Genomic DNA, 57,671 nt, shown 5'->3' with positions numbered 1-57,671 from the left:
ACCGGAAAATAATTTTCATCAATATTGGCTACTACATTTATCAAAGCAGCACCTTTGAATACAAAGTAAACTGTCTTTTTACTTTCCAATACGGGGATATCAGCATTGACAATGGTTACAGGAAGCACAAAGCGTTTTTCACGGTTCAGTTCGTGTGTTCCTTTGAAATTAATCACTACATCGTTACTATTGACAGCTCCTTTTTCAATGGTCACTGTCTTGTTGGGAATTTCATAGTAATTGACCGGCAGAACTTCGGCATGGTCATCATAGTTCATGTTGTACGAAGCTGTTAATGCCGGAGCAGCATCGAACGTGATGGAGATATCTTGATTAGCCGGACTCGCTAGTCGATAGGACAAGCTACGGGTAGCTTCCTTCACATCTGCCTTAATCAGTAAGTCATCGGTAATGGTGGCCGAAGTAATGTATAATTTATTATCATAGTGATGTTCTTCGTCCACATTTTCAGAGTTACACCCCATAACTAAAAACAGGGTTACCAAACTCAGATAGTTATAATATTTCATAAATTCTTTACTTGTTAGGATTCATTATATTAATTACATTTTTAAGGAAAGAATAGTTGGTCGAATAATAGTCACTTTCCACGTTCATGATTAATAAGCCACGACGCGTGTAAGTAGTGACCGGCTTCCACAACCAACTAGCAGCACCAACAGCTGCCAACACTTTGTTACCACTTTCCACTGTCCCCCAATAACCGATAGTCTTGTTCTTGTCATCAGCCTTTGGCATCTGCACACAAACTATCATATTGTCCAACGGCACAGGATTGGCACCTTCATACTGATGCATGACTTCTTTTCCAGCTTCTTCGGCCAACTGAATCTTAACATCCAAATCTCCTTCACCGGTAGACAGTTCCGTTCGCACAATTATATGGCTGCAGTTCATCAGGAAGCCCATGTTATCCGGAGCAATGTATTGCGCATTGCCATAAAAAACAAGAAATTTGTCTGTATGCCTTGATTTCCAAGTGCTGATAATATCAAAGAAACCCTTTTGGCGAGCGATATATGTACGCAAAGGTTCATCCTTCAAGCTCACCAATGAACGGCCAACGTAATCAACAATAACACCATCATAATTATACTTGTCTACCAATGACAACATCTCTTCAGTTCTCTTAGTAAAGTATTCTTGTCTTTCAGTCTCAGTCAGCTCAGGATTTGCCTCTAGCATCAAATCCCACTCTGCTTCAAACTGGGCATAAGAAAATGTATATCCAATTTTAGTACCTTTTCTACGCACTTCATTCATCTCCTCAAGCAATCCTGCTCCTATTTCGGACGGATTGTTCAAAGAAATATAATCCACGCTGTCGGGCAGGGCTGTCAGGCGTTCACCCTGTTTTACAGGATTGGCCACATTACTGAATGAAACAAACAACACATGGTGATCGCTGGCTTTAAAAGCATTCAAGTCTTTCAAGTAGTCCTCATATAATTGTGGATTCTGTTCCTCCAATGAAGGAGTATGAATATCTAGGCTTTCTACTTCAGTCCAATCTTCACATGAAGAAAGAGAAAATGAAGCCGCCATTCCCAAAGCCAAGCACAACCCACTATTCAATATATTATTTTTCATAAATTTTGCTATATTAAAATACATCATTAATTATTCTTAGCCCACCACAAATCTTTAGCCATGTTATCCTGACCTCCCAAATAAGTGCTCACGGCAAATTGAATATTCTCTATATTATCATTATATTCAGAAGCTGGATAGGGGATGCGACGCGCACCTCTTTCTGAGTCAACCACTCCACCGCTCTTGTTGCCGTCATCCGTAGCGGGCAAGAGGTTCGGGTAACCGGTACGACGGTAATCGGCCCAAGCTTCGTTACCTAGCTGCCAGTTGGCAATCCATTTCTGAATAATGATACGTTCCTGCTTCTCTTCAGGAGTAGCATTTTCATTCCATTTTACAGTTAGCTTGGTTAACTCATCAGCGTATGAATTAAGTCCTTTGTTCGGGTCAGTATAAGAGATGCTGTTTTTAGTATCTTTGTTCATATACTGGTCTGCACCATCTACTCCCCATTGTTCGAAAGACAAACGGATGCCCTGCTCGTAAAAATCTTTGGCCTCGCCACCTGTATTGAATCCATAAATGGCTTTAGCTTCTGCACGGAGAAATGCGACTTCGGCAGCATTCATCCAGTAGAGAGGATCTGTAGGCTTCAGATTCACGCCGGAATATTTATGTCCTACTGTATTCAAGTCAGGAATCGAAATGCCTCTGCGCATACCTACATATTCATAACCATCCCATTCAGATTTCACAAAATATTTCTCACGACGGGGATCATTGTAACCATTCATGTAGCAAATAATATCAGCTGCAGCATGAGTATCACCACCTGTAAGACATTCTTTTTTGTCATCATTGTGAGAAAGAACATGGTTGTACTGGGTAGCCGTGTAAATTGGATTAGTTACTGAGCCGGCAAAATACCTCCATGCGGCATTATCAGCGTTCTGTTCAATAACACCTCCGTATTGAGGATCCAATGCTTCTTCCACCATCTTTCGTGCAGTAGTAGGGTCAGCATTCACAATGCGCATGGCCAAACGTAATTTCAAAGAGTTGGCAAAACGAATCCATTTCTTTACATCTCCACTGTAAATATAGTCAGCAGATGCTGTCAGACGGTCATTCGACTGTTCGTTCATGATTTTGATAGAAGCATTCAGCTCTTCAAAAAATTTGGCATACACCTGTTGTTCGGAATCATACGGTGACTTAATAGAACCGTCAACACCAATTTGGGAATACGGAATCGGTCCGTAAGCATCGGTTACCCGATGCATAGCCGCCACCTTGATTACTTGAGCAATGGCCAGTGGAAGCGGATTATTGGTATTCTGAGATACAATTTCCACCACATTAAGGTTGGAGAATAATACAGGTAATACACGGTCGCTCTTCAAAAAGACACGTGTCCAGTCATCTGTCGGGTTATAGTTGGAAATAGTAGCTTTCCAGGTGGATTGTGAATCTGCAAAATAACCTCCCAAAGGACCGCCCAACAAACAGTCTGTAAACTGGGCCGTATTGACGTCTGGAGAAACTACACAACCGGCCAAGTTGTTCATGGCTGACCCCAATGCATAGTCATCTTCCGACAAATCGCCCGGCTGATAGGGATTTGAGTTGATCTCCTCAAACTTGCCTGTACATGATGAAGCTGTTACGGCAATCAGAGAACTTATGATAATTGTACTTAATATATGTTTCATACCTATTAAAATTTAAAATTCAAGCTAAAACCGACATTGCGTAAAGAAGGAATCATAAAGTTGTCCACACCCTGATAAAAGTTGCTGGTGGAAGCCACAGCTTCGGGATCAAACGGTGCCTTATTATAAATCATCCACAAATTACGTCCAACCAATGAAACTTTGATGTCGCATACATTGCCCAACCATTTGCGAGGAATGCTGTATCCAATAGATGCCTCTTGTAAACGGACATTGGTCGCGGAATAAGTGTAATATTGCGGAACCGCCTTGCTACCTACCGTGCTAAACCAAGCCTCCGGATCTACGCGATCGTTGCCATTGACTGTTACATACCCCAAGTCACGAGCATCAGCACTGAACTCAGATACACCGAAGTTATCAAGTACTGCTTGCGTGCGTGAGAATACAACACCGCCAAAACGGGCAGAAACCATAAATCCTACATGAATATTTTTCCAACTGAAGTCGTTGCGCCACGCCAGGTTGCCTTTGGGAAGTACACTGCCCAATTTTATATATTGATTGGGATCTTGAATGGACTGGGTATAGATTTTGTTATTTTCATCAATATAAATGGCTCCGTTAGCATCACGTTGCAAATCCATGCGTGAATATACATCCCCCATGCTGCCGCCTTCACGCAAGATGAAACGCATATCACCATATCCTCCCATATCCAAAGACGGGATGGAAAAAAGTTCTCCGGTTACAGGATTGATTGCATTATCGGCCAAGGTTTCAATCTTATTCTTGTTCATAGAATAAGTAAGACCACTGCTCCATGTGAAGTCACTCCAAGTGTTTTTAAAGTTTAAAGCCAATTCCACACCCTGATTACGTACAGCACCGGTTTGGATATACATCTTAGAATATTTGCTTACCGGAAGATTCGGGTTGAATGTTTGGTTTTCAGTCTTGGCATTGTAGTAGGTGGCATCCAGTTCAAAGTATTTCAAGAATCGTAGATTCATACCTATTTCAAATGAGTTGGTACGTTCCGGCTTCAGTGAGTAGACCGGATATTGTGTCAATACGCTCCATTGTCCGGAAGATGAGTTCCATTCAAAACGAGGATTAGACAGATAACGCTGGAAAGCAGACCCTACAGACGCAAACGAACCGCGTACTTTCCAGAAGGAAAGATAATCCTTATTCAGATTAGGAAACAGTTCCGACAACACGGCAGATACACCCACTGAAGGATAAAAAAAACACTTGGAAGTGGAATTAGGACCAGCCAACTGGGAAGCCCAGTCATTACGGCCTGTCAAAGTGAGATAATAAGTGCTTTTATATCCCAATTCAGCAGAAGCATACACTGACTGCGTTTGTTCTCTCCAGCCTTCCTGCATCCGTTTGGCTTTGTTGCTCAAGTTCTGGATAGCAAAATAGTTGGTTAATCCCACTTGTTCATCTGGATATGCATCTGTACCATCAGCTATACCACCACGTACACTCATAGCATCGGAACGGATATCATTGAAAGAACCACCGATGTTGGCACTTAACGTAAGTTCCTCACCGAAAGTCTTGTTGATGCTTACGAGAAAGTCGGCATAGAGTTGTTTGTCCTGCATCTTTGTAATACCATACAAACCGCGACTTGAATTTTCTGTCAGCTGGGTATTTGTGGACGCATAGAATTTTTCCGTGAAATCATTGTTTGAGTTATCCAGACGAACACGACCGGAAACAGTCAACCAGTCTAATAGTTTATAGCTTAAGTTTGCACTCAGCATATAACGGTCTTTTTTGTTTTCGCGGAGGTTACGGTAGTTGATCCAGTAGGGGTTCTGCATCGTCATACCGGCATCACCCACTGTCCAGTTTTGAACATAGATTTTACGAGCCGGATCGTATACTTCATAGAGTTCCGCGTCCGCCCATTCGTTTCCGCGTGGATACAAGTAAGCACCTACCAACGGATTGTTGTATTCACCCTGGTTCACTACGTTACGGTCATTTTGCAGGATATAATTGGCCGCAATATCCAACGTCATCTTATCATTTAGAAAAGAAGTTGTATTACGTACATTGAAGTTGTAACGTGCATATTTATTATTGGGAATGTATCCCTTGGAGTTGATGGCAGCGGCTGAAGCGTAGGTCTGGTTCTTTTCCGTACCTGTAGAGAGTGAAACGCTTTCCGTATTGACAATGCCTGTTTGAAAGTAATCATCTTTAGGGTTATAACCGTAATAGTTAGACACACTCAATTTGTCTCCCCAGCTCTGAGAAGAACCGTCCACCCATTTGCCGCCTGTACCGGTACCATAGCGTGTCTGGAAACGGGGAAGTATAAAAGGTTGGTTAAATTCCATGCTTGTATTGACTGAAATGCTCACCTTTCCTTCCTTACCTTTTTTAGTGGTAATGATCACAGCTCCGTTGGCCGCTTCCGAACCATACAATGCAGCAGCGGCGGCACCTGTCAATACAGACATCGATTCGATATCTTCTGGGTTAATGTCTGCAATCGGGTCAGTAGTACCACGGGAATCAAATTCAGATTCCGATTCACGTGCATTGCGTCCGGAGAACATAGGAACACCATCAATAACATAGAGTGCATTGGAAGACTGCATTATAGATTTCGTACCGCGCATCACCACTTTTGAAATACCGCCTACTCCAGATGAAGATGCATTGATATTTACACCCGCCACTTTACCAGCCAATGCATTCACAAAGTTGGCATCCTTGTTTTGAGTAATGTCATCGTTCTTGATTTCCTGCACATTGTAACTCAGTGCCTTTGTTGCACGTTTGATTCCTAAAGCAGTAACAACCACTTCTTCAATTTGCTGTGCATCACTCGACAACTTCACATTTAAAGGGGTATTGTCCACAACGGCAATTTCTTGAGTAGTATACCCGATATAGGAAATCTGGAGTACCGGATTAGCTTCAGTCGTTACCAGCGTAAAGTTACCGTCCATATCTGTAATGGCACCAACATTTGTACCTTTCACCAATACGTTAACACCGATCAACGGTCCCATATCATCTGATACCCGACCTGTAATTTTACGCTCTTTTCCTTGTTGGTTTCCATTTTTAGGTGTCTGCTTATTTTCCGACAAATACACTACTCCTCCTTTAATTTTGAAGGAAACATTTTTTCCATTTAGCACAGTGTTTAATACCTGTTCTATGGAAGCATTGGATAATTGTACATTTTCTACGGCCAAGGATGCTAGCTTGTCATCGTAGAAAAAATTGTAACTGGACTGAGATTTGATTTGTTCAATAACCTTTCCCAAAGTTGTTCGGGAAGTGTTCAAATTCAGTTGGGCTAGCGAGCACTGAACAGAAAATGTCATGAACAACATCAATGAAGCCCGCAATAACCATGGGGCATGGAAAACATGACTGTGTTTCATAAACAAAATTTAAAATTAAACATAAATAGACTTCATCCCATAATTCATTTTTATAGAACGATATTATTAATACAATTCATACAAAAAATATACTTACTCAAAAGAATACTTTTTTTTCATAAAAATGAAATTAAAAAAACTGTAAATAAAAACAATTACCACAGTTTTTATTTACTAGTTTTTGTAGGTTATCCTTTTCTAAATCTAACTAAATCTAAAACTTTGCGGACAGATAAACTCTATTGTCTTCTATTCTATACTTGATTGGTACGGCATTGCTTACTGAATTTAATACATCTTCTACTTTTTCCGATTTCATTAATGTGCCGGAATAGGTGCTTTTTGTATTCAAATCAGAAGAAAGCACAATGCTCACATCGTAATATTTTTCTAATGTTCGGGCAATGGTGAAAATGTCCGCACTTTCAAACGCAAAGGAATTATTGTGCCAATGTTCGATACCTGTATCAATCTGGCGGACCATCAATCGGTGGCTGACTCCATCCAGTTCGGCTTCTTGCCGGGGTGTCAATACAATCATACCTTCATTATGGTTTCCCTTCACTTCAATTTCGCCTTGTACTAAAGTGGCTATTGCTGAACGGTTGGCCTGATCGGTCTTCAAGTTAAAAATTGTGCCCAACACTCTGACCTGCATTGACTCACTATGTACGACAAACGGTTTAGAAGAATTCTTTTTTACTTCAAAATATCCTTCACCTTCCAGATGAACTTCCCTGTTATTCTCATCAAATTCTTTGGGATACCGGAAAATAGAATTCTTATTTAGCCATACCTTAGTTCCGTCCGGCAATGTTAGTTGCTCTACCTCATCACGTGTATTTACAGTCAACAAAGATTCTTTCTCTGTATTATATTTCAGAAAAGTAAGGTAAATTGTTCCACTCAACAGAATGATCCCGATAAATGTTGCTGCATATCGCATCCAACTGCTCAAAATCCAACTCTCGGATTTGCGTTTCCGCCCATTCTTCAAACGTTTGAACAGCATCTGTTCCGCCCTATCTACATCCGTAGCTCTTGTGCTGAACCCCGTTTTGCCTAACTGGTATAATTCTTCTATTGTGAATAATTCGAATGCATGCTCGTTTGACTCGTCCATCCATCTTTTTATTTCACAAAGCTCATTTTCAGTGCATTCATCCATCAGAAATTTTGCCAAAAGCTTTTCGTTTATCATACGTCTATCCTTGTTTATCTATAAAACAATTCTTTCGAAAAAATCACTTATTTTATAAGGTGAAAATATAGCTAATAAAACATAAAGATTGTCTAACTTGTTACGCAAGATTTTCAAAGCTTTATACACATGTGCTTCCACTGTTCGTTGGGAACACCCTATCATTTCAGCTATAGTCTTATTTTTCATTTCTTGCAAATAGCTTAACTTGAATATCAATTTACATTTATCCGGCAGTTCATTGATAGCTGCTACTATTTCATTTCTTAGTTCCTTATTTTCAATCTTTTTCATTACCTCATCATTATCAGGCTGATAAAAAGCGATTCTCTTCAGATGCAACTCTTGCTGCATGGTTTTATAGTTCTCTCTGACCTCCCTATGCTTTAATACATTTAAAGAGCGCGTATATACAGCCTTATATAAAAAAGCCTGTATCTGTTCGTCGGTAATTTTTGTCTTTTTTCTGTTCCATAATTCCACAAACACATCTTGCACCACATCTTCGGCATCGTCATCACCAACAATACGTTTGGCATAAAAAAGCAGATTAGCATAATACGTACGGAACAGTTTTCTATATTTTATTTCGAAATTATCATCCATCTGAAAATTTATACAAAAAAACAATACTTTGTATTATTGTTATTAAATCGGTTAAATATTAACATATAAGTTTCTTATATCTTAGTGATGAAACATAATTAAACTGTTGATTTTTAGAAGATTTATTATCATTTATTTACTTAAAACATAGCATAAAATTCAGGCTACATTTAACCCGAAGTGTTTTCGGATAAAAACTTCAACTACAAAGGTAAATAAAACTTTTCTAATAAACATTATGAAAATTCTTTTTCTATATCAGCCATACCTGTTGGAGGAATTAAATATTTCAAAGAATTATGGATATAATACTTCGTTAAATTTGTAACTAATCCGTTGAAAATAAACAAGTTAATTAATGAAGTTTAGCAGAACAAACAGGTCAAGTGACTGATTTTCAGTATCTTTAATGATATTCCACCACACATTAAAGCAATGAACAAAACAGCACTTGACCAATATGAGGAAATCGTAACCGATGCTTTGAAAAGTTGTTCAGCAAAGTTATGCAAAAGTTTTGAAACAGCATTCATCCAACTCATGATTTTGTATATGGTACTACCAAGAAAGATTAATTTCACCCAAATGGGGCGTTACTCAGACAGCTCGGAGCAACGCTTCCAGCAGTTGTTTGAACGTGAGTTTGACTGGATGCAGTTCAATCTCTTCCTTATGCGGCAGCGGTTTGGGGAAAGTGTTAGAAAAGCCATTGCCATAGACGCAAGCTACATTTCAAAGTCGGGAAAAAAGATTCCTTATATCGGCAAGTTCTGGTCGGGATGCGCTTCTGCAATGAAACGGGGATTGGAAATTCTCGGCATCGGCATTATCGACATTGACAGCCGGAACTGTATGATGCTATGTGCGGAACAGACACCGGACAAGGCGTATATGGAAAAGCAAGGCGAAGATTACAACCTTGTGGACTGGTATCTTGACGTGCTCCGCAAATACAAGGACAAGTTGCTCGGCATAACACACCATGTCGTTGCGGATGCACGGTTCTCAAAGGCAAAGTTCGTCAATGAAGCCTGTCTACTGGGGTTCCATGTCATCAGCCGCCTGCGTGATGATGCCGCCTTGTGGTATTCACATGACGGTGTCCGCACAGGCAAACGGGGACGACCGCGTATCAAAGGCGAGAAGATTGATTTTGAGAAACTCGACCTTCAATGTTGCGAGATCCTCGACATTGAAGGAGGAAGGGCTTACTCAGTCAAGGCCTATTCAAAGGGTTTCCTTTTCAAAGAAATCAGGAGATTGTACAACTGCCTGGTAGATGATATTATTCAGACCAAATATACTTCCGCTCCAAGTATAAAGATATTCGTGAAAAAAACTGACAACTCTGATGACGAAAGATTTGCCGTATATAAATGGCAGCGAAAAGTCTGTTTTTTGATGAACAAGGAGAAATAAATACATGAAGAAGGAAAAGTCATGTTTTCATATAGAAAGAAAAACGCTGAAGAAAGGACACCGAACATGTTCCAAGACACCGTGAATCCTTTCAAATGACCTTCAACATAATATATGTCATTTCAAAGGGGACAGTTCCATGTATTCCCGGGACATATCCAGACTTCCATATTCTCCAAACCTGTTATAAACTGCGAACTTCGTGGAAGTAAGTTCTTCAATATCCCAATAATGGCTCTCACCGAAATAAATCGTACTGGAACCCTGATCATAAAAAGCCCACCGGTAATAAATTTCTGTTCTGGATTCCTCCCCATTCTTGTCGGTCCAAACGATGGTACGTGTACAAGTGCCGTCCCTTTTGAACTGATAGATTTCCCGGGATGTTTCTCCTGCATCATGAATGGTATTTTCAGTGGACCATGTCACGTCACAAACCAAAGAGATGACGTTATTCTCCCCTTCCGTATAATATCCGTTCTTTTCAACACACCCGGTCAGAAAAAAAACTGTAGAGAGAACCAGACATATGCACAACCTGTTCATCTGCGTAAGAATTTGAGATCCGCAATATATGGAACATCCTCATTTAGACTGATCACCTCAAAATTCCAGTTCATATCATTGTTTGTCAACCATTCGAAACAGGGGGCTATATGATAACCGACACCGCAGAATAACACACTGACATCCTTCTTCTCTATGTCATCATCCAGTTCACATGTTACCAGAAACGCCCATCCTGCATTCTTATAAGCCTGTGGATTCAAATCCAAAGACGTCTCAATATTATTGCAGCCATCAATATAACACTGTTCCTTGTAACCGGTCACATCTAAAGAAGAAACTGTTGAAGCATATCCTCTTCCAACCGTTTTCTGACGCAAATTCACCGGAGAGTCATCTTTTATACGGCTCACGTAAATCTCATCTTTAGTTATCATTACGATATAGTCAACACTACGGGAGGAAAGCAACTGGTCCGACACACGATTTATATGGGAAAGACTCCTGTTGAAAGTTTCAAGATTTAGAGAATTGACCGAGTTCAGTTCTTCCGCTGCGGAATTTTTTAGATATGACAAGGCGGAACTACGCTTGTTCGAGTTAACATAATATCCATGGGTCATTTTGTTGATATCCACAAATTCATTCAAGACAATGGCATCCTGCTCGTAATTACGGCTTGCAGGAGTAGGAACATTCAGATTATCCTGACAGCCCTGAAAAAACAAGGCAAACAGTACTAAAGCCAAGGAAAGAAGCTGTTTCATAAAAGATAACATTAACGATTTCCACTAAAAAGAATGATTGACAAAATAATAACTAATGGTATTATATAAAAACAATAGAGGTGTAAAACAAGTTAATATTAACATTAATTACAATAATATCCCTTTCTATTTATGCGGTAAATTCCGCTATATCAAATCACACTTTCTCATATTAGCTATTTCTTTCCTTAAACGCCTTTCCGTAGTATTCCAAAGCCTTCCGCTTTCTATCCGTCTCTTCTTTGGTCAGTGAAAATCCCATATATTTGCAAGCATGGTCATTCCGCAATATGCAAATACACATTCTCTTGTAAGTGGGGATTTCCTTGAACTCGGCGATATCAATATCATCCAGATACTCCATTCTAACAGGCTTCTTGACCGTCCTGTAATTTGTATTTCCGCCAACCTGAATCGGCACATGGCGTTCCTTCAGCTTACGTATCACCTCCTCACCGAGAACACCGCCTTTCTCCCTCCAAAAACTGATACTCGTTGCAAGCTTGCTCAAATACCTCTGTCTTGTACGCTCGGGAAGGGTGGAGAGAAGAAATTCCATAAATGACTTCCAGGTATACCCGGCAGGAAGAAGGATTTTTTGTCTGCCCATGGCATGTGTATTTCCATAAAGACCGGAAAAATTAACACCGTTGACACGCCCTATCATCCGCCCCCACATATCAGGGTCTATGGCCCTGTACAGGGAGAGGCTTTCTATAGCCTCACTGATGAAAGGACTGGCCACACGCTGTCTGTCAAGGCTCACCCCAGCCTGATAATAAAGATCATACAAACGGTTATAGTCCCAGCGGAATTTGCCGTTAGCCACCCAAATGTCAGTCGTTTTCCAGTCATAAAGAGGATAAAAATTGTAAATATCCTCATCAACACGGGTACTCCACTCACAATCTTTGTATTTCTCCTTCACACCCCGGTAAATACTACGCCATCTGTTATAGCTTTCCTGAGTACGGAGTCCCACTAGGCAACAGGTGCGTACAGCTTTCTTGCGTGAATGTATCCATCGTGAGAATTCCGCCTGAAAGTCATAATCCCACATCCGACTATCATAAAAGGGAAAATCATCTGCTGTCAGTGCATTGGAAGGCATGGGACGTACCCACATAGTTTTCTTATTTTCATCCCAGGGACGCCAATAATCCTGATACATGGAAGTGCACGTGGTGACACGGAAAGGAACACACACATGGTAAATTTCGATAAAATCACAATTGTTTTTGAAAGTGCGCTCCACATAGTCAACCGTCATCCTGTACTGGATCTCATAGTCCATATAAAAAACGCCTATATTACGATGCAGGTTATGCCTGTGAATATAGTCAATACACAGGTTGAAAAGAACACCGCTATCTTTTCCGCCCGAAAAGGAAATATAGATATTGTCAAATTCCCGAAAAATAAAATCCAGCCTTTCCTGTACCAGTTCATAGACATTCTTCCGTCGTTCTTTCACATTGGTCATTGTTTCAATCCTCCTTGTAAGGCAAAGATAATGGAAATGCTACAATTAATAAATACTCGGACAGAAAGAAATGAACAGACTGGTAAAAAAGGAAACCGGACAAAAATAAAAGGAGACAGTATTTCAAACGATACCATCTCCCGCATATTGGTTATTTCTTTATCGCTGATACCCTACCGATAATATCAGGAAAATTTTGTTCTTTGTTTTTAGGGATTTATACTTCTCTAATTCCTTTTGATAACTCCAACTCCGTAAATCCCTGTTGCTTAGTCAATCGCCTCATACTTACCAATATTCAGTTCGTTATTTGCGGGAGTTCAATGAAGGCAAATGTTTCTACCAATTTCGGATCAATCTCTGACTTGGGAATCTGGACTTTGATTGAGAGCTACAAGAGAGGGTGGAAAAACAATAATATGACCAGTTCTATAACATTAGGTATGGTCGTTTCAGAAAGTACTATCACAACAAGAGGTGTTATAGCAAACCTCTTTCATTCATATTCCCACATGCAAAAAACGCGCATTTCAAGAGATCAAATCCTAACTAGTGAACGTAAAAGTTATTTCTTGTTTTTTTTGTTATCTGCTGAAAGAGGGGATGGGGGTGAATAGCTACACTTGCCATCCTTTCTTTATATAAAAAAGGAGGTATCAGAAAGAGGAAAATTCTTATACGTGATGAAATGGTAAGTGGTAAGGAGGAATATGCCATATCCTTTAAAACCGCTTGAAATAACCTTTAAATTTAGAAAGTATGGCAGCAGACAAAAGACAAAACAGGAAAAGCACAAGCGAGGAAACGATCAAAGCGCTTGGTAACAGTATCGATGAGTGCTGGAATGAATTGAACAATCTCCCCCAAAAAGAGTTCCCGCCTGTTCCGACTGGAGAAATCATATCTCCCGTGTGGAATAATGTTTTCGAAAAGGAGAATGAAACAATACAGCCGGTAGGAGAAGTGATACAGGAACAGCCACGTGACGATCTGGATAGTATTTTAGGGAAAAGTATTAATCAGTCTATGAAAGAAGCGAAAAACAAACCAGTTCTGACTATTCTATGGGGAGACGACGGTAAAGGAAACGGATTATGGTATGAAAATGAACTGGCCGTACTATTCGGAAGGACGAATACCGGAAAAAGTATATATGCGGTTCAGATAGTGGAACACATAACAAAAAATCTTAATAAAGGAGTAGTGTATATTGACCTAGAGATGTCAATGAAGCAGTTTCAGCAGAGGTATACTTCAAAGGACAGCAGGTTGCATGTCTGGTCCGAGCTTCTCAAACGACCGGAAATGGAAAAAGTTGAGTGAGCATCGGACAATCCTGAAAAGTGTCTGGATTTGTTAAGAAAGATGCTTGACACGTTATCTGTTAAAATATTGATACTTGGTAAGCGACTGCTCAACTACATCTTGTGTATTCGATTTTTTATTGAGGTGCACTCCATTGTAAGTGCGTCTCGATTTTTTCATATGCCAACTTATCTCAGGGTTGTTATTGAGTGTCAATCTCGCTTTTTCCCGTTTTTTCCTGCATTTTCCCGGAACTGTCCCGATTATTTTCTCCATACATCCGGTAGCAGTTCCTTCAGGTCTCTGTCTGATTTGGGTGCCAGATAATAGGGGAGTTTACTGATCACATCATTCAGCCACTCTCTGGGGTTGACACCACGTTCCTTACATGAGCCAAGCAAGGAGCAGATTATAGCCGTATTCTCAGCAGCTTCGTGATTTCCGCAGAACAGCATGTTCTTTCTTGATATGACCAGTGGCCTCAAGGCATTCTCACAGCGGTTGTTGTCTATAAAGATTCTTCCGTCATGGAGATACGGTTTCATTCTTGGCAGCAGGGAGTAGGCATAGGCTATGGCTTTCCCCATAAGACTTCGTTTTAGAACTTTAGGGTATGTGTTTTTAAGCCAGAGTTCAAAGCTGTCAAGTATCGGCTCGGATAGACGTTGACGTAATTCAGCACGTTTTTCATACGGGAGTTCCTGTTTATCCGCCATGTATTCCACATTATACATATCCTGGATAAATTTGAGTCCCTGCATGGCATATTCTGGATTTTCTTCCTTGCACAGCTCTATATGCCTGCGGATATGTGCGAGACAGCCACACAGGCACACGTCCTCTCTATCCTCAAAGGCGTCATAAATAGGATGGCCGTCACTTTGGAGATATCCTTTGAAGTTTTTCAAAAGCCTGACCGCAACTTTTTGTGAACGCGATCCGTTGTCGTAATGGAAGAAGAGCAGACGCGGCACAGCCGCTCGGACTATCCAGATGTATTCTTTTGCGGCTTTATGCCTCTCATGGTTTATAACCGGAAGCGTGGTCTCGTCAACCTGGAGATAATCTGCGGCCAGTACTTTCTTCCTGAGTTCCAGATAAAGTGGTCTGAGAAGTTCGCAGACCGGTCTGAACCAGCCGTCCAATGTGTTTCTGGACAGTTTCACACCCAGATGTTCCAGCTGTTTCACTTGTCGGTAGAACGGGACATGATATTCGTACTTCTGTAAAAGGACCTCAGCGAGCATGGAAGCCCCGGGCATGCCTTTATATATGGGCATCAGTGGCATGGGAGCGGTTATTACAGCCTTTTCTCCGTTGTCAACGGCCTCCATTTCATTTTTCAGGGCGTATGTGGGACGTACCGTGTCTTTCACATAGAGGTAGCCGGGTTTCATCTCAAGGGTCCTGGTATGTTCCTCGCCTATCTTGACGTATCTGCTTAAATCGACATTCTCCGGTTCGATGACGACTGTTATAACCGGAAGGTTATCCATGGCGACCCGGTTACGGCGTGGCGTTTTATTGGCGGCCTGGGACTTGGGGACGGTAATCTGTTCTGCCGCCCTGCTCCGGGCCTCTTCGATTTCCGCCTCTATCTGTTCCAGGTCGCCATAGTCAAAAGGGAGTTTTGGGTCTCCGTTATCGACAGGTTTGCATTTCTCACTCATTTTTCCGAACACCTTCCTCTTCAGCCATGCCAGGGAGGCGTTCAACTCAACTATCGTACCCCGGAGCTCTTCTATGGTCCTTGCCTGGGCCGAGATGATCTCACTCTGTTTACGGTTGATATCCAGCAGCTGCTCCGTTGAGGATTCCACAGTTTGTCCGGTTGCATCTTCTTTTGCCATTCAAGATCTTTTTTGATGACATAAAGATAGTCAAAAACAACAAGAAAAACAAGCCTTCAAGCTGTTTGTTTACAACTGTTTACCAATGCTTTTTCAGATTGAAAAGCCGCCTCTGCCTGCCTTTGCTGACATCTTCATTGATGCCTTCCACCATAACGACCAGGTCACTCCAGGTCATGGGGTAAGAACGGGTGGCAGGATCATAGGCGGGTATCTTGAAGGTGCCTTCTTCAAGCAGTTTCTCGTAAAGGACCAGACCGCCCGGTTCGGCATGGAGCAATTTTATCTTGGTCCGGAAACGGTTGTAGAAAATGAATACGTCCCCACTTCTGATGTCACCTCCCATCCTCTCATGCACAAGGCCGCAAAGAGTGAACATACCTTTCCTCATGTCCGTATAACCGGGGCACAGGAAATATCTCATGCTGTCATTTAGGCAGAACATTGGCATTATATATTTTAGAGATCAGATTCAGGGCAGCTTCACAGCCGGAAGCCCCTTTAAACTTCAACTTCAATCCGTTGGGTAATTCCAAGAATATTTCAGAGCTGTCCTTTCCTTTCAAGGGAAAGGGGACGCTAGACTGGGGAGATGGCAGGGGAGTCTCGTGAGATATACCGGGGGATGGCGTGTCGCCATTGATTACTATGGGGACAAAGCTGTCTTTAACCCCTAAGCGGGAGGCTTCTGCCAATAACTCCCGCTCCGTTATACCGTATTTTTGTTTCCAAAGATAGAATCTACTACGGCTATAACCTTCATTCTCACAAAAATCAGCAATGGACAAACCACTCTGCTGCTGACGGAAAAGAACGGAGATAAATTTTTCTCTGCTCATCATATGTTTACGTCGCTGCATCATAGGATATTATTTTTTTGCAGCAAAAGTAAGGAGGGAAAATGAACTGTAGAAGATGTACTTACTCAATCGCTTACATTATAACGTGGGTTCGAAATAAAATCAAAAAATAGCAAGTTGTCCGTAATTGATAAAATTTACGTCAATGGCAGGCTTCTTTTCAAAAAAGCAGTATGCCGCGATAGCCGACAAGGAGTTGACTATAAAGTTATTGAATGAACGATGTCTGGAATGTTCTATCTGCGCAATGTTCTTCAGCTCGTCATTGACTGTTTCGATCAGGGCTCTTTTTCTGAGCAAAATCTTGTCGACAATACTCATCAGTGAATTCTTCATTGTTTTTAACTTTAGTGACAAGCTGTATACCATTAAGGGAAAGATTCTTAAATAAAGCCTGACCAATATATCCTTTGTCTGCACATAGTTTTCCTTTGATGTTTTCCAGAAACTTACCCTGCTTCAACGGTTCCCGGTCGTCCACGTTTCCAGACGTGAACATAAAATTGAAAATTTCCCCCTTGTCATTGATTATCAGATGCAACTTGAATCCGAAGAACCATCCCATTGAACATTTTCCACGCTCGGCAAGTCCCTCAAATGTCTTATGAATAAGGATTCTTTGGTTACGACAAACACCTAAGGGAGTGGAGTCGACAAAACTGATGCCGGTACAGGTTCCCAGCAGTACTTTTTTGATGAATATGGTCATGGGAAGCAATACTTTCTTCCCAGTTCCACAAAACGGTTATAAGAAACCTGACGCGGAAAAAGGTGTTGCAGATGTTTACAGACATATTCCTTGTAGTAATGCTTGAAACAGCGGAAACCACAGGAGTGAAACAGGATTAGAATAACCATAATAGCATCACTCATACGGTTGGGGTTGTTACGATGTTTGGTCTTCTTGTCCTCAATCATATATTTTTCCTGTTGCAATGTAAATTCCTTGCAAAAATCATCGGCCATACAATAAATCTCTGTAACTTTAGACTCTGGAAACATAGCGGTAATCGTTTAAATGTTATAATTGGACACTATAAATTTAATGATTTTATCGCTATATTTCTAATTGTCAGAAAAATATATTTATTCTTATTTCGAATTCACGTTATTATATTTTATCTATAGAATAACCAAAAAGAAAAAGAAGAATTATGGTAAGTGTCCATTTTTTATAGTTATGGACAAAGGTTTACACTATTGGACAGTGATGGATACAAGTGATCACTCAAGGATCATCTATAACAAATAGAATTAACAAAAAAGTCATGAAAATAGATTATTACAAGAAAAAGACCTATAAAAGACCATATCGCCAGTTTGATATAACAGAAATATTAAGGCAGATACAGGATGGTACATACCAGAATGAAGTTGAAAAGGTCAGAAAGGCTAAAACACAGGAGGAAAAGGATACGGCAAAATATGAGGCTTCCGGATTTACTTTCTCCGGTACTTTCAAGGAACGGAGGAGCGACAGTCTGATTCAACATAGCGGATTGGTGGCTATTGACATTGACGGACTGAATGAACGTGTGAGAGAAGAGAAGGAAAGGCTGGAACAAAACCCGTATACCTTCTCCGTTTTCCGCTCAATTTCGAATACAGACCTTAGAGTATTAGTGAAAGTTCCCGACGGGCTGGACGCTCATACACATAAACTATACTATAATGCCACAGGAAAGTTTCTCAAAGTGGAAAGCGACTCACAGGGACAGGACATTTCACGATATACCAACGTAACCTATGACCCGAAACTTTATTTTCTCTGATATGGAATATGGAGACTGAAAATACACAACAAACGGAGCAGATAAAGACCGGAGCAAGAAATGAAAGGAAAATTGAAGACTATAAAGGAGATGTGATTATGGATGAAAATGAGAAAATACAGATTATACTCTCATGGACCAGGAATGAGTTTAAAGAGGGGAGCAGGAACAGGTGTGTATATGAAGCCGTCTGTAACCTGTGTGAATATGGAGTGCCCGAAGATAAGGCTCTTGAAGTTCTGGCAGAATATGCGGAAGATGGGTTCCCGATTGACGAAATAGAGAGGGCAGTCAAAAGTGCATATAAACATACACAACCATACAGCAAGGAATTATACAGAAAAGAGCCGTTGGGTGAGATGAAGGAGCTGTTTTCAAAAGTCAAAACCGACACGGATTCTAAAAAAGAACAGGACTCTTCATGTTGCCATCTTTGGGAGTTCATGTCAGTTTATAGACCCGGAATGAAAGTTGTTATCGTAGACAGTGACGAAGTTGCTGAAATGATGGGACAAATCATACCCGGATTCCAATGGTTCTCAACAAACGAACAACAACTCACAGCCTGACTACTCAGAGATATACCAGAATCACAGGGAGTATTGGTCTGTCCCCGTTTGCAAAAGTCACTACATGGATATCAGTGGAAAAGAGAGATAGAAGACCTGCAATGGGACGCCGGGTATAACTTGAAAGTCTGGAGATGGTGGGAGAAATTCAGGCCAGTCATGGAAGACTATCAGAACGAATGTTCGATTTATGATGTGATTTGCAGGGAATAGAACAGGAAGAAGAGGACAATCCTTTCTTCAGGTACATAGGTGGTAAATTAAACAGTGTCATGCTCTATCCTCTATCAAGCTCAACGATCGGTGAATGGCTGTGTGGTTCTGCAGAACACAGACAGCCGTTTTGATGTAAAAAACATCGCTACACACCTAAAGAAGTGGGTGATGTGGTAAAGAACAGGTATAATTAGAGATTCAAAAACAGACAAGGCATCAGCATATAACCTCCTCGTATATTAAAACACCATTTCTTTACAAAAAAAATAAAGATTTGAAATGTATTTTGATTTTGCATTGTTTATTATAATTAATTTATATATCTTTGCACGTGGAGCGAGGAAACTCTTTCCAAGACATATTAGATTAAGAAAGAAGCGTTATGCCAATCATTCAGTCGGAAACCTAAGAAATTTCTCAGATACACAAGTGATGACAGCATAGTGGTTCTCCCGATATAACGTGGACTGCTATTGACACATTTATTTGTATGTTTTTTCTAAAACCTCCAATTGAAGATGTGAGTATTACAGTTCCACGCTTCGTGTTTAATATATAAAGGCCTTTTTAGGGACTGGAAAGACACCGATATACAATATGAGAAAGTTAAAGTATTTAAGCTATTGTCTTTTAGCCATATCACTTGTGGCATGCGGTCCTTCAAAACCAAAAGCTTCTGAAACAGAAGAAAGTTCAGAAACAGAAAATGTAGAACAGATAAAAGAAGTCTCGTTAACAGATACTCCGCTTGAACTGGCAGATTTTGCAGTAGAATGTTTTAGAACTAATAAACGAGAAAAATTATTGCCATACACAACGGAAAGATGCAATAAACGTTTAACCGAAGACATGGCAATCGAAGAACAGATGAAAAATGACAAGGGTATAAAAAAAATGCGCGAGCGGCTACAAGCTACAACCTACACCCGTTCTCAAGTGAAAGACATGGGGAACAGTAACAAATTAGTAAGATATACCAGTAATCCGTCGAAGTATGATATGAAGGTCCTGCTCGAACTGCAAGAAGGTAAATGGCTGATAGATCAAGTAGGGCCTAATAGATAGTAAAAAACAGTCTGTTCAATTCAGATTATCAATTCTAATATTTATGCAGAGTATTGTAATACAATGAGTCTTTTCAACATTAACAAAAACGAGTCGGTTCAACATAATGAACAGCCGGGTATTGTAGGCTCACTCATACAAATGAATGCCTCCAATGATGTACTGATGTGGAAATATCCAGCCAATGACATCATGCGCGGCGCTGTGATTAAAGTACACCAAAATCAACGAGCACTACTCTACTCAAGCGGACAACGCATTGACAATATCGGACCCGGACGGGAGATTGTGGTAGATTCAGCTAACATTCCCGGTCTTAAACGTCTGCTCAACAAGGCAACAGGAGGTGAGACAAGCTATCCGTTTGAAGTATGGTTTGCTAACATGAGTTGTGAGCACAATATAAATATAGGCATCACAGCAAACGATGGAATTTTATTTCCGGTTCTGAATAAAGCAACCGGTAGAGAAATGGATTTTCCGATTACCGCTTTCGGGTCATATCGCTTCAAATTGTACAATCCTGAAGTTTATTGTGATAAGCTGGTAGGTACCACAGAACTTTCTTCTACTGGGAATGTAAATGATTTCTTTGCTGATCAAATTAAAGTGTTGATGATAGAAGTTGTACAAGACCTTATTAAACAAAACACTTTTACCATCACTCAACTGATGGGAGCCAGTCGTAATCTAAATGAAAACATCCGTAACAATGCCAACAAAGAATTGAAGCAAGTCTACGGAATTGAGCTGACTTCTTTTAACCTGCGATTTAATTCTCCCGCTTATCAGAAATATACACAAGAAGGTCTTGAAGGTGCCGGATTGGAAAATCGGATGGCAAACATGGGACAATATTACGACAAGGAAAATCAATATGACATCATGAAAAAAGCCGCTGCCAATTCTGGTGCAGGCAATTTTATGGGAATAGGTATGGGATTTGGCATGGGCACACAAATGGGGCAGATGGTAGGACAGATGGCTCAGAACATAACAGGTACAAACATAGCTGCCAATCAGTTTGGACAGATAACACCACCACCGGTACCTTCTTCCACAAAAAGATTTTTCTTTGTTATCAACGGGCAAAGCGCAGGCCCGCTGGACATTCCAGCTATACAAGCGAAAATAGCGGAACAGACGATAACCTCCCAAACGCTTGCATGGACAGAGGGCATGACCGCATGGGCGGCGGCTTCGTCCATCGCCGAGTTGTCGTCCCTGTTCGCCACAGTTCCTCCTCCCATCCCGAATAGTTTATGAAACCCTACAAATAGACATGATTATGAATAAAACAACATCTACTCTCCTGATGGCTCTTGTGGTAGGTGGTCTGACCATCGCTCTTTACGCCGCTCTCCTGGACAGCATGTATTTGCAAGGTTATTGGATTGCCGACCTAATAACGCTATTGCTGGCGGAAGCGGCTCTCATCGGGGGCTACGCCGGCATGATAGGCTACGGCAAACTGACAACGCAGGCCATTGCCCGGTGGAGCATAGTCCGGCAGGCAGGTAGCTGGTTTGCCTTGCTGGCCATAGCGCATACCGTATGCTGCATCGTCATTCCTTTCAGCATAGAGACCGTGTATTGGATTGTATTCGGCATAGCGGTTGCGGCGTGTACGGTGAGAATGTATTTTGTGCATACAGGCGCAATCATTCAAGAGCAAACGGAAAGCAGGCAACAGGCGCTGCACACCAATCAGCAAGCCATAGCCCAAACCTTGCGCATGCCTACCGCGCGGCTGGTTCGCGCGATTCAAGATTCCACGGCGGAGCAGAGCCTGAAATCATCGGCTGCCGATGCAGTCAGAGCCATCTCCACTATGGTAGACGGATTTGCCTTGAAGAAAGTAGAGCGGAACACTCCGCTAACAGAAGAAATCGGTCGATGGAAAGCCCGCTTGGCGCAAATGGCAGATGTGCTGGAGGTCGGCGGAGACACTGCCCCGACTTTACAAAAGATTGCCGGAGAAGCGCAAGCGGAAGCGGAAGTAATCGGTAACCTGTATCTTTAATAACGAACCACCTAAAAAAAAGACTATATGATAGAGAACTTAAAATGTCCTAATTGCGGAGGTCCATTAGATACCGCAAAGACCGAAGGTAATATAGCCGTATGCCCCTGGTGCGGTAACAAGCTTCTGCTGTCCGGCTTATCAACCGGAAAGCAGGACAAGAAGAAGGACGAGGAGGAAGATGATGATGAAAATTTTCAGCTTCAATACTATCGTCCCCAACTGACTGTGGAGCAATTTGAGGCCAAGTGCCAGTACCTATTCGACAACGATCCACTCCTGCCCGACGATATTTTCCGCGAGATAAACTTCAAAGAGATAAAGCGCGTATTCCTGCCCACCTGGGTTTTTCGGGGAAAAGCCAAAGGCAGCATAAACTGGTATGAGCATGACAAGTTTGAAAGGCGGGCGGTAGATGAATATTTCGTATTCCGAACCGTTGCCAACCGTACTTCTTCCGGTTTTGTGCCGGATGACTTGATTAAAGCGTCAAAGGCATTTGAACTGAACTTTGCAACGGATCCTGAAACGATGTGGTGCGATGAGTTTTGCGAAGAGTATCTGCCTTCCGTCGACTTTGAGCTAGACGATACTATGAGCAACCTCAACAACCAGCACCGCCTATTTCGCGAGAGCATGAACGACCTCTATATCCGATCGGCAAACATCGGCCAAAGCGCCAAAACCATAGCCTGCAATGTCGAATATAAGTTTGATGAGGAGTTCGACGAGGTGGACGATACGGAATATGTGCCTTTCTACATCATCGGGTTCAACTATAAAGGACAGGACTACCACTTGATGAGCGACGCGGTTAACGGCTCGTGGTTTTCCTATCATCTGCCGGAAGACAAGCAGCGGAAGAAGATACTGGAAGGAGTGGAATTCCCCAACTGGGCTGTCATACTGCTGATGGTTATTTACATCGGGCCGCCTTTGCTGTGGATATTCGGTCCGCTAAAGTTCACTACACTCTTGTGGCTGGCCATCCCGGCTTTCATCATAATTCCTATCATCTGTTGGATTGCCACAGAGAAAGCCAAAGAAAAGAAAAAAGCAATTATAGAAAACGCTAAAAAAGCAAGAAAACAATAGCCATATGGAAAACATGAAATTGAAAATCTCTGAATGGTGGAATGCGCCGCAAAAAAAAGACTTTAAAAGCCTGCTGTTTGGTAAAGAGACTCTGAGGCTTATGCTTACGGTATTAATCACTTCATTTTTGGTGATGTGCGTCATGTTTATCGTCCAGATGAGTTCTGTTGAGCCGGAAACGAAGGACACCATAGCTTTTATCGGGGTCAGCGTTATCTCATTGGTGGGATTATGGAAAGCCTTGGCCAATATTCGAATGCTTGAGAGGGGGTTGGAAAAATTTGCATATGCCTGTATAGCGGCTGCATGGGGCTATCTGGCATTCCAATTAAGCATGTTCCTCTTCGTCGCTTTTGTCATCTATCTGGTTTGCTGTTTCTTCGGCATGGCCAAGTTTGACCTGGTTAAAGAACTGTTTCCCGGCAGATCCCAGGATGGAGGAGAAAACGAATCTGGAGAAAGTCCTGATTACGGAACTCTCTGCCAAGGTGTCAGCGGCGACTATATACAAGGGAAAAACGGCGAAAGCTTAAGGGTGACCGATGACCTTGGAGGAGGTAATGTGCGGACAGAAAACGGCCAGTGCTATCATATAGACAGCAATGGTTATGCTACAAAAATATAACAAGAATATGATATATATGCCCAATTAAATCAACGACTTAACGTAAAATATATGAAAAGAAATCTTTATTGCGCAATAGGCGGGCTGCTCTTGTTCTTCGCCGCTTGTTCCGAGGAGGAAAAAAGCCCCTCCTTCACCATTCTCGTCCAGGATCTGCAACGAAACAGCGCTACAGTGACAGGCACTCCGCCAAAGGCTGAAAGCGAAGCGGGAAAAACAACTGTCTATAACGACTGCGGCATCTATTGGAGCGATACCAATCCTAACCCCACTGATGCCGATAGGCGCGTCACTGCCCAACCGGACGCAAACGGCAATTTCCGCATATCGCTGACAGAATTGAAAGGAGCCACTACTTACTATGTGAAAGGATATGCTAGAGACTACTCTAAGACATTGGAAAGCGAAGCAATATCATTCACAACACCGGGAGGCAATCCACAATTCTGCATCAGGGTAGCATTCCCGGGTGAATGTCATGTAACCATCATTGATCTTGGAGGAAAAGAAATTAAAGAAACGGGATTATGCGGTGTAATTGTCAGTGATGCCCCAAGTGACTTTATGCCCGACATCAACAACTCGATGCGTGAACCACAGACTCCCTTTTGGAAGAACAATGATAAAACGGCATTCACAATGACTATCCCATTTAATGGGAATGTACCTGACTCTTATGCAAAACAAACTTATTATGTCCGCGCATATATCATTACTGAAAACGGTATCGGATATAGTGACCGGTTTACTTACAAGTCATTCGATCGATAAGTCATGCAAACAAATTCTCTACTTAAAAATTCTTCTTTTTCATCCGTTGACGAAATGAGACAGATCCTTAATTCCGTCAACGGATCATATTGATGATTGTTGTAGCGTTTTACCAGACTTGTCTTTATATTTCAAAGCAAAAAGGATTTCAAGGTTCAAAGCCCATGCGATTACTGTAAGGTAATATACAACTTATGCAACTAACATGAATATGAAATCCATTTTTAAACAAGATAAAAACATATAATTGATACTCTTCAGTAGCAGTCGAAGTATCAAACTTCGGAACATCTTCGGTTTTAAATTAGTATGTCACCGACTAAATAATTTGTTCCTTTGGTTTTCTTTCCATCAATATTATCGTATACAAGAATCATTGTTCCGTCTTTACTTTAAAAGGATTCTTGCAAAATCGTAACAATTGTTGCTGCTATCCTTGGATCAAAAGGATGAGAAATTGATTCTTCTGGTTCAAAATAAAAAGTATATACTTTGTCAGTCCGGATAATATATAGAGCAATCAACAAAATGATTGCAGTAATAATTAATAGCCCCTCTTGTTATTGGGGATTATATTCTTAATCCTTTTCGCTGTTTGTCTTCATCACTATTGAAATTTTGTGGAATGACTGATTAATTCTGCCATTGGGTACCTGTCAAAAGCCCATTTCCCGATTGTCTCCAGACCATTCGTACCAGAATCATCCGTATTATCAACCCAAATCATTCCTCGTAAGACTGAACGTGTGGAGCGATTTCTACGCGGAGACCATTAACCGAAAGAGAAAATCATAGCGCCGCCAATGCCGACACGCATTCCTCCTGTATGGATCTGATGTAGTCCAGTACCGACAGCGGGTCGATACTTTTTCCATTGAGCTTGCAGGTGATGTGCAGGTGTTCGCCCGTGCTGCGCCCCGTCGAGCCAGTAATTCCTACCACGTCGCGCGGACGGACCGCCGCCCCTTTGCCGACGAGTACCTTCGAGAGGTGGCAATAGCTGACCGTGTAATTGCCGTGCCGCAGTGTGACATACTTGCCGGATGCCTTGTCCTGCCCGACCTTCACGACCACACCCTCCATCATGGACAGCACCTCGTCGCCCCGCGCGTGCAGGTCGATACCATCGTGGAACTTCCTTTTCCCGCTGAACGGGTCTTTCCGGTAGCCGTAAGACGAATTTATCTTTATCCGTTGTAGCGGATAGCTCACGCTGAGATAGCGGTCCACCCATTCCTTTTTGCGTGCATCGACCGGCAACACTGCCGTGCCGCCTGTCGGCGTGTCCCGTGTGGAAACTGTTCCGGGCAAAAGCCCTGCCTTGCCCTCCTCCAGGGAGGCGGTTGCCACCTTGTAGCGAACCGGTACTGCCATAACCGTGTTGAATTGCGCGTGGACGGGCGACGCAAAACACGAAACGCCCGTCATTATCATCCATAAAATCTTTCTCATGCGGCAAATATAACAAGCTCTTCCCAAGACTGGAGAGCGATGCCTTCCTTTCTCGCCAAAATATGCTTAAATACTTCTTTTAAGTATGATAATTTCGGTAAAATCATACTTAAAACATCGAATTTCATTCGTGCAACGATTTAATATAGCACTATTTTGTATGACCGAATAAAAACATTCTATATTTGCAGAGTACAATTTATAATACATATCAGAGTATGAAACAGACGCAATTTGAATTGAATGAAGTGCCTTATCAGACACTGGAACGGTTCGGCCTGACACAAGAGATGATCGAAGACTTGCCGATGCACGTTCTGGACGAAATTTGTGACGGCCGCCATTCTCCGGTCCTGCCCGTCCGGGTACATGACGAGGAAGGGGAAACGGTCGAGAGCCGCACCCGCTTCGCCCTTATCCGCATGGAGAACGGGTCGGCAGATGTGGTCTTCTATCCAGTCCTGAAATCCTCGCCTATGGAACGCTACGACGAAGCGCAGCAGAAACAGCTGCTCGCGGGCAAGGCGATTGTCGCGGAAGTGGAAACGGCAGACGGGCGGCACAGCAAGGTGTTCGTGCAGATCGACCCTGAGACGAACCAGGTGATGTCCGTACCCACGCCCATCATCGCCCGCAACCTGCAAGTGCTGGCCGAAGAACTGCACCTCGGCACGGTGGAAATCAAGGGGCTGCAGCATGGGGAACCCATGACATTGGCCGTGGAAGGCGATCCGGTAACGGTCGGCATCGACCTGAAGAGCAGGACCGGCATCCGTTTCTGTCCGGGCGACGAGCAGAAATGGAAGGAGCAGACCAAACGCGAATGGGACAAGTACACGTTCGGCTGTTACGGCTGCTGGGTGATGGACGATGACGGCAACCTCGACTACGTTCCCGAAGAGGAATACACCGAGGAGCTGTGGAACGAACAGAAAAAGAGCGCCGAGCGTAACCGCACGGCGGCACTCCACAAGTAAGAACCTAAAATCCGAATCACATGGCACAGAGCCGATATTACCCCGAAGAGGTGCTTATCGAGAAGATGGAGCGCGGCGAATACGGCTGGCTCGATTACGTCAACCACTTTTCGCCCGAATGGCAGGATGAGTACACCCGCTATTGCAAGGAGAACAACCTGATGATCGGCAACGACTCCGCCGCCGAGTTCGTCCACTACAAGGACGGACAACTGGAAGCGGCAATGGAAGCGGGTGACGCGTAGATAACCGACAAACATATATCCTATGGCGATACGAACAAATACCAATCCCCGGCACATGGACCTGCAACCCGAAATGCGCGACCTGTTGCGCCGCAACGGGATGCAGGCCCATGTGGTCAGCGACGGCACGGACTACCGGCTCCTCGTGCAGGGACACGACTCACCGCAGCTGTCCTATCCGATTACCGAACGTCAGATGTTGGCCCTGACGGATTGGGGAACGAACACGGCCAACAAGAAAGCCTACAATGTGCTGACGAGCATTGTAGGCAAAGATTTTTACATGCCCAAGAATTTCGTCCATGCCCGCAACGCCAACGGCCGTGTCGCCATGGGGCTGCACGGCTACCGCATCGGCATCGGCGAATACGGGCGTGTGGGGAGGTTCGGTATGCCTCCCCCGTTCCTGGGCTGGACGCCACGCCACCAGTGGGGCTTCCACCTGCGCCGTGTCGGCGGGCAGCTTTTCTACCCAGGAGCGCCTATCGTCCCCGGACGCCCCGACGGGCGCATGAAGCCCGGCGAGCTGCAATCGGGCGGCTACGGTTTCTACTACAAGAGCGGACAACCGGTACGCCCTGCCGGGCAGCAGTACGTGTTGCAGAACCTGCAAGCGGCCATCACGCCGCTGGTCAGCCGTCCGCGCAGCGGGGAACCGGCGCGTCCCTACAAGGAGCTGATAACCTCGCCGGTCTATTTCTCCAACGAGAAATGGCAGGAATGCCTTGCCTCGCACGGCCTGATCGTCGATCGGGAGGCACGGACGCTGACCGTACAGTCCGAGCAGGCGGCTGCCGATATGGTCTATGACCTGACGGACGAAGAAATGGCGGTACTGACGTCCAATTCCCTTAAGCAGCATTCCGTCGAGCAACGTCTGGCGGTCCTGAACGGGGTCGTCGGGGCGGATTTTGCCGACAAAGTAACAGAGGAGGCTCTCAACAGCGAGCGGCGTATCGCCCTCGGCCTGCACCCCGAAGTGCAACGGGAGCTGGCCGAACGGCAGCGGCAAGAGCAGGAAATCCTTTCGCCACTGGAAATGCCTCTTCCCGAAGAGGAGGTGCGGAACAACGCGGTCGCCTCCGTGGACGGGCGCGACCTCCAACTGCTCAACGGGAACAAGGGATGGTACCGGGAAGAGAAACACGGCAGGGAGGTCGAAGTGAGCGAGATAGGCGTGCAGCCCTCGCAAACGGCGGGAATGTACAGAATGACAGCCGTCATCGACGGGCAGGTCATCAGCCACGAAATCACGCAAAAGGACTACGACAAATTCCTTGCGGTGGACGATTACCACCGCATGAAGCTGTTTTCCAAAATTTTCAACGAGGTGGATATGAAATCCCGACCGGAGGCGCAGCGCGGTCTCGGCGTGAAGATTTTCGCCGCCCTTACCGCCGGTGCGGTGGTCACGGCAGGCGTCGCGCACGGCCTGCACCATCACCACCACGCCCCGGAGTTTTACTGCGGGCACTACGGCGGACCTCCGCGCCCGTACTTCAAGCCCGGTGTCGATACGCCGAGGGACGTGGCCATACGCAACTTCGAGGCACAAATGAACCAGGATATTAACGACATGAGAAGAGGAAGGTAACGACATGAGAGAAGGAGAACTTACATACAACGATTTCCTGCAAAGGCTGAACATCCAGGACGTGCTTATCGACGCGGGCTATCACCTGAACAAGCGTGACGGCCTGCGCTATCCCTCGTATGTCCGCATAGGCAGTGACGGGTGCCGTGTCCGTGGCGACAAGTTCATCGTGACGCAGAACGGTCAGTGCTGCTTCCACGTGCAACAGCAGAAGGTGTACAACCTTATTTCGTTCATCAAGGAGCATCCGCAGTTTTTCTCGGAGTACCATACGGGAATGTCCGGCGACCGGCTGGTAAACCTCGTGTGTAACCGGCTGCTGAACCATCCCATCGAGAACCGTGAGACACGCATCATCCCACCCAAGCGGGATGTCAGGCCGTTCGACATAGCGGACTACGACATTCATAAATTCAACCCGCAGGACCGGGCGACACAGAAGAAGTTCTATCCCTATTTCAAGAGCCGGGGCATCGACCTCTACACGCAGTACGCTTTCCACCGCCATTTCTGCCTGGCGACGAAACACCGCCCGGATGGGGCTGCCTACACGAACCTGTCATTTCCGTTGACCCTGCCCAAGGGCGACGGCACGGTGGTGGGCCTCGAGGAACGGGGACGTGCCCGTCCGGACGGGGGCGGCAGTTATAAGGGGAAGGCCGAGGGCAGCAATTCGAGCGAGGGGCTGTGGATTGCCAGCCCTGCCAAGACACCACTCGCGGAGGCCAAGCATATCTACTGGTTCGAGAGCGCCTATGACGCGATGGCGTATTACCAACTGCGTCAGGCGAAAAACAAGGAATTGAGAAAGGCGGTCTTTGTCTCGACGGGCGGCTCCCCGACCGTGGCGCAGATGCGGGGCGTGCTTTCGGCCACCCTTCCTGCCCGGCACCATATCTGTTTCGATTCCGATCCGGCAGGAATGGAGTTCTGTGAGAAGCTGCGGGAAGAAAAGTTCCGGGTGCAGCGTTCCATCATCGAAGAGACACCCGAACGGAAACCTTACCTCGATTCTGTCCGTGACGGCATGGATCTGGGGAGCGGCGACGTGGAACTGCTGCCCAAGGATCTGCAGACCAGTTACGGGCGGTTCGAGTCCGAATGGGAAGAAGCGGAGTCGATGCGTTCGAGCGGTCTGTGCGCCCCGGAAGACATCTTGGACCAGGTGGGCATGATGAACAAATGCTACGAGACGTTCCGCGAAGGACTGCGGGGGTATCTCGGCCTGGACAAGGAGAATGACGTTTCCACCATACGCGAAATGCCTGCCTGTCCCTACAAAGACTGGAACGAACAACTGCTGGCGGAGCGGAAAATGGAAGAAACAGCCCAAAAGGGGCAGGAACGAGAAGAGGAACCCGAACAGGAACGACAAGCACGCTTTCGCCGATGATACCTTCACAACCCATCATGCACTTTCGGAATGTCGTCTTGCAGCCGCACGCCGGGCAGTTCGTTATCGACGAGCTGCCTTTGATATTGGCGTGCATGGCGGGACTGGTGTACGGTGGCATCGAAGACATGCCACTGGGCGGCATAGCGGCGGCGGTTTCATCACTGCTGCTTCCCGTGCTGCTGTACCGCTTCATCTACCTGCGCCGGACACGATACCGTATCGGCCCGGAGCAGTTCATCAGCGAGCACGGTGTTTTCATCCGCAAGGTGGATTATATAGAACTGTACCGTATCGTGGACTTTCAGGAACACCAGAGCCTCCTGCAACAGCTTTGCGGCCTGAAGACAGTCCGTATCCTCTCGATGGACCGGAACACGCCACGCCTCGACCTTGCCGGGGTCAGGCGCGGCAACGACATCGTACCGCTCATCCGCGAACGGGTGGAATACAACAAACGAAAAAAGGGAATATATGAAATCACGAATCATTAGCCTGGGAGTGGCCCTCGTGCTCGCCGGCCTGCTTCCGCAACCGGCCAAGGCGCAGATCGCCGCGTCCAATCCGTTGGAATGGGCGGCTTTGGCCGAGGGTAACGAGGTCATAAACAGCCAAATCGAGAAACAGATCAAGGGTCAGACGCAGACAGCCCTGCTGCAAAATACCATCGCGGCGGAGTTCAACCGCATACACCGGTGGGAAAAACAGTACAACAGCTACCTCAAGACGGCGAGCGGTTACGCCTCGTCGCTGAAAGCCTGTACCCACCTTTATAATGACGGCGTCCGGATATTCCTCACGCTGGGGAAACTGGGCAAGGCCGTCAAGGACAACCCGCAGGGCATCGTCGCCAGCATGAACATGAACAACCTCTATATCGAAACGGCCACGGAACTGGTATCGGTGTTCACGCTCCTGAACGACGCGGTGGCCAAGGGCGGAACGGAGAACATGCTCACGGGCGCGGAACGGAGCAAAACCCTGTGGGAACTGAACGACAAGCTATCGGCGTTCAGCAGGAAGCTGCACCTGCTCTACCTGAGCATCCGCTATTACACGTTCAACGATGTATGGAACAATATAACGGCGGGCATGATAGACCGGAGCAACGGTGAGGCGGCCCGTATGGCCATGTCCCGCTGGCGCAGGTCGGCAGCCCTTGTCCGCTAAAACCGAATGCCTATGAAACGGACAATCTGGATATGTATCCTGCTGCTGTGTACCGGCATCCCGAAGGTACAGGCACAGAACGACCCGGTACTGGCGGGCATGATCCTGCTCTATACCGAAAAGGCGGAGAAGGAACTGAAAAACCAGGAGAAGGTCATGCTGATGCAGACCACGGGACATCTATGGACGAAAGAGGAAGTGGAGGCCACGACCGACCTGCAGAGGGAGTTCAACAACTACCTGAACTCGTTCCGCTCGATTGTCTGCTACGCGGCACAGATCTACGGCTTCTACCACGAAATAGCGAGGCTGACGGACAACATGGGCGACTTTACCAAACAGCTGGGCCGTAACACGACCAACGCCCTGGCTGTCGCCCTTTCCACGCGGCGGAACCGGATTTACAGGGAAATGATATTGAACAGCGTGGAAATCGTGAACGACATACGCACGGCCTGTCTCTCGGGCAATAAAATGACGGAGCGGGAGCGCATGGAAATCGTCTTCGGCATCCGTCCGAAACTCCAGACGATGAACAAGACCCTGCAACGGCTGACCAAGGCGGTGAAGTACACCACGATGGGCGACATCTGGCGTGAAATCGACGGGGGCGCACGTCCCGTTACCGACAAACGAGGCATCGTGGAAGCCGCCAAACGCCGCTGGAGGCAGAACGGAAAGAATGTAAGACCTTAAAAAAATCAAACGATATGGGATTTTGGAATACGATATTGAAATATGGCGGCAAGGCCATGAAGGGTGCCGGACAGGCCACGGCAACCGCCGGCAAAAACATGGGCAATGCGGTTCTGCACCCTTCGCAGACCTTGCGGGGCGCGGGGCAGGCTGTCAAGACTGCCACCATCGGCGGTGCATTCGGCTATGTGGGCTGGAAAAAGCTGACCACAGACGCGAGTGTCGCACGTATCGTCAGCGAGGCCGTGGTCGGCAAACCCGCCACGAACGTCCTTGCAAGTACGGTCGATGACGCCCGGGAACTGAAGGAGAAGGCCGGGGAGACCGTCTCGGCGATAGGCAGTGCGGTAAGCGGCGCCGGCTCGCAGTTGAACGGCGTGTCGAATTTCATGCAGGCGACCTCCGGGGACGGCCTGATGGACATGCTCGGCGGATTCTTCAGCAACCTTGGCCGTGGCAACGTGTCGGGGTTGAGTATTGCGGGACTGGTCGCCGCAGCGTTCCTCGTGTTCGGACAACGCGGCTGGCTGGGCAAGATCGCCGGGTTATTCCTGGGAATGCTGCTCATCGGCAACAACGCGGGCGTCCTCCGCACGGCACCGCAGGAGAGTGTGCCGAGGACACAGGCACCGGCGCTCTCCCCGGAGGAGCAGACCCAGAGCGGCGGAATGAGAAGATAGACGGACAAAATAATACGGAACAATGAAATATACAGAAGAAATGATCCTGCATTCCGACAGCGGCTACTGTATGCCGTTCGAGGAGCCGCAGGGAAAAGACGTGGAGATGTCGCTCGGCTACGGCGAGCAGACGCACCCGGAAACGGGCGGGAAATTCTTTCACCACGGCATCGACTTCAACGTGCGGTGCCACATCCTTTCGGCAGTGGCCAGCGGTATCGTATCGGGCGTGGGCAACGACCCCGTGCATGGCATCTGCCAGACGATACGTTACGGTGAGTACGAAGTGATATACGGACACCTGTCGAATGTCTATGCCCAGTTCGGGCAGCGTGTCAAGGCCGGGCAGACGGTAGCCTTGAGCGGTGAGCGGCTGCACGTCGAAGTCCGCTTCAAGGGCGAGGAGCTGAACCCGCTGGAGTTCCTGACCATGCTGTACGGCAATATCCGTGCGCTGCAGGAGGCCGTCGGGGACGGGGCGTCCGGTCTCTACGGGGCAGAACCGGGACCGGCAACCGATTACGAGAAAGACAGGCGGGAAATCGAGGAGCTGATGTTGCGCTTCCTGCCGCACTACATGGAGGATTTGCAGCATGGGGCGTACCGCCTGCCCGAACACACGGAGCAGTCGCTGCGCCATATCTTCACGATGGGCGCGGTGAAGGAGTATTTCTACGAGCAGATGCCGAGCATCGCCAATCCGCTCGGACTGGGGCGCAAGGCCATGCCGCTGGCCTGCAAGGTGCAGAACCTGCTGATAGCGGATTTCCTGAACTACCTTGCCCTGCGGCATGAGGTGTACCTCTCCACGACGGGCGGCGACGTAAAAAAAAACTTCATGACGAAGCAGTAACACACGGCGGTCTCATCGACCCGTTGGCGGAGCTGGACATCGACATCCAGAGCTTCGACATACCGAGAATCGTCTCCGTCTATCCCGACCGTGCCGGAATCCGATGGTGGACGAAGGCATGGTTCAACAACCGGGAGGAAGGGGAAGCCTCGGTGGAGATCGAACGGGAGCAGGCCATACGCTTCATTCACGACCGTATCGAGAAGGACGCGTGGCTCGAAGAGTTCTTTCCCCGGCAGATGGAGGTGTACCACAATGCCATCGAGCAGACGAAAGAACAACTCCTGAAACAGATAAACATGATATAGATATTACAATATGGACGGAATAAAGCAGAGCAAACGATTCGCGGAGATAGAGGCGCTCATGGGCGACTATTTCCATAGCCATCTCGCCCCCGTCATGAGAGAGACGCAAGCCTACCTGACCCGCAAACAGGGCGAAGAGATGAAGGAGTATTCCACGTCCCTGGGCGGCATCCTCGGCATGATGGCGTCATCGGCCCAACCGTTCTCCGACCCGTACCAGACACTCAAGGTAACGGGCGAATGGAACTCCAAGACAACCGAGGACTACATCGCGATGTGCAAGGACAGGATTCTTGCGTCGGAAGAGGTACAGCACGACCTTGCCTACATGGCCGGCGAGTGGCGCGACACCGTTGTCGGGGAAATCGGCAGGGAGCGTTACGACGCCCTGTCCGGGGAACTGGGCTGTGACCTCGCCTACGCCTACGTGGGCTACCGGGTGGAGCAACTGATGATTGACAAGCTGGTCAAGGAACGGATGCCCAAGTCGTCAGCAGACTACATTATCCGCAAAGCGGCGGAGTCAAGCCTGCTGGGGCTGTCGCAGACGTTGAACCGTTCGCCCCTGGCCGAGGAAATCGAGAGACGCGGCGAGGCCGCCTACCGACCGAGCAGGTTGGAGAAAGGGACAGCCAAGGTATTGGGAGCTTCAGCAGATACCCTCATGCTGGGCGGCGTGGGTTCGTGGGCGACGTTCGCACGGTTCGTCGGTGCGGACGTGGCTATCTCGGCTGTGGCCGACCGTTTCGCGTCCAAAGCGCCGGAGGATCTTTCGGTGGAGCAATGTATCAGCAAGGGCGTGTTCGGCAGCGACAGCAACGTGTTCGACGGCTTCCGCCGCGAAGCTGCCGCAATGCCGTCCGGGGAGAACACGCTCGTGGCCGAGGCCAACGGGCAGTTACAGAAAAAAATACCTGTTATGGATTTTGACTTTATGGACTTGTGGAAAACCGGAAAGGAAGTTATGCCGCAGTGGTACGGGAACAACGAGAAGAGCGAAGAGGAACGAACCCGGGCGGAACGGTACAAGGATGTGCCGCTTGTCGTCGCCCCCGGACAGGAGGAAGCCTACCTGCAAGGCATGGCAAGACGTGAGGTTACAGCGACCGGGCAGGCGGAAACGGAGACCGAGAAGAGGGAAAAGGAGGAAAAGGCGGAGAAGGAAGTACGGGGGCAGGCCGTGTATTCATCGGAAGGGATACCGGAGAGGCAGGACACGCCGACCAACGAGAACGGTTGGGACGGGCTGGTCCGTTCCCTGGGACTGGACGGCATAGGCGACGTGACGGGCAACCTCGGCTATATACTGGCCATGTTGCCCGACATCCTGCTCGGTGTGTTCACGGGCAAGACGCAATCGCTGGGCCTGAAAGACAACCTGCTGCCGATAGCGAGTATCGTGGCGGGCATGTTCATCAAGAACCCGTTACTGAAAATGCTGCTTATCGGCTTGGGCGGCGCGAACCTGCTGAACAAGGCGGGACACGAAGCTTTGGGACGGGAACGGCCCGGCATGGCTGCCGACGGCAGGCATGTGCAGTACAAGCGCTATCCGGACGAACCGCTCAACCCGCGTATCGTGAACCCGGTACTGCATGGCAGTACGCTTGTCGCCACGATAGACCGCGTACCCTGCACCGTGCAACTCAGCCCCACGGTAGCGGACGCTTACCGTTCCGGGGCCTTGCCGCTGAACACGCTGGCCAATGCCATACTTGCCCAAAACGACCGGGTGCGCCAAATGACCTCGCGGAACTACGACAACGGGCAGCAGGAAACAATCGTGCGTACACGGGGCATCCAGTAATTCCATAACCGACAAACACCAGGAGTATGAAAGAAAAGTCACAGATAGAAAAGAACGCTGAAAAAAAGCAAATCGACCTGCTCTCCACGGCCTTGCGTGAGGCATCGAACGCCGGAGGCCACTGGCTCAACGCCACGGGCAAAGGTTATCCGAAATTTTACCCGCGCGGCGTGTCCGTCAGTCCGTTTAATGCCTTGTTCATGACCTTGCATTCGGACAGGCACGGATGCAAGACCAACCTGTTCACCCTTTACAGCGACGCCAAGATTCGCGGCACGTCGGTCCAGGAGCACGAGCAGGGAGTCCCTTTCCTATTCTATAATTGGAACAAGTACGTCCACCGCAACAACCCGGAGGATATCATCAGCCGGGACGCTTACATGAAACTGGACGAGGAGGTACAGAAACAGTACAAGGGCGTGCATAACCGGGAGATCCGCACGCTCTTCAACATCGACCAGACGACCTTGCCCTACGTGGACAAGGAGGCTTACGATGCGGTACTGCTGAAAGACGGGAACGCCGTGGAACGGGGTTACTCCGAAGCCGACGAGCGGCGGTTGCATACCCGCTTCAACGACTTCCTGCTGAAGATGCGGGACAATCTCGTCCCGGTACGTTCGGACGGTTGCGGAATGCCCCATTACGAGACGGACCGCGACGCGGTCTATATGCCTCGCCAAAAGGACTTCGAGCACTATAACGACTACGTGCAGGAGGCCCTGCGGCAACTCGTAAGCGCCACGGGACACCAACAGCGTCTCGCCCGGGAGGGCATGGTGATGAAGAACGGCATAGCTCCCTCGGAAGATGCGCTCAAACAGGAGCGGTTGGTCGTGGAAGTGGCTTCGGGAATCAAGATGCTGGAACTGGGACTGCCTGCCCGGTTGTCCGATGACAGCCTCAAACTGGTGGAATACTGGAACCGGGAGCTGAAGGAGAACCCCGTCATGGTGGACGCGCTCGAAAGCGACGTGAACAATGCCATTGAAGTAATCAACAAGGCGGAACGGGGCGAGAAAATCGAATACGCCACGCTGCGTAACCGCCGGCGGACTTCGGACATGAGGGAACAACTGCCCAAGCATTATTCCGTGGCCGATGAAATCCGGCAACACCCGAACAAGGACGACAAGACCATTGTCATCGTCATCGACCCCTCCACGAAATCAGCGGACGTGATACTGCCCGCCGGTGCATCACCGGATGTGGACAATGAAATCCCGGGCATGAACAAAGCCCGTATCGGCAGGGCCTTGCGAAGGGAAGGTGTCGAGAACGTGCGCTTTTTCAATCCCGACGGTGCGTGGGGGTACAGACCCGATGACGGTTATTTCGCCGAAAAGCAAGTGTCGTTGGCCCGGTTGAAGAACTGGTCACTGGAAATGCTTTCCACACTGGACGTGTCTCCTGCGGTCAGGCGGGCGAACGAAGTGAATTTCGACCGGGCGGAGATGATTCAGGACGATAAAAAGCGCTGGGCGTTGTACATCAAGCCCGAGAACAAGAAAGGATACAGTATCTATCCTGACAAGGAAGACGTGAACCTGTTCTTTTCCACGCTCAGGCAGGCGATGGACAACATCGGAAAGGTGCGTATGGAACTGGCGCACAAGTATTACGCACTGGCGGAGGTGCAGCCTGATTTGAAAGTGGACTTGTTCAGCAGCGGGACGAGGGAGATCGACCTGAACCGCATCCAACGTGTTTCGGTATTCAATACCAAGCAGGACGGCAGACAGTGCATCGCGACCATCGACGGCAACAAGACGAAACCCCGGAGCGTTACCCCGCAACAGTGGCAGCGGGTGATGGTGGCAGAAGACAAGACGGAATACAAGCGGCATCTGGCCGCCACGCTGTTCGCCGATATTTTGCGTAAAGGACAGACTTTGGAAGAGCACACCGTAGAGAAGCAAGAAAAGGAAGATGCGAGGCAACAGGGGAAAGAACCGGTGAAAACCCACCGGAAAGAGGAAGCGGAGGAATTCGTTACTCCCCAACGGCAGGCGTGGAACGGACTCAAGGCGAAGCATCCCGATGCCTTACAGCTTATCCGTGGCAGAGACGCCTACCGGCTGTACAACGAGGATGCCGTGAGGGGTGCGGAAATACTGGGGATTCCACTGGAAAAACGGGAGGGAAACCCTGACAAGGGGTTCACGGCTTCCGCCGAATTTCCATTGAGCCTGCTCGATACTTACCTGTCTAAACTTGTAAAAGCCGGGGAACGTATCGCCATCTGCGAACTGCCGGCAGCTCCGGAACGGACGGGAACAACGGAAAGACAGGCCCAGGCAACCGAAGAGCAGAACGAAAACGAACAACGACCAACATTCAGGAGGTAAGAATATGGCTGGCAAGAATCAACAATATGCAGCGCAGTATGCGGAATACGCCATGGAGCAGATGCGCCGGTACGGAATACCCGCTTCCGTTACACTGGCACAAGGCATACTGGAAAGTGCCAACGGGCAGAGCCGTCTGGCACAGAACGAGAACAACCATTTCGGCATCAAGGCCACGCCCGCGTGGATCGCCGAAGGTGGCCGGTTCGGGGTATATACCGACGACAAGCCGAACGAGAAGTTTTGCAGTTATGACAGCGTGGGTGATTCCTACGAGCACCACTCGCGTTTCCTGAAAGAGAACAGCCGCTATGCACGCTGTTTCACGCTCGCCCCGGATGATTACAAGGGTTGGACGCAGGGTATCGCGCAGGCCGGCTATGCTTCGGGCGGCAAGTATGCCGGGAACCTGCAACGTATCATCGAGCAGAACGGCTTGCAGAAGTATGACCGGCAGGTCATGCAGGAGATGGCGGCACAAGGCAGAAAGTTCGGTGTAGAGGACAACCCGCTCCGCACGTCCGGGCACATAGCGCAGGAGGCCGGCTATTCGTTCCCGGTGGAGCGCGATGAGTTCCTTTTCGTGACCTCGCCTTTCGGTATGCGGCAAGACCCGACGGACGGCACGAAACAACAGATGCACAAGGGCATCGACATCCGTTGCAACGGCGATGCGGTGCTGGCCACGGAGAACGGCGGCAAGGTGGTGGCGGTGAACCTGAACAAGAACACGCCCGGCGGCAAGTCCCTGACGGTGGAATATGCCCGGACGGACGGCAGCAAGGTACAGTGTACCTACATGCACCTCGGCGAAGTCAGCGTAAAGGCCGGTGACACGGTACGGGCGGGACAGCGGATCGGCATCTCGGGGAACACCGGTACGCAGACAACGGGCGAACACCTGCATTTCGGCGTGACGAACCTCTACGCGGACGGTACAAGACGGGAGATAGATCCTGCGGCATACCTGACCGAAATCGCCCAAAAGGGCAATATCAAGCAACAGGTGCTGCATAACGGGAACGACCTGCTCGCCCGATATAAGGGAGCGGAAGAGAATGCCGCCGACAAAAGGCTGTCGCCCGACGCGTGGATGAAGAAGCTGCTCTCCTCGGAGGACAGCGGCGTGGGGTTGTCGGGGTGTAACGACCCCGTCGTGGAAATGGCGATGACCGCCTTTACGTCCCTGATGCTGCTGGCGGTGCAGATAGACAGCAAGAACGAGGAGGAGCAGAAAGCGGCAATATCGGCGGCGATGGATAACCGGAAGATTGACCTGAAGCCGCTGTTACCGGGCATGAAAGCCTGCGACCTCGTGATCGGGGACAACGGCAAAGCCACGCTTCGGGCAGACAACGGGAGCGTCCAGGTGGCACGTGAACTGACCGCCGCCGAACTGAGCCGCCTGTCGGCCACGCTGAACAACGATACCCTTTCCGAGGAAGCCAAACGGACACGTGTGACCGGTATGCTGAACACGGTTATCCTCTCGGAAGCGGCTTCGCAGAATTTTGAACAAGGGATGTCCAGACAGCAGGGACAGACGGAGAACCTGAAACGATAAAGGCATGGGGATATGGTAAAATACGTGTTGATACAACTTTGCAGATGTCTGTTCGGACTCTCCTACCTGACCTTGTATGTCCTGTTCTGCTACCTGCTCTTCGGCTGGATAGCGACGCTCGTCATCGTGGGCGTGCAGCTGTTCATTGCCGGATGGCTGGTCTGGGCGATGATACGCGCACCCGATTAAAGGCCGGCTTCAGCGTGTTCAACTTCAATAAACCTCACTTTGTCCGGTGGTAGTACATGTATCACTTAAAAGGCAAAGAATATGATAAAATGCAATGTTACGGCGTGCGGCATTATCAGCCGCGACGCTTCGACGCGCACGAACAAGGAAGAGAAAACGTTCCTGTCTTTTCCGCTTCGCGTCGCAATCCCGACGAAGGATGGCCGGCATGAAACGGTCGAGATCAGCGTCAACAAGGACGGCGCCCAGGAAGAAACCGCAAACTACCGCAACGGCTCGCGGGCCGAAGTATCGGGTACCATGTACCTGAAACGCAGGGGCGAAAAGCTCTATTTCAATCTTTTCGCCGACCGCATCGTCCCGGCTCCGGCAAACACGGCAGATTCCCTCAAGGGAGAGATGTCGTTCCGTGGCAAGGTGGGCAAAAACATCGAGGAACGTAAGGACAAGAACGACAAACCCTATACGGTGTTCTCGGCGTTCAGCGCGGAGAAAGTGGACGATGGCTTCGAGTACCAGTGGGTACGTTTCTTCAGCTTTAACAAGCAACGGGAAGAATGGTTGCAGTCGGGTGCAAGAGTGGATGCCAAGGGCGAAATGAGCGTCTCGGTACATAACGGGAAAACGGATATTTCCTGCCGGGTGGAGGAACTCTCGCTGCATGTGGCGGAATCGGACAACCCCAATCAGTAAGGGCTATGGCAACGTATAAAAGACCCAGACCGGAAGGTCCGAGCAGCGAGGACAAGGCGCTGGACCTTTTTGCGGAAATGATGATCTTATGTTGACCTCAACATAAGATCATTTATGTCTGACATAGAATTATGTTGGGCATTAGTCTAAACAATTAATAATCAATCGTTCTTTGACATTTTGCACAACATAATTCTATCTTTGGAGGAATTAGAGGCTATCTAAGAATGTAATTAACTCCTTATCCTCAGACCATTTTCGTGATGGTGTATCGGAAACGGACTGCTCACATTTTTTGAGAACTTCTAATTTCCTTTCCATGCTAATTTCGGCGTAGATGTTTGTTGTATCAATCGAGCTATGTCCCATCCAATTTCTAACCATATCAATATCCGCTCCAGAATTAAGTAGATGAGTGGCGGTTGTATGGCGTATAACGTGAGGAGATGGGCGTTTATTAGCAAGAGAGGGATGATTTAAGATTACATCTTGTGAGTATTTCTTTATCATTTCATAAATACAGAATCGGCTCATAGGCTGATTGTATCGGTTAAGGAAAAGGTAATCGTCAGGCAACTTGTTGTCTATAAATTGTTTGAGTAAATCCCAGAAATCCTCCCATAAAGGACATATTCTCTCTTTACGCCCCTTGCCATGTAATGTCACCATTGGCATTCCACGTTTTGAAGGCATCGCAACATCCTTCACTTTAACACCAATAACTTCAGACACTCGGGCGCCAGTATTATACATGAATAGGATAATGACATGATCTCGACTTCTTATCCCTTGATATTTGCATGTTTTCAATGGTGCATCAGCCAAGGCTTCGATCTCAGATTTGTCCATATAGGTTATCATGCGTTTTTCCGTTTTCTTTGAAGGGATAAGAGTGACATGGTGACACCAATCTATATGTTCAGGAGATTTCCACGCCAGAAACTTTGCGAAAGCCTTTATTGCAGCTAAACGATTGTTTCTTGAAGATACGGAAACTTTTCTCTCAATTTCCAGATAATCAAGAAATTTCGTAATAACGTCAGTCGTAATATCCGAGATTTTGAGATTGTCTATTGCAATACTTATTAATGTAGAGACATACGATACCAACATACGGAATGTATCACGATAACTCATCTGAGTGTTACGACTAAGGTTTCGAGTGACAATTAAGTACTCTATGAGGAATGGTCTTAGCCAATAGCCAAGATATTCTGTTTCAGTAATTCTTCTGTTCTTCATTGTTCGTGTTTTTATAAGCATAAAACAATTTGTTTGCTTCCTGCAACAAAGTTGGCGTCTTTGTTAGATAGACGGAAGTGAAGGACACGTTAAGATGTCCCAAATAGATAGACAACTTCGGCAGTAAATCCTGTACGTTCTTTCCTGATTTATACCAGTTAGTAAGGACGTCGACCGCAAAAGTATGGCGAAGATCATGTATTCTAGGCTGATGACGTCCTCTATCAGGGAAATAAAGACCTGCATTCTTACGAATGGTCGCAAATATCTGATGTAAAGATACAAAATTAACAGGTTTCCCCTTCTGATTAATGAAAACATATGCATCCTCTACCATTGGGGACATTTGAGTACTTCGCCATTGTAATATCTCTTGCATCAATTTTGATACTTGTTCGTTGAAAGTAACCAAGCGAGACTTGTAGAACTTACTACAATGTATATGCACGTACATATTATCCATATCAATATCCTTTATTTTTAAGGATAAGGTCTCACTTATTCTGAGTCCAAGCATATACGTGATCATCAAGATATATCGTATACATATTGGCTCATTAACAAATGATCTATATTTGCGATATGTAAGCGCACAATCAAACAGTCTCTTCAGTTCGTCATCCGATATATGTAAGCGGGATAATACTCTGGAGCTTTAGGCAGAAAAACGGGAATAGGTATGTTTTGAATGAGTCCTCTAGAAAAAGCCCACTCAAAAAGTTTTTTCAGAATGCAGTGCTGAGAATGCCAATATCTGGTGATGACATTTCCTTTTCTGTAAAGGAAGGCATTACAATCGCTTTCCGTTATTGAAGTTAATTCTGTTGTTTCTCCAATGAACTTAGCAAATAGTCTCAAAGAGTAAGTTGTACTCTGATCCTTACGACCAATAGACCTACGAAACTTGATAAATGACTCAACAGTTTCTTTTATACTCATAGAAGCTCCCCCCAGTTAATATTTGAAACATCTCTAAGTGAATTGAGATCCACTTTTGCATATATTCTTGTCGCTTCCATACTTTTGTGACCCAGTAAATCACCGACATCCTTTAAGGTTTGTCCTTCGTTTATCAAGAAAGTTGCATGGCTATGGCGTAAACAATGGGGACCTTTGTGCCTAACGTCCATTTCGCTGGATTTCAAATACCTATATACGACGGAAGCTATGGCTGTACAAGATATAGGACGTATCGGGGCTGGTGTACAAAAGAACAAGCTATCGCTTCCTATGTCATTTGGCCTTCCCTGTTTTAGGTAAGCGATAATAGCTTCTCCTACATTATGTAGAAGTGGTAACACTTGTGGTCGACAATTCTTCGCACGCTTAATATAGACTTGTTCTTTACGCCAATCGATGTCGCTAATCTTCAAGTTTGCCACCTCACTACAACGTAAACCGTACATAGCAAGTAACATAAAAATAGCATAGTCGCGCGATGCGGATTTACCAGTTTGTTCTTTGACTGTTTGTAACAGTTTTTGAACTTTATTCCACGGCAAGAAAGAAGGGAGATTTTCTTCACTATATACTTTGGGAGTGATTAACGCCTTATCTAGGTCGGTAATACACCACCCCTTTTCGACTGCATAACGAAGATATACACGAATACAACACAGGTACTCTTTCAGCGTGTTACGTTGAACCTTGTTAATCGTGTAGTATTCAATGTATTTATCTATATCTTCCAATGTTAAAGGGTGTTCCTGGTTCTCCTTTTCTATTATCTTGTAAAAGTAGGTGAGTATATATCTCCTTCCCTTAATATAGGCATGAGAATATCTCCTGTATGCCAAGTGATTAAGGTATTCATTTATGCGTATATCTGATATTGAAGGAGATCCTGATTCTGGTAGCATATGTAGCTCTTTAAGCCACATATTTGCAAAATAGATGAAGAAACTATAATTAGACTTGGTGCCTTTCTTCTTGTGAGAACCTTTGTCTTCCAGGTTTTGCCATTTTTTTGCTGCATTTGAGATTTCCTCATTGGTAACAATACGGAAGTTCTTTAAATCAAGATACTCTATTAGATGAAGTTGATACTGTGCATAAAGCTGAAGTGTCTGTCTTTTAAAACCTTTTGATTTGCAATCCATCAAGAAAGACATTCTCTCTTTATAAAAGGGAGCGGCAATCAGTCTGACTCTGTGCCATTTGCGCTCTGCGAGATAATTGATGATGTCGTCTTGGTAACGAGAATCTAAAAGACCTACGTATAGTAAGAATTCAACAGCCATCTCAATGAATTTGATTCTTGAGGAAGGGCAATCATGACGTTTCCGAGAATGATAATGATCAGGAATGGGTGAAGACCATTGACGTGCAGCTTCAACGACATCATCAAGTGACACAATTCTCTTTTCGCCATCATGAAGATCGAAATATTGGATAAACTTGAGCGAATACCCAGCCCACCCCAATAGTGTTAGCCGGGACAATCCTTCCTTACTTTTCATAGTTAGAAAGTATTCTCGCTCCTTTAATAATGGTGCAGCCAAATGTTTTTTAAGGAATGACTTGCGGATAATGATTTGTTCTAACATGCTCTTATAATTATATGAGTAATACTATATAATATAAACGAGCATCCAAAATTATGTTGTACAAAATTCGATAAGAACTCTAATTATCAAATAAATATGAAAGAAACTGACATAAACAAATGGGCAACATTAATGATCGAGAAAATCGAAAGCATCCGCGAAGACTGGAAAAAGCCGTGGTTTACCGAGGGCAGCTTGCAGTGGCCCCGCAATCTCTCCGGACGCGAGTACAACGGCATGAATGCGCTGATGTTGCTGATTCACTGCGAGAAAGAGGGGTACGCGATTCCGCGCTTCTGCACTTTCGACTGCGTGCAACGGCTCAACAAGCCCGATAAGGACGGCAAGGAGCTGCCACGGGTTTCCGTGCTGCGGGGTGAGAAGTCATTTCCGGTCATGCTGACCACATTCACCTGCATACACAAGGAAACGAAGGAGAAAATCAAGTATGACGACTACAAGAAACTATCTGAAAATGAGCAAAAGGAATACAATGTCTATCCGAAGATGCAGGTGTTCCGCGTCTTCAACGTGGCGCAGACCAACCTGCAGGAGGCAAGGCCGGAGCTGTGGCAAAAACTCGAAAAGGAATATGTGCGGCCGAAGATTGAAAACGGGGAACATTTCAGTTTCGCCCCGGTCGATACGATGATCAAGGACAACCTTTGGATTTGTCCTATCAAGCCGTTGTACCAGGATAGCGCCTATTATTCGATTACGAGGAATGAAATCGTCGTGCCGGAAAAGCGACAGTTCGAATCCGGAGAGGCGTTCTACGGAACGCTTTTCCATGAAATGACGCACTCGACCGGTGCGGAGGGCGTGCTCGACCGGATAAAGCCGACTTCTTTCGGGTCGGAGGAATACGCCCGTGAGGAACTTGTGGCCGAACTGGGCAGCGCGTTGGTCGCCCAACGCTACGGCATGGGCAAGCATATCAAGGAGGATAGTTGTGCGTACCTGAAAAACTGGCTTGATAAGCTGAAGGAGTCACCGCAGTTCATCAAGACAACGCTGCTGGATGTGAAAAGGGCCACTTCACTGATTACGCAGAAGGTGGACAAGATCGCGCAGGAGCAGAAACAGCAGGTCGGTGAAGAACAAGAAGCCGCACCGAAAGAAAAGATATTCTACTCGTCCGTGGCTTATCTCCAGTACACCGATGATACGGCGCGGCTGGACGCCTTCAGGGACAAAGGCGACTACGAGGGGCTGCTGACGCTTGCCAAGGAATATTACGACGGCAACGGCATGGATGAGAAAGACACCTACGCGTCGCCCCTCCAGAACCGGGGTGACGACCTGCTTATCGAGGACAAGGACTTTGCCGTGGTGTACAACGGCAGTGTCGGCGGAACTTACGAGGTGATGCTGAAATTCACGGAGCAGGAGGTGCGGGACCACATCACGCGCTACGGCATAGACCGTGCAAGCAACGATGTCAGGGAGGTGGCCAGGGATATGGCTGCTGAACAGTTCACGGCCATGGCACAGCAAAAGATCCCTGCCTTCGAGATGCCGAACGGCGAGGTGCTGTATGTCGGGTACAACAGGGAATCCGACAGCCTCGATGTCGGACAGGCCGCTAACGCGGGACTTGCCGCACGGCATAGTTTCCCTTACGACCACAATGCGACACTGGAAGCCAACCTCCAGACCGTGAACGAGAAGCTGAACGGGATGGAGGAATACCAGGAAGAACTACAAGAGGCAGAATACAGCGGCGGGATGCGCCGGTAGGAACTGGACAAAGATGCGGAGTTGGTTTTCTCCGCATCTTTATTATTCACCTGTTCTGCTGTTCATCTATCACTGACTGTAATTCCAAGAGCTTGCGATACCGGTTACTTCCACCGGCATAGTCTTTGGCGTCCTGCTGCCTGGCATAAAATTATTGTACCATTATTTTTTAATTTTGTAGATAGCTTTCCCAATTCTCATGGCCAATGGTCAGCTTGTCCGTTTCCCAGTCGTATTCCACTTCCGGTATATCGGAACAAGGGAAATACACGGTATAACCTATCTGCCCGTAGGAACAATGCAGCGGCATGACGCATATCTCATGACCGAAGTAAGGCTGTGGCGTACAGTATTTCTGCCAATCAAAACGACCTGCGGCAATATTGCAGCAAAGCAATTTTAGCGTTAATATGCCTTTCCAACTCTGAAAATCTTTTTTTAAACTTTTTTCCATACTGCTAATGTGCTATATTGTAATAAATTTCGGGTTCGCTTGACACGTTGTAAATCCAACTGCCGCAACGCACCAACAGGGCATTCCTGCCATAATAGAGCTTCTTCATTCCGGATATGCTTCCCGTCCGGTGGAAATTCGGGAAACGGCTGATGTCTATTCTTTGCGCGTCGCGCTTGTTGATTGTCCTGGTTCTCATTGTATCGCTGTTTTTAATGTTTCATAAAGTGTCTTTATCATGGCTTCGGCATCTTCCATATCGCTTACGATGTCCTTGATATGGTAGGGCGCACCGTTCTTGCCGTGCCCGTCCGTACCTATCCACAGATAGGCTTCGTAGTCGGGGTCAAAATTCTCGTAAAACTCTTCGATGCCGCTGACAAGGCTTTCTGTATCATTGCCTTTCATTTCGATAGAGAAACTAAAATCCTGTCCCATTCTCGTGTACCGCTGAAAGTCGAACTCCACAACTTTTTTCTTTCGGGTATCGGCTTCTACATTCCATCCCAAATTGGTGGCTACGGCGGTAATCTGTTCTATTGCTGTCATGTCTGTTATTTTTTATTTCCCTTTTCTTGAAGCCTTCCGACTTCGCCCAAAGGGTTGTTTCATGTGCGTCCCAAACGGCGGATGCAAGAACTACGGGCAAGTAACCGGGAGTGAAATTTTATGAAATGCCGTAATCTGCGATTGCGGAAAGTTTTCGTCAAATTTCATTTCAGGTAGCGACAGCGGTGCTTGAACAATGTTCGTCCGCCGTACCTTTGCACACGAAACAGCCCCGTGGCGCATGTCGGGGTAACAAGAATGGCCATACCGTTAGAACCGGAGCATGGCATGGATAAAAAAGGGATAGAAGCGGTTGCGACCCGGCAGAGCATGGACTATAAAAGTAACCGGGCCATCCATGCAGGGAAATGAAAACCACCCGCCGGTATGGCGGGTGGATATTCGCAATCTGTTAAGGTACATCAGAAATGGTAGTCCACAACCCCTCCGACATGGAGTGTCGTGTCGGGTTCGAGTCCGCAAACAAATTCCATAAAAGCAAAGGATGCTTCGGCAAAGGACTGGTTGCCGTCCCCGTCAAGATAAAAACGATAATTGGTATCCAACGGGTTTTCTATTGCCTGTTCAAGATTATAAAGCGGTCTCCATTCCAACATATTCTCGACAGTAAGAGTCTCCGCTTTCTCATGGATATTGGCGACAAACTCCTTTTTCCACTGCTCCACGCCTCCCTTATAAAGTATGGTATCTTCGGATGTCAGCTCGAACATCCCTTTGGGCAGTTTATATTCAACCAAATCAGAAATCTCTTCCTTGCGCTGCTCGTCGCTCATATTCGCGCAATAATCGTAAAAACTGAAGTCCCCATCAATGAACGTGTTCTCATCAATGTAATTCTCCTTGCCAATCGGCTGCGTTGAAATTTGAAAAATACTGCTGTGCATAACTTTAAGTTTTAACTGGTTGATACTTGTTTTTCCCTCTTATCGAGCCTTTCGGCTACCTTGTCGGGATTGATTTTACATGCGGGTTCAACAGCGTGGACAGGAGGGTAAAGGCAAGTAAACAGCCGGGAATTTGACGGAATACCCAAATCTTTGATTTGCGGAAGGCTGCCGTTCAATTCGTGGCCCGGTTAGCGCAGCGGTACTTGACGACCGGACGGACGCTGTACCTTTGCATGGGAAAATCTCGCCGGCAAGGAGCACCGGAGGAGAGAGACGAGAAAGTGATAGCGAAGGAAGATAGAAGGGGAAGGAAAAGAAGCCGATTATATAAACGGGCTGCCGCTTGCTTAGATAAGGTATTCCGGAGAAAGTAAAACAGGCTTGTCGCCACAGAAGCAATCCCCGAAACTCCTTGTGTCGCAGGTTCGGGGAAGGCTTGTTATTACTCGATGAAATGATGATGGGCATTTGGGCACTTGTCGTTCGGTTGTGTCTTTTGTGAAACTCCTACAACGCTGGGGTATCGGCAAAAGCAACCGTTGTATATTTGGTTGCCGTCAAGTGGCTCTGTTCTGCATAGTTTGATAGGTTACACACTTCCTACCTCTTGTCCATTGTATGTTCATTTTGTAGAGATATCTACAAAATAAATATGAACTTAAAAACATGTCAGAAATACCAATGAATACTTAAACAGAGATATATTTTTAAAACTCTTAAACAAAGGATTTTATATTTGGTAAATATCCTTTATTTCTTTCAAGCAGGTATTTACTTTCTGATTACTTACCATCATAAACAAAAGATGATTTTCATTAGAAGCGATGCTTTCCATACTTGACAGAATTTCTTAAGCTGAACCGAACAAAAAGATATTGCACATTTCCTTAGTCTTTTATCTTGGAACACTACCCACATTCATCCTATGCGTCTTTTACTTGATGACTAACTGTAAATCCGGAAACATTCACAAAACCTGATTGGAATTCTTCTTATAGTAAGCAGAAAAAACAGTTTTTATTAGCTGTCATTTGTATTATTTATATTATAAATACTATAATTAACCATTTCTACTAAAACACAAGTTTTCAATATAAAATATGACTTAGAGTAAGTAATGATGTGATCTAACTCACCAAATATTTCTTTTCAATTGACAAAAAGAAAGTATTCGCAATTTGGGAAGTTTAAAACACTTTTCATGTTTTTATTTTATATAGTTAACAATCAAAATAATACTATAATTTTGCACATCTTTTTTAATATGAATAAAAATGCAATCATGAGCCGTTTTATTGAATATTCTAATAATATATTATTTTTTGATGTCATGTTGACTGTTTGGAGAAACGTTAAACGAAGAGACAAGATGTAGCAAGTGTGTTCATCCATTTCTCCGTATGCAATATAGTAACGTGAAAAGAATTATATACATTTAAAAACAATTCATTTATATCATTAACTTAAAAATCAGAGATGAAAAGAGTAATTCTTTTGTTCGTCTCTCTTGCTGTGATGGCGTTCCAATTGCTTTTCGCCCAAAGTTTTACGGTGAAAGGTAAAGTCATTGCCGAGGAAGGCAATGAACCGTTGATTGGAGTGGCCATCATGCAAGAGGGTACCAATAATGGTGTGATTACCGACATAGACGGCAATTACTCCATTGAGATCAAAGGCGTTGCGCAGGCTACTTTGGTGTACTCGTACATTGGTATGCAGCAGCAACAGCACGTAGTGACTCCACAGACACAAAAGCTGGACATCACGCTGAAGAGCGATGCACAGCTGGTGGACGAAGTGGTGGTAGTAGCCTACGGAGTTCGTAAAAAGGGAACGGTAACCGGTTCCGTTTCCACAATAAAGGCAGAGAAAATGGAAAGTGTGCCTGCCGCAGGTTTCGACCAAGCCCTGCAGGGACAGACCCCCGGTCTGATGGTGATGTCCAACTCGGGTGAACCCAGCAAGGCAGCGGCTTTCCAAATCCGTGGAACCAACTCCATCACTTCAGGCACCTCTCCCTTGTTCATACTGGACGGTGTACCCATTTCCAGCAGTGACTTCAACACTATCAGTCCGAGTGACATTGAAAATATTTCCGTACTGAAGGATGCGTCTTCTACCTCCATTTACGGTGCCCGTGCCGCTAACGGTGTAGTAGTAATCACCACCAAGCGCGGACGGTCCATGGACAAAGCACACATTACCTTACGTACACAGTGGGGTATCTCACAGTTAGCCAAAGGTGAATGGAATCTGATGAATACGTCTGAACGCATTCAGTTTGAAAAGGAAGTCGGTCTGGATGCCGGTCAAGACTATGACTTATTGAGTCAGACCGATGTAAACTGGCGGGATATGGTGTTCAACGACAATGCCATGCTACAAAACTACGACCTTTCTATCAACCGTGCCACCGAACGCTTGAACTATTTCGTTTCTGGAAGTTTCTATGACCAGGATGGTATTGCTCAAGGCTCTACGTTTCGCCGTTACTCCATGCGTGCCAACGCAGAGGTAAAAGCCAGCGACTGGTTGAAAGTGGGTACCAATTCCATGGTTGCCTACGAAGAAGTGGAGCAGGCCGATCAAGGCAGCTACAGTCTGTCATCACCCATCTCTGCCTGCCGCTTCATGCTTCCTTACTGGAATCCGTATAATTCCGATGGTTCACTGGCAACCAATGCCAATGGTGGATGGACCGGTACAACGGTTAATCCGATTGAATGGATGGACAATAATCCGGTGACAAACAAGAAATATAAAGTATTGAGTGTGCTTTTCGCTGAAGTAACTCCGATAGAGAACATGACTTACCGTGTACAGTTCGGTGCGGACTATACGCACTCTACCGGATTCATGCAGTCATTTCCGAGTTATCAGCTGAACAACGGCCTGGGAGTGGCCAGCCGTCAGTCGAACGATATTCTTAACCTGACAGTGACCAATACGCTGAACTACCGTTTCGACGTGAAACACGACCATCATTTCAATGTCATGGTGGGCCAGGAAGGGGTGGACTACCAGGCTGAGGGTTTCAACGTGACCACACGCGGTCAGAACAACGACTTCCTAACCAACGTAACTTCAGGTACACGTGCCTCAAGCTGGCAGGATAATACAACAGCTTATTCATTCCTGTCGTTTTTCGGCCGTGCGGAATATAATTACGACGACCGTTACTATGTGGAGCTTGGTCTGCGTACTGATGCCTCTTCACGCTTCGGTAAGGATCACCGTTGGGGTCAGTTCTGGTCAGTAGGTCTGATGTGGAATGCCAAGAAAGAGCGTTTCCTGCAAAAATACGACTGGCTGCACAATGCACAAGTATCGTTCAGTACGGGTACGTCAGGTAATTCTGAAATCCCATACTTCGACCATCTGGCACTGGTCAGCGGTGGCTGGATCTACATGGATACGGCCGGTATCGCCCCGCAACAGAAAGGGAACGAGAAATTGAGCTGGGAAACAACCTGGACCACAAACCTGGGATTTCATTTGGGATTCTTTGAGCGCATCAATGTGGATCTGGAACTTTACCACAAGCGCACCAGCGACATGCTGATGGAAGTGCCACAGTCTTATTCTGAAGGCAACAACGGCTTCCGCTGGGACAACATCGGTGTGATGACCAACATGGGCGTGGAACTGGCCATCAATACAGATGTATTACGTCTGAGAGACTTTGTTTGGAATATCAATGCCAATGTATCCTATAACAAGAATGAAATCAAGGAACTGTATAACGGTGTACAGGAATACGAATTGCCCAACACTTCCACCAAATGGGTGGTTGGCCGTCCGCTGGGAGAATTCTACATCAACCGCTATGCCGGTGTGAACCCTGCAAACGGTGATCCCTTGTGGTATGACAAAGAGGGTAACCTTACCAACGAATTCAGAGAATCGGACAAGGTGATGGTGGGTAAGAACTATCTGGCTCCCTGGCAAGGCGGTTTCGGAACGACCCTTACATGGAGAGGTATCTCTGTGAATGCCCAGTTCAGCTGGGTGGCTGACCGCTGGATGTTCAACAACGACCGCTTCTTCGAAGAGAGTAATGGTCTGTACACCGGGTTCAACCAGTCCAAGCGCCTGCTCTATGACCGATGGAAGAAACCAGGCGACGTGACAGACATTCCCCGTTGGGGAGTCACTCCGCAGATGGATTCACGCTTCCTGGAAGATGCCTCTTTCCTGCGTTTGAAGAATTTGATGATCAGCTACACATTCCCGCAAGACTGGATGAAAAAGACGAATTTCTTCACTAACGCACGTATCTATGCACAAGGTCAGAACCTGCTCACATTTACCAAGTTCAGCGGACTTGACCCGGAAGCGTTTACTAACATGTATCAGGCACAATATCCCATGTCGCGCCAATACTCGTTCGGTCTGGAACTCTCTTTCTAATATTTTAATTAACGAATCAACGAAAAATGAAAAATATAAAAACATATCTGCTCATGGCCACTCTGGTATTCAGCACCACTGCCTGTCTGGACAAGTATCCGGATGATATGGTGCCTGCCGACAAGGCCATCACCACTGTGGATGAAGTAGACCAGGCCGTGATTGGTATCTACTCTTCCTGGCTGAACGGAGCGTTATACAGTGGCTATCTGACCCTACTGCCGGATATCCAGGCGGATTTGGCTTATGCCGTGAACGGCTACTCCAACCAGTTCGGTAACACATGGCGCTGGAATATCCTGGCTACGGAACCCGAATATGAATCGGTATATGCCGGACTCTACAACGTTATTACCCGCTGTAACTTTATGCTGGACAACGTAGACCGAGTACGTCAGAATACCACTAACGATGATGACTTGGACCGTCTGGACCAATACTGCGGGGAGGCATACTTTGCCCGCGCACTGGCTTATTCGGAATTGATTAAACTCTTCTGCAAGGCCTACGACCCGGCTACAGCAGCCAACGAACTGGGTGTGGTACTGAAGTCACACTACGACGGTGACGAACCTACCCTCCGTTCATCACTGGAAGCCTCTTATCTGTTTGTTCTGGATGATCTGGAAAGAGCAGCCGAGTACCTGAAGCTGGAAGATGATTTCGATGGAGTTCTTTACAGCACACCTTACTTCTGCGAATACACCATCTATGCACTTCGTGCACGTGTGGCTCTCTACATGCAGAACTGGAAAGAAGCTGAGAAATACGCTTCCAAGGTGATTGACAGCAAATACTACAAACTGTCCAACGTGAACGATATGATAACCAGCTCACAGAACGCTTACCAGTATATGTGGTCGAACGACGAAAGTACCGAGATTATCTGGAAAGTGGGTATGACAATCAGCAGCTACGGCGGCGCTTTAGGTCAGATCTTCTTCAACTATGACTTCCAAAGCTTCAAGCCCGACTATGTACCGGCAACTTGGGTGCTGAACCTCTATTCAGAACAAGACCTACGCTTTGCAGCCAATTTCGTGACACAGCCTACCGGCTATCCGCATGGACTGCAATGGCCATTAGTAGCCAAATACTTCGGAAATGAATCCTTCATGGCTCAGAACATGCTGCATGTATGTATGCCGAAAGTGTTCCGTCTGTCAGAGCAATACCTGATTCGTGCAGAAGCACGTGCCAATCAGAAGAATTACAGCGGTGCCAGCAAAGACCTCAGCGATTTACGTCGTGCCCGCTTTCAAGGCGGTAACGGAAGTATCTCGGTCAGCGCACAAAACTGGCTGGAAATTATCGAAGAAGAACGTGTACGCGAATTGTATATGGAAGGCTTCCGCCTGCAAGACCTGAAACGCTGGCACAAAGGCTTCGAACGCAAACCGCAGGAACAATCACTGACCAACGGTAGTTCGCTGAAGATTGAAGCGGATGACGTACGCTTTGTATGGCCCATTCCGAAACACGAACTGGAATCACCGGGTAGCCAGATTCAGCCCAACGAGAGCAATAAATAAGAATAGATTCATCATTTATAAAGCATAAATATAACAATGAGAAAGATAAACTACGGACTGATGAGCATGCTGACACTGCTGATGTGCGCCATCACCAGTTGCGGTGATGCAGAGCGTCCCAGCTACGAAGGTCCAAACTATATCCTGTTCTCGGATACGCTCACTGTACTGGCCGTACAGAACAACGAAGAAGTCTTCGATATTCCTGTAGCCGCTACAGAAGCCTGCAGCTATGACCGCACGGTAGCCGTAGAGGTTATAGACAAAAAGAGCAACGCCATTGAGGGAAAACACTATACCATTGAATCAAACACCATCACCATCAAGGCCGGTGAACGGGCTGCCAACGTACGCATCCGCGGTAATTACGATGCCATCGCAGCCACCGATTCGCTGGGGCTCACCCTGCGTTTGCTCACGCAGCAAGCCGACCAATGGGATTTGTATGAAAAGAGCTATGAAGCCAAGGTTATCCTGCAGAAATGCTGTCCGTTCGACATCAACCTCTTCAACGGATATGCCGTGCTGACTTCTACCTATATGCAGGAATTTATGCCCAACGTAGATAACCGTCTGATCAAGGCAATCATTGACCCCGAAGAAGAAAACGCCATTATCATGAAGGACTTCTTCTACGACGGCTACGATGTGAAAATCCGTTTCACGACAAACGACATCCTGAATCCGCTGATTGAAATGGATGAACAGACCTTTGCCTCTACAGCCGAGGCTTTCGGTACCAACTACGGCGACGGTTATCTCCACCTCTATCAATCTAGCAGCGGTATATCTTACTACAGTACCTGTGAACAGTTCATCTTTCAGTACTTCACACTGTATGTACCGGGCATGGCTGGCAACAATGTAGTAGGAACTTTTGCCAGCGCCATTGAATGGATAAGCAACGATGAAGCCAAGAGGCTGTATCTGGAAGGCAGCATGCTGGTATCTGAAACGGTGAAAACAGATTTTGAAAAGAAATAATTTACTAGAAACAAAAAAACATAGAATAAGATGAAAAAGAACAAATTTACGTTGGGATGGTTTTTCATCAGTCTGCTGATGGCTTTTGCCATAACAGCTTGCGACGACGAGGATGACAACGTAGCAACTGTAACCTTCCCTGAAAAGCAAACAATTGGCGGTGCAGCCAGTGAGACTAAAAGCTTGACATTTGATGCTGTAGCCGACTGGACGCTGACTTCCTCCAGCACATGGTGTTATTTTATTATGGGAGGAACTCCGGCTGCCAAAGCTACAGAGGGTGTGAAGGAATATTCTATCTCGGGCAAGGCTGGTAAACAAACCGTAACCATCGGCATCTCTGACGAAGGTCAGGACTATGATAATACGACCGTTGCTTCCATCACTATCAGTATGAACGGACAGGAAGCTGTGTTGGCTGAAGTAACCCGTAATGCAGCCGGACGCACGTTCAAACTCTATAAAAAAGGTGCAGGCGATGAATGGGTGGAAGTTTCTGAAAAAGAAGGTATCGAAGCCGGCTACAACGACTTCATCACATATAAAGCAGTAGCAAACTTCCGTTTTGCAGCTACCAACCGTCCTGAATGGCTTTCTATCGAAGGAGGTTCCATAGTAGGCTCTGCCAATCAGGAAGTTGAATTCGGTATCAAAGTAGTAGAAAATCGCCCGGACTTCAGTAAATATGTACAGGCAGGCAATATCAACTTTCAGGACGAAGAAGGTAAACAGGTATATACTTATGCTGTAAACTACAAGGGTATGGATCCGGAAAAAATGAACTATGAAGGTCCAGGCCAATGGAACTGGACGGTGTCTATGGATGGTAAGACTTACTCACAGACAAGCAGTGGTATCTCAGGAAGTGAAGAAACGAATAACGAATACCGTAAGTTTGTAGAATACACCATCACGGCACTGAACGATGAATTCGAGGCTATCTTTGTCGAAGAATATCAGGAATATGGCATGACGATGTATCGCCTTAGCGTATATCCGGAAGATAACGTGAATTGGATGCACATGACGAAGTATGACAACGGAAAAGTTCGTATCACAGTAGATGAAAGCAGTGAGGAACGTACCGGCTATGTATTCGTATTCCCAAAAGCTCTGTATGAAAAGATTGCAGAAGATCCATTCGGCGATAATGGTCTATTTGAAATGAACCAGGAAACCTTTACTCAAGAACTGAAATATGCCTATACAGAAAACTATCTGTTGATGAACTTCGTGCAGAAGAACACATCAAGTTCATCAGACGTAGCTCCACTGGCAGTTACTTACATGGATATGATGACTGGACAAAGGACAGAAATCGAACTGACCAAAGTAGAAGAGGAAGGCATCATTTCTGATTATGGTACAGATAAGATCTACTCAGTTCCTTCTAATATCAACAACTCATTGTACATCAAGCCGACCTTGGATGGTGAATGGGACTTCGCAGCCTGGATGGGAGATACTGATGTAACCCATTTGGTAGAAAAGACCAGTAACACCGAAATAAACATATGGTTGGGCGATATCGAACCGTTGGGACAGGATATTCACGTTTGCTTCAGACAAAATTATCAGAATAAGATTGTACTTGTAATTAAGAAATAAAACAATTACACTATTGAATAAATCGAATGAAACTAAATAAATTATTTCACTTCATCCCCTTTGTCATCGGGCTCTTGCTGATGACAACGGTATTCGCCGGTTGCTCCGATGACGATGATGAATTGCAGCAGACCGCCTTCGGCTATGTGCAGTTCAAAATCTATAAGAGCGCATCGGCTGCTATCAAGGGAACAGAGACGAGAGGCACCGACATGCTGGATAAGCTGAACGATGCCAAAAAAATCAAGGTGGTGATGCTGTATGACGGAAACACCATTGAACAAACCTTGATGCTCAACAGCTATAGTGCTGAAAATGCAGAGTTTGGTCTGCGCAGTGACAAACTGGAACTGCTGGCAGGTAACTATAAACTGATTGGTTACTATCTGTACGACAAACTGGATAACGAAATTTATGCCGGTACACCCAACAATTATAAGTTTAACGTAGTGGCTGGCGGGCTGAAAGTACAGGAACTGTTTGCTGATGCTGTAGCCCGCGGATTGGTCAACTTCAAACTGATTAAACATGGATTGCCGGAAACAGAAGCAGCATCTCGTGCAGCGGAAGGCTACGAAGATTATCCGTTCTCGAACATCAAGGGTATCAACATCACGGTAAAGAATCTCTTTACACAAGAACTGACTACCATTGAAAAAGTGGAAGTGAAGTATGTGGAAAACCTGAAAGACGGTTACGCCCTCTGCGACACTACCGTATGGCTGAAAACCGGCAGCTACCAAATCAGTTCCTACTCTACTTACTCGGACAAGAAATGCGATTCCGGCAAATTGCTGGAAATAGCTACCGTACCTACTTCAGAAACTTTCTTCGTGAAAGATAACGAAAAGTCAGAAGCCACTGTACCCATCCAGTTGAGTGCAACAGCTGAATATTTGAAAGACTACATGGCACTGAAAGAGATCTGGAAAAAACTGAACGG

At 46.5% G+C, this 57,671-nt stretch carries 53 protein-coding genes and 2 pseudogenes (2 of these 55 cut by a window edge); 33 read left to right on the top strand and 22 right to left on the bottom strand.

What is annotated here, in order from left to right:
- The 6 genes from BACFIN_RS15005 to BACFIN_RS15030 all read right to left on the bottom strand — a co-directional run.
- Positions 1 to 530, bottom strand: the 5' portion of a protein-coding gene (locus BACFIN_RS15005; protein ID WP_007750154.1) for a DUF1735 and LamG domain-containing protein. 622 nt of this gene lie to the left of the window's left edge; the window shows 530 of its 1,152 coding nt (coding positions 1-530); the start codon lies at positions 528 to 530; the stop codon falls past the left edge of the window.
- A 7-nt stretch (positions 531 to 537) separates the two neighbouring features.
- The gene (locus BACFIN_RS15010) at positions 538 to 1,611 is read right to left on the bottom strand and encodes a glycoside hydrolase family 18 (RefSeq protein ID WP_032839362.1); all 1,074 of its coding nucleotides are present in this window, start codon (positions 1,609 to 1,611) and stop codon (positions 538 to 540) included.
- 26 nt (positions 1,612 to 1,637) lie between these two features.
- Positions 1,638 to 3,266, bottom strand: a complete 1,629-nt coding sequence (locus BACFIN_RS15015) for a SusD/RagB family nutrient-binding outer membrane lipoprotein (protein WP_007750149.1) — start codon at positions 3,264 to 3,266, stop codon at positions 1,638 to 1,640.
- A gap of 5 nt (positions 3,267 to 3,271) precedes the next feature.
- Positions 3,272 to 6,652 carry a TonB-dependent receptor gene (locus BACFIN_RS15020; protein ID WP_032839330.1) on the bottom strand — a complete coding sequence of 1,127 codons (3,381 nt, stop codon included), beginning with the start codon at positions 6,650 to 6,652 and terminating at the stop codon, positions 3,272 to 3,274.
- Positions 6,653 to 6,866: 214 nt separating this feature from the next.
- Positions 6,867 to 7,853, bottom strand: a complete 987-nt coding sequence (locus BACFIN_RS15025) for a FecR family protein (protein WP_007750143.1) — start codon at positions 7,851 to 7,853, stop codon at positions 6,867 to 6,869.
- Positions 7,854 to 7,871: 18 nt separating this feature from the next.
- Positions 7,872 to 8,459: an RNA polymerase sigma-70 factor gene (locus BACFIN_RS15030; RefSeq protein ID WP_007750141.1), complete on the bottom strand. Its 588-nt coding sequence runs from the start codon at positions 8,457 to 8,459 to the stop codon at positions 7,872 to 7,874.
- Between the two features lie 435 nt (positions 8,460 to 8,894).
- Between BACFIN_RS15030 and BACFIN_RS15035 the strand changes: the two genes are divergently transcribed.
- The gene (locus BACFIN_RS15035) at positions 8,895 to 9,878 is read left to right on the top strand and encodes a transposase (protein ID WP_007750138.1); all 984 of its coding nucleotides are present in this window, start codon (positions 8,895 to 8,897) and stop codon (positions 9,876 to 9,878) included.
- Between the two features lie 117 nt (positions 9,879 to 9,995).
- On the opposite strand, the gene BACFIN_RS15040 is transcribed toward BACFIN_RS15035, so the two are convergent.
- From BACFIN_RS15040 to BACFIN_RS0219555, 3 genes are all read right to left on the bottom strand, one after another.
- The gene (locus BACFIN_RS15040; protein WP_007750135.1) at positions 9,996 to 10,424 is read right to left on the bottom strand and encodes a hypothetical protein; all 429 of its coding nucleotides are present in this window, start codon (positions 10,422 to 10,424) and stop codon (positions 9,996 to 9,998) included.
- Positions 10,421 to 11,152, bottom strand: a complete 732-nt coding sequence (locus BACFIN_RS15045) for a hypothetical protein (protein WP_007750133.1) — start codon at positions 11,150 to 11,152, stop codon at positions 10,421 to 10,423. Before BACFIN_RS15045 ends, BACFIN_RS15040 begins: the two co-directional genes overlap by 4 nt.
- A gap of 172 nt (positions 11,153 to 11,324) precedes the next feature.
- Positions 11,325 to 12,635 carry a DUF3440 domain-containing protein gene (locus BACFIN_RS0219555; protein WP_032839328.1) on the bottom strand — a complete coding sequence of 437 codons (1,311 nt, stop codon included), beginning with the start codon at positions 12,633 to 12,635 and terminating at the stop codon, positions 11,325 to 11,327.
- Positions 12,636 to 13,394: 759 nt separating this feature from the next.
- Here BACFIN_RS0219555 and BACFIN_RS20550 point away from each other — a divergent pair.
- On the top strand, positions 13,395 to 13,958 hold the full coding sequence (locus tag BACFIN_RS20550; RefSeq protein WP_007750127.1) for a DnaB-like helicase C-terminal domain-containing protein: 564 nt from the start codon (positions 13,395 to 13,397) through the stop codon (positions 13,956 to 13,958).
- Positions 13,959 to 14,203: 245 nt separating this feature from the next.
- On the opposite strand, the gene tnpC is transcribed toward BACFIN_RS20550, so the two are convergent.
- The 4 genes and pseudogenes from tnpC to BACFIN_RS20545 form a co-directional block, all read right to left on the bottom strand.
- Positions 14,204 to 15,790: an IS66 family transposase gene (tnpC, locus tag BACFIN_RS15050; protein ID WP_007750125.1), complete on the bottom strand. Its 1,587-nt coding sequence runs from the start codon at positions 15,788 to 15,790 to the stop codon at positions 14,204 to 14,206.
- A gap of 79 nt (positions 15,791 to 15,869) precedes the next feature.
- The gene (gene tnpB / locus BACFIN_RS15055) at positions 15,870 to 16,214 is read right to left on the bottom strand and encodes an IS66 family insertion sequence element accessory protein TnpB (protein WP_232281635.1); all 345 of its coding nucleotides are present in this window, start codon (positions 16,212 to 16,214) and stop codon (positions 15,870 to 15,872) included.
- Between the two features lie 4 nt (positions 16,215 to 16,218).
- Entirely contained in the window at positions 16,219 to 16,653 is a 435-nt protein-coding gene (tnpA, locus tag BACFIN_RS15060; protein WP_007750122.1) for an IS66 family insertion sequence element accessory protein TnpA, read from the bottom strand.
- A 99-nt stretch (positions 16,654 to 16,752) separates the two neighbouring features.
- Positions 16,753 to 17,652, bottom strand: a pseudogene (locus BACFIN_RS20545) (IS982 family transposase).
- 266 nt (positions 17,653 to 17,918) lie between these two features.
- On the opposite strand from BACFIN_RS20545, the gene BACFIN_RS15065 reads away from it, so the two are divergent.
- From BACFIN_RS15065 to BACFIN_RS15095, 9 genes are all read left to right on the top strand, one after another.
- Entirely contained in the window at positions 17,919 to 18,422 is a 504-nt protein-coding gene (locus BACFIN_RS15065; protein WP_007750114.1) for a BT4734/BF3469 family protein, read from the top strand.
- An 8-nt stretch (positions 18,423 to 18,430) separates the two neighbouring features.
- The gene (locus BACFIN_RS20540) at positions 18,431 to 18,991 is read left to right on the top strand and encodes a primase C-terminal domain-containing protein (RefSeq protein ID WP_007750112.1); all 561 of its coding nucleotides are present in this window, start codon (positions 18,431 to 18,433) and stop codon (positions 18,989 to 18,991) included.
- 48 nt (positions 18,992 to 19,039) lie between these two features.
- Positions 19,040 to 19,204, top strand: a complete 165-nt coding sequence (locus BACFIN_RS22545; RefSeq protein ID WP_157037688.1) for a hypothetical protein — start codon at positions 19,040 to 19,042, stop codon at positions 19,202 to 19,204.
- 600 nt (positions 19,205 to 19,804) lie between these two features.
- A complete protein-coding gene (locus BACFIN_RS15070; protein ID WP_007750100.1) occupies positions 19,805 to 20,272 on the top strand; it encodes a hypothetical protein in 468 nt (155 codons plus the stop codon).
- Between the two features lie 63 nt (positions 20,273 to 20,335).
- A complete protein-coding gene (locus tag BACFIN_RS15075; protein WP_007750099.1) occupies positions 20,336 to 21,538 on the top strand; it encodes an SPFH domain-containing protein in 1,203 nt (400 codons plus the stop codon).
- Between the two features lie 22 nt (positions 21,539 to 21,560).
- Positions 21,561 to 22,295, top strand: a complete 735-nt coding sequence (locus BACFIN_RS15080) for a hypothetical protein (protein WP_157037687.1) — start codon at positions 21,561 to 21,563, stop codon at positions 22,293 to 22,295.
- A 27-nt stretch (positions 22,296 to 22,322) separates the two neighbouring features.
- The gene (locus BACFIN_RS15085; protein WP_007750097.1) at positions 22,323 to 23,390 is read left to right on the top strand and encodes a zinc ribbon domain-containing protein; all 1,068 of its coding nucleotides are present in this window, start codon (positions 22,323 to 22,325) and stop codon (positions 23,388 to 23,390) included.
- Between the two features lie 4 nt (positions 23,391 to 23,394).
- On the top strand, positions 23,395 to 24,015 hold the full coding sequence (locus BACFIN_RS15090; protein ID WP_007750096.1) for a hypothetical protein: 621 nt from the start codon (positions 23,395 to 23,397) through the stop codon (positions 24,013 to 24,015).
- Positions 24,016 to 24,066: 51 nt separating this feature from the next.
- The gene (locus tag BACFIN_RS15095; protein WP_007750094.1) at positions 24,067 to 24,786 is read left to right on the top strand and encodes a hypothetical protein; all 720 of its coding nucleotides are present in this window, start codon (positions 24,067 to 24,069) and stop codon (positions 24,784 to 24,786) included.
- 789 nt (positions 24,787 to 25,575) lie between these two features.
- Here BACFIN_RS15095 and BACFIN_RS15100 read toward each other — a convergent pair.
- Together BACFIN_RS15100 and BACFIN_RS23570 are read right to left on the bottom strand one after the other, a co-directional pair.
- Entirely contained in the window at positions 25,576 to 26,238 is a 663-nt protein-coding gene (locus BACFIN_RS15100) for a M23 family metallopeptidase (protein WP_007750091.1), read from the bottom strand.
- A complete protein-coding gene (locus BACFIN_RS23570) occupies positions 26,235 to 26,366 on the bottom strand; it encodes a hypothetical protein (protein WP_007750089.1) in 132 nt (43 codons plus the stop codon). The genes BACFIN_RS15100 and BACFIN_RS23570 overlap by 4 nt, the downstream gene beginning before the upstream one ends.
- A 90-nt stretch (positions 26,367 to 26,456) precedes the next feature.
- Here BACFIN_RS23570 and BACFIN_RS15105 point away from each other — a divergent pair, with 90 nt between their 5' ends.
- From BACFIN_RS15105 to BACFIN_RS23955, 16 genes and pseudogenes are all read left to right on the top strand, one after another.
- Positions 26,457 to 27,215, top strand: a complete 759-nt coding sequence (locus tag BACFIN_RS15105) for a DUF4099 domain-containing protein (protein ID WP_007750086.1) — start codon at positions 26,457 to 26,459, stop codon at positions 27,213 to 27,215.
- Between the two features lie 20 nt (positions 27,216 to 27,235).
- The gene (locus BACFIN_RS15110; RefSeq protein ID WP_007750084.1) at positions 27,236 to 27,460 is read left to right on the top strand and encodes a hypothetical protein; all 225 of its coding nucleotides are present in this window, start codon (positions 27,236 to 27,238) and stop codon (positions 27,458 to 27,460) included.
- 22 nt (positions 27,461 to 27,482) lie between these two features.
- Positions 27,483 to 29,054: a hypothetical protein gene (locus BACFIN_RS15115; protein ID WP_032839319.1), complete on the top strand. Its 1,572-nt coding sequence runs from the start codon at positions 27,483 to 27,485 to the stop codon at positions 29,052 to 29,054.
- Between the two features lie 4 nt (positions 29,055 to 29,058).
- Entirely contained in the window at positions 29,059 to 30,447 is a 1,389-nt protein-coding gene (locus BACFIN_RS15120) for a toprim domain-containing protein (RefSeq protein WP_007750078.1), read from the top strand.
- Positions 30,444 to 30,941 carry a PH domain-containing protein gene (locus BACFIN_RS15125; protein ID WP_007750076.1) on the top strand — a complete coding sequence of 166 codons (498 nt, stop codon included), beginning with the start codon at positions 30,444 to 30,446 and terminating at the stop codon, positions 30,939 to 30,941. The genes BACFIN_RS15120 and BACFIN_RS15125 overlap by 4 nt, the downstream gene beginning before the upstream one ends.
- Positions 30,922 to 31,617 carry a hypothetical protein gene (locus BACFIN_RS15130; protein ID WP_007750074.1) on the top strand — a complete coding sequence of 232 codons (696 nt, stop codon included), beginning with the start codon at positions 30,922 to 30,924 and terminating at the stop codon, positions 31,615 to 31,617. The genes BACFIN_RS15125 and BACFIN_RS15130 overlap by 20 nt, the downstream gene beginning before the upstream one ends.
- Before the next feature lie 12 nt (positions 31,618 to 31,629).
- Positions 31,630 to 32,313: a hypothetical protein gene (locus BACFIN_RS15135; RefSeq protein WP_032839359.1), complete on the top strand. Its 684-nt coding sequence runs from the start codon at positions 31,630 to 31,632 to the stop codon at positions 32,311 to 32,313.
- Positions 32,314 to 32,327: 14 nt separating this feature from the next.
- Entirely contained in the window at positions 32,328 to 32,993 is a 666-nt protein-coding gene (locus BACFIN_RS15140) for a hypothetical protein (protein WP_007750071.1), read from the top strand.
- Positions 32,994 to 33,015: 22 nt separating this feature from the next.
- The gene (locus BACFIN_RS15145) at positions 33,016 to 33,846 is read left to right on the top strand and encodes a M23 family metallopeptidase (protein ID WP_007750068.1); all 831 of its coding nucleotides are present in this window, start codon (positions 33,016 to 33,018) and stop codon (positions 33,844 to 33,846) included.
- Positions 33,847 to 33,869: 23 nt separating this feature from the next.
- Positions 33,870 to 34,154 carry a hypothetical protein gene (locus BACFIN_RS15150; RefSeq protein WP_007750065.1) on the top strand — a complete coding sequence of 95 codons (285 nt, stop codon included), beginning with the start codon at positions 33,870 to 33,872 and terminating at the stop codon, positions 34,152 to 34,154.
- Positions 34,155 to 34,164: 10 nt separating this feature from the next.
- Entirely contained in the window at positions 34,165 to 35,961 is a 1,797-nt protein-coding gene (locus BACFIN_RS15155; RefSeq protein ID WP_007750064.1) for a hypothetical protein, read from the top strand.
- 26 nt (positions 35,962 to 35,987) lie between these two features.
- A complete protein-coding gene (locus tag BACFIN_RS15160; RefSeq protein ID WP_007750062.1) occupies positions 35,988 to 38,309 on the top strand; it encodes a MutS N-terminal domain-containing protein in 2,322 nt (773 codons plus the stop codon).
- Positions 38,310 to 38,313: 4 nt separating this feature from the next.
- On the top strand, positions 38,314 to 39,873 hold the full coding sequence (locus BACFIN_RS15165) for a glucosaminidase domain-containing protein (protein WP_007750060.1): 1,560 nt from the start codon (positions 38,314 to 38,316) through the stop codon (positions 39,871 to 39,873).
- A gap of 44 nt (positions 39,874 to 39,917) precedes the next feature.
- Entirely contained in the window at positions 39,918 to 40,115 is a 198-nt protein-coding gene (locus BACFIN_RS22260) for a hypothetical protein (protein ID WP_232281641.1), read from the top strand.
- Between the two features lie 28 nt (positions 40,116 to 40,143).
- On the top strand, positions 40,144 to 40,755 hold the full coding sequence (locus BACFIN_RS15170; RefSeq protein WP_007750055.1) for a hypothetical protein: 612 nt from the start codon (positions 40,144 to 40,146) through the stop codon (positions 40,753 to 40,755).
- A 5-nt stretch (positions 40,756 to 40,760) separates the two neighbouring features.
- Positions 40,761 to 40,841, top strand: a pseudogene (locus tag BACFIN_RS23955) (ArdC family protein); the annotation flags it as partial.
- Between the two features lie 124 nt (positions 40,842 to 40,965).
- Here BACFIN_RS23955 and BACFIN_RS15175 read toward each other — a convergent pair.
- The 3 genes from BACFIN_RS15175 to BACFIN_RS15180 form a co-directional block, all read right to left on the bottom strand.
- Positions 40,966 to 41,997 carry a tyrosine-type recombinase/integrase gene (locus BACFIN_RS15175; protein ID WP_007750053.1) on the bottom strand — a complete coding sequence of 344 codons (1,032 nt, stop codon included), beginning with the start codon at positions 41,995 to 41,997 and terminating at the stop codon, positions 40,966 to 40,968.
- Positions 41,975 to 42,601, bottom strand: a complete 627-nt coding sequence (locus tag BACFIN_RS20535; protein ID WP_232281640.1) for a tyrosine-type recombinase/integrase — start codon at positions 42,599 to 42,601, stop codon at positions 41,975 to 41,977. The genes BACFIN_RS15175 and BACFIN_RS20535 overlap by 23 nt, the downstream gene beginning before the upstream one ends.
- Before the next feature lie 331 nt (positions 42,602 to 42,932).
- Positions 42,933 to 44,543, bottom strand: a complete 1,611-nt coding sequence (locus tag BACFIN_RS15180; protein ID WP_007750048.1) for a site-specific integrase — start codon at positions 44,541 to 44,543, stop codon at positions 42,933 to 42,935.
- A gap of 96 nt (positions 44,544 to 44,639) precedes the next feature.
- Here BACFIN_RS15180 and BACFIN_RS15185 point away from each other — a divergent pair, with 96 nt between their 5' ends.
- A complete protein-coding gene (locus BACFIN_RS15185; RefSeq protein WP_007750045.1) occupies positions 44,640 to 46,283 on the top strand; it encodes a zincin-like metallopeptidase domain-containing protein in 1,644 nt (547 codons plus the stop codon).
- Positions 46,284 to 46,452: 169 nt separating this feature from the next.
- Here BACFIN_RS15185 and BACFIN_RS15190 read toward each other — a convergent pair whose 3' ends face one another.
- From BACFIN_RS15190 to BACFIN_RS15205, 4 genes are all read right to left on the bottom strand, one after another.
- Positions 46,453 to 46,737 carry a hypothetical protein gene (locus BACFIN_RS15190; protein WP_007750043.1) on the bottom strand — a complete coding sequence of 95 codons (285 nt, stop codon included), beginning with the start codon at positions 46,735 to 46,737 and terminating at the stop codon, positions 46,453 to 46,455.
- 4 nt (positions 46,738 to 46,741) lie between these two features.
- A complete protein-coding gene (locus tag BACFIN_RS15195) occupies positions 46,742 to 46,936 on the bottom strand; it encodes a hypothetical protein (protein ID WP_007750042.1) in 195 nt (64 codons plus the stop codon).
- On the bottom strand, positions 46,933 to 47,286 hold the full coding sequence (locus tag BACFIN_RS15200; protein ID WP_007750039.1) for a hypothetical protein: 354 nt from the start codon (positions 47,284 to 47,286) through the stop codon (positions 46,933 to 46,935). The genes BACFIN_RS15195 and BACFIN_RS15200 overlap by 4 nt, the downstream gene beginning before the upstream one ends.
- A 422-nt stretch (positions 47,287 to 47,708) precedes the next feature.
- The gene (locus BACFIN_RS15205) at positions 47,709 to 48,191 is read right to left on the bottom strand and encodes a hypothetical protein (protein ID WP_007750036.1); all 483 of its coding nucleotides are present in this window, start codon (positions 48,189 to 48,191) and stop codon (positions 47,709 to 47,711) included.
- Between the two features lie 1,479 nt (positions 48,192 to 49,670).
- Here BACFIN_RS15205 and BACFIN_RS15210 point away from each other — a divergent pair.
- The 5 genes in view from BACFIN_RS15210 to BACFIN_RS15230 are tightly spaced (at most 36 nt apart) and all read left to right on the top strand, a layout consistent with a single transcriptional unit that may run on beyond the window.
- Positions 49,671 to 52,604 (top strand): SusC/RagA family TonB-linked outer membrane protein, encoded by a 2,934-nt coding sequence (locus BACFIN_RS15210; protein WP_007750027.1) that lies wholly within the window; start codon positions 49,671 to 49,673, stop codon positions 52,602 to 52,604.
- Positions 52,605 to 52,630: 26 nt separating this feature from the next.
- The gene (locus BACFIN_RS15215) at positions 52,631 to 54,136 is read left to right on the top strand and encodes a RagB/SusD family nutrient uptake outer membrane protein (RefSeq protein ID WP_007750025.1); all 1,506 of its coding nucleotides are present in this window, start codon (positions 52,631 to 52,633) and stop codon (positions 54,134 to 54,136) included.
- A gap of 36 nt (positions 54,137 to 54,172) precedes the next feature.
- Positions 54,173 to 55,120, top strand: coding sequence for a DUF4984 domain-containing protein (locus BACFIN_RS15220; protein WP_007750023.1), 948 nt, complete (start codon positions 54,173 to 54,175; stop codon positions 55,118 to 55,120).
- 30 nt (positions 55,121 to 55,150) lie between these two features.
- Complete coding sequence (locus BACFIN_RS15225; RefSeq protein ID WP_007750019.1) at positions 55,151 to 56,728, top strand: DUF5003 domain-containing protein; 1,578 nt, start codon at positions 55,151 to 55,153, stop codon at positions 56,726 to 56,728.
- Between the two features lie 26 nt (positions 56,729 to 56,754).
- Positions 56,755 to 57,671, top strand: partial view of a DUF4458 domain-containing protein gene (locus BACFIN_RS15230; protein WP_007750016.1) — the beginning only. 1,753 nt of this gene lie beyond the right edge of the window; the window shows 917 of its 2,670 coding nt (coding positions 1-917); the start codon lies at positions 56,755 to 56,757; the stop codon falls past the right edge of the window.

The sequence above is a fragment of the Bacteroides finegoldii DSM 17565 genome (assembly GCF_000156195.1).
GTDB classification, from domain to species: domain Bacteria; phylum Bacteroidota; class Bacteroidia; order Bacteroidales; family Bacteroidaceae; genus Bacteroides; species Bacteroides finegoldii.
This window is presented reverse-complemented; position numbering and strand designations above follow the sequence as displayed.

What these genes read in the sequence shown, in the direction of transcription:
- BACFIN_RS15010 (WP_032839362.1), bottom strand. Translation starts at nt 1,611, where the DNA reads ATGAAAAATAATATATTGAATAGTGGGTTGTGCTTGGCTTTGGGAATG.
- BACFIN_RS15015 (WP_007750149.1), bottom strand. Translation starts at nt 3,266, where the DNA reads ATGAAACATATATTAAGTACAATTATCATAAGTTCTCTGATTGCCGTA.
- BACFIN_RS15020 (WP_032839330.1), bottom strand. Translation starts at nt 6,652, where the DNA reads ATGAAACACAGTCATGTTTTCCATGCCCCATGGTTATTGCGGGCTTCA.
- BACFIN_RS15025 (WP_007750143.1), bottom strand. Translation starts at nt 7,853, where the DNA reads ATGATAAACGAAAAGCTTTTGGCAAAATTTCTGATGGATGAATGCACT.
- BACFIN_RS15030 (WP_007750141.1), bottom strand. Translation starts at nt 8,459, where the DNA reads ATGGATGATAATTTCGAAATAAAATATAGAAAACTGTTCCGTACGTAT.
- BACFIN_RS15035 (WP_007750138.1), top strand. Translation starts at nt 8,895, where the DNA reads ATGAACAAAACAGCACTTGACCAATATGAGGAAATCGTAACCGATGCT.
- BACFIN_RS15040 (WP_007750135.1), bottom strand. Translation starts at nt 10,424, where the DNA reads ATGAACAGGTTGTGCATATGTCTGGTTCTCTCTACAGTTTTTTTTCTG.
- BACFIN_RS15045 (WP_007750133.1), bottom strand. Translation starts at nt 11,152, where the DNA reads ATGAAACAGCTTCTTTCCTTGGCTTTAGTACTGTTTGCCTTGTTTTTT.
- BACFIN_RS0219555 (WP_032839328.1), bottom strand. Translation starts at nt 12,635, where the DNA reads ATGACCAATGTGAAAGAACGACGGAAGAATGTCTATGAACTGGTACAG.
- BACFIN_RS20550 (WP_007750127.1), top strand. Translation starts at nt 13,395, where the DNA reads ATGGCAGCAGACAAAAGACAAAACAGGAAAAGCACAAGCGAGGAAACG.
- tnpC (WP_007750125.1), bottom strand. Translation starts at nt 15,790, where the DNA reads ATGGCAAAAGAAGATGCAACCGGACAAACTGTGGAATCCTCAACGGAG.
- tnpB (WP_232281635.1), bottom strand. Translation starts at nt 16,214, where the DNA reads ATGAGATATTTCCTGTGCCCCGGTTATACGGACATGAGGAAAGGTATG.
- tnpA (WP_007750122.1), bottom strand. Translation starts at nt 16,653, where the DNA reads ATGATGCAGCGACGTAAACATATGATGAGCAGAGAAAAATTTATCTCC.
- BACFIN_RS15065 (WP_007750114.1), top strand. Translation starts at nt 17,919, where the DNA reads ATGAAAATAGATTATTACAAGAAAAAGACCTATAAAAGACCATATCGC.
- BACFIN_RS20540 (WP_007750112.1), top strand. Translation starts at nt 18,431, where the DNA reads ATGGAGACTGAAAATACACAACAAACGGAGCAGATAAAGACCGGAGCA.
- BACFIN_RS15070 (WP_007750100.1), top strand. Translation starts at nt 19,805, where the DNA reads ATGAGAAAGTTAAAGTATTTAAGCTATTGTCTTTTAGCCATATCACTT.
- BACFIN_RS15075 (WP_007750099.1), top strand. Translation starts at nt 20,336, where the DNA reads ATGAGTCTTTTCAACATTAACAAAAACGAGTCGGTTCAACATAATGAA.
- BACFIN_RS15080 (WP_157037687.1), top strand. Translation starts at nt 21,561, where the DNA reads ATGAATAAAACAACATCTACTCTCCTGATGGCTCTTGTGGTAGGTGGT.
- BACFIN_RS15085 (WP_007750097.1), top strand. Translation starts at nt 22,323, where the DNA reads ATGATAGAGAACTTAAAATGTCCTAATTGCGGAGGTCCATTAGATACC.
- BACFIN_RS15090 (WP_007750096.1), top strand. Translation starts at nt 23,395, where the DNA reads ATGGAAAACATGAAATTGAAAATCTCTGAATGGTGGAATGCGCCGCAA.
- BACFIN_RS15095 (WP_007750094.1), top strand. Translation starts at nt 24,067, where the DNA reads ATGAAAAGAAATCTTTATTGCGCAATAGGCGGGCTGCTCTTGTTCTTC.
- BACFIN_RS15100 (WP_007750091.1), bottom strand. Translation starts at nt 26,238, where the DNA reads ATGAGAAAGATTTTATGGATGATAATGACGGGCGTTTCGTGTTTTGCG.
- BACFIN_RS23570 (WP_007750089.1), bottom strand. Translation starts at nt 26,366, where the DNA reads ATGAAATTCGATGTTTTAAGTATGATTTTACCGAAATTATCATACTTA.
- BACFIN_RS15105 (WP_007750086.1), top strand. Translation starts at nt 26,457, where the DNA reads ATGAAACAGACGCAATTTGAATTGAATGAAGTGCCTTATCAGACACTG.
- BACFIN_RS15110 (WP_007750084.1), top strand. Translation starts at nt 27,236, where the DNA reads ATGGCACAGAGCCGATATTACCCCGAAGAGGTGCTTATCGAGAAGATG.
- BACFIN_RS15115 (WP_032839319.1), top strand. Translation starts at nt 27,483, where the DNA reads ATGGCGATACGAACAAATACCAATCCCCGGCACATGGACCTGCAACCC.
- BACFIN_RS15120 (WP_007750078.1), top strand. Translation starts at nt 29,059, where the DNA reads ATGAGAGAAGGAGAACTTACATACAACGATTTCCTGCAAAGGCTGAAC.
- BACFIN_RS15125 (WP_007750076.1), top strand. Translation starts at nt 30,444, where the DNA reads ATGATACCTTCACAACCCATCATGCACTTTCGGAATGTCGTCTTGCAG.
- BACFIN_RS15130 (WP_007750074.1), top strand. Translation starts at nt 30,922, where the DNA reads ATGAAATCACGAATCATTAGCCTGGGAGTGGCCCTCGTGCTCGCCGGC.
- BACFIN_RS15135 (WP_032839359.1), top strand. Translation starts at nt 31,630, where the DNA reads ATGAAACGGACAATCTGGATATGTATCCTGCTGCTGTGTACCGGCATC.
- BACFIN_RS15140 (WP_007750071.1), top strand. Translation starts at nt 32,328, where the DNA reads ATGGGATTTTGGAATACGATATTGAAATATGGCGGCAAGGCCATGAAG.
- BACFIN_RS15145 (WP_007750068.1), top strand. Translation starts at nt 33,016, where the DNA reads ATGAAATATACAGAAGAAATGATCCTGCATTCCGACAGCGGCTACTGT.
- BACFIN_RS15155 (WP_007750064.1), top strand. Translation starts at nt 34,165, where the DNA reads ATGGACGGAATAAAGCAGAGCAAACGATTCGCGGAGATAGAGGCGCTC.
- BACFIN_RS15160 (WP_007750062.1), top strand. Translation starts at nt 35,988, where the DNA reads ATGAAAGAAAAGTCACAGATAGAAAAGAACGCTGAAAAAAAGCAAATC.
- BACFIN_RS15165 (WP_007750060.1), top strand. Translation starts at nt 38,314, where the DNA reads ATGGCTGGCAAGAATCAACAATATGCAGCGCAGTATGCGGAATACGCC.
- BACFIN_RS22260 (WP_232281641.1), top strand. Translation starts at nt 39,918, where the DNA reads ATGTCTGTTCGGACTCTCCTACCTGACCTTGTATGTCCTGTTCTGCTA.
- BACFIN_RS15170 (WP_007750055.1), top strand. Translation starts at nt 40,144, where the DNA reads ATGATAAAATGCAATGTTACGGCGTGCGGCATTATCAGCCGCGACGCT.
- BACFIN_RS15175 (WP_007750053.1), bottom strand. Translation starts at nt 41,997, where the DNA reads ATGAAGAACAGAAGAATTACTGAAACAGAATATCTTGGCTATTGGCTA.
- BACFIN_RS15180 (WP_007750048.1), bottom strand. Translation starts at nt 44,543, where the DNA reads ATGTTAGAACAAATCATTATCCGCAAGTCATTCCTTAAAAAACATTTG.
- BACFIN_RS15185 (WP_007750045.1), top strand. Translation starts at nt 44,640, where the DNA reads ATGAAAGAAACTGACATAAACAAATGGGCAACATTAATGATCGAGAAA.
- BACFIN_RS15190 (WP_007750043.1), bottom strand. Translation starts at nt 46,737, where the DNA reads ATGGAAAAAAGTTTAAAAAAAGATTTTCAGAGTTGGAAAGGCATATTA.
- BACFIN_RS15195 (WP_007750042.1), bottom strand. Translation starts at nt 46,936, where the DNA reads ATGAGAACCAGGACAATCAACAAGCGCGACGCGCAAAGAATAGACATC.
- BACFIN_RS15200 (WP_007750039.1), bottom strand. Translation starts at nt 47,286, where the DNA reads ATGACAGCAATAGAACAGATTACCGCCGTAGCCACCAATTTGGGATGG.
- BACFIN_RS15205 (WP_007750036.1), bottom strand. Translation starts at nt 48,191, where the DNA reads ATGCACAGCAGTATTTTTCAAATTTCAACGCAGCCGATTGGCAAGGAG.
- BACFIN_RS15210 (WP_007750027.1), top strand. Translation starts at nt 49,671, where the DNA reads ATGAAAAGAGTAATTCTTTTGTTCGTCTCTCTTGCTGTGATGGCGTTC.
- BACFIN_RS15215 (WP_007750025.1), top strand. Translation starts at nt 52,631, where the DNA reads ATGAAAAATATAAAAACATATCTGCTCATGGCCACTCTGGTATTCAGC.
- BACFIN_RS15220 (WP_007750023.1), top strand. Translation starts at nt 54,173, where the DNA reads ATGAGAAAGATAAACTACGGACTGATGAGCATGCTGACACTGCTGATG.
- BACFIN_RS15225 (WP_007750019.1), top strand. Translation starts at nt 55,151, where the DNA reads ATGAAAAAGAACAAATTTACGTTGGGATGGTTTTTCATCAGTCTGCTG.